This window comes from Rickettsia endosymbiont of Ixodes pacificus (genome assembly GCF_000965155.1).
Classification (GTDB): Bacteria; Pseudomonadota; Alphaproteobacteria; order Rickettsiales; family Rickettsiaceae; genus Rickettsia; species Rickettsia tamurae.
Genome location: NZ_LAOP01000001.1, coordinates 1 through 57,671, shown reverse-complemented (window position 1 = coordinate 57,671; position 57,671 = coordinate 1). Strand labels below are relative to the sequence as shown.

Here is a 57,671-nt window from a genome sequence, read left to right as displayed (position 1 = left end):
TTGGAACTAAATGGGCTATGGGTGCAACTTCTAATCAAATAGGTGGTGCCCTTGCTATGATAAGTTGCGGTTATTTAATCGATAAATTTGATTGGAGAGCTGCTTTTTTCGTTCCCGGTGTAGTTGCTTGTATAGTATCGCTTTTTTTATATAATAGGCTTCGTAATTCTCCAAAAGAAGTAGGTTTATCTACCGTAGAGGAATATAAAGAATATCCGCCTGAAGCTATAGGGGATTATGAGAAGCTATTAACTCCCCAATTACTTAAAATGGTCTTTTGTAATAAGCTAATATGGTATGTTTGTTTAGCAAACATGTTTGTTTATATAATACGTTCCGGAGTAATTTATTGGGCTCCAACATTTTTAAAAGATTTACGTAATATAAGTCTTGCAAATGCAGGCTTACAAATCGGTTTATATGAAATGATAGGTATCCCAGGGGCATTAATAGCAGGTGTTTTATCTGATAAACTATTTCAAGGTCGTCGAGGTCCTGTTGCATCCATATGTATGGTATTGCTTAGCTTATTGTTAGTCTTGTTTTGGAAAATTCCTATTCAAAGTGAATTATTAAGTATAGTAATTCTTTCTTTAATAGGCTTTTTTGTTTCAGGACCTCAGCTCCTTGTAGGTATAGCAGCTGCTGATTTCAGTACCCGTCAAGCTGTCGGTACAGCTAATGGATTATCAGGGTTATTTGGTTATTTAGGAGCGGCTATTGCGGGAGTCGGCGTAGGATGGATTAGCGATAATTACGGTTGGAATGGGGTATTTATATTTTTCAGTATTTCTGCTCTTTTAGGAGGAGTATTATTTGCTTTAACATGGAATCGTTCAGCTAAAAAATAAATTTAATAATTATATAAAGGTTACAAAATGACAATACAATATACTTTTTCAATGATTAAGCCTGATGCTATCAAGAGGAATAAAATAGGACAAGTTAATACTTATTTGGAAAATGCAGGCTTAAAGATAGTAGCTCAGAAAATGAAATTTTTAACTAAATATGAAGCTGAGTGTTTCTACGATGAACATAGAGCAAGACCGTTTTTTAATAGCTTAGTTGAATATATTACTTCAGGAGCGGTAGTACTTCAAGTTCTTAAGGGGGAAGATGCTATAACTTTAAACCGCACCGTTATGGGTGCAACTAATCCTGCTGAAGCTGAAGCAGGAACTATTAGAAAAGATTTAGGCGAATCAATTGAGGCTAATAGTATTCATGGTTCAGATAGTGAAAATAGTGCGAAAAGAGAAATCGAATTTTTCTTTAACAAATCTGAAATTATAGAATAATTAATGCTAAAATATGACGTAATAGTTATAGGCGGTGGACATGCAGGCGTAGAAGCAGCCGCCACTTCTGCACGTCTTGGAGTTCCTACTCTCTTAATTACGTTAAAACCGGAAAATTTAGGTGAAATGTCTTGTAATCCAGCAATCGGTGGAATTGCAAAAGGCACATTAGTTAAAGAAATCGATGCACTTGATGGGTTAATGGGTTATGTTATAGACCAAGCCGGTATACATTATAAAATGCTGAATGAGACTAGAGGACCGGCAGTTTGGGGGCCTAGAGCTCAAGCTGATCGAAAGCTTTATAAAAAAGCGATGTATCAAATATTAACAAATTACCCTAATCTAGATATATTATATGGAAAAGTGGAGGATATAGAAATTAAATCTTCTAAAATTGAAGCGGTTATTTTAAATAACGGTAGCAAAATTCTTTGTCAAAAAATTATATTAACTACAGGTACTTTCCTATCAGGTCTTATTCATATTGGACAAAAAAAAATTCCTGCCGGTAGAGTAGATGAAGAGCCTTCGTATGGATTATCAAATACATTAAAACAAATAGGTTTTAAACTGGCTCGTTTAAAAACAGGTACACCGCCTCGAATTGACGGACGTACTATTGATTATAGTAAAACAATTTTACAACCCGGCGATAAAATTCCTCGTCCTTTTTCTGAATTAACAAATGTTGTTAATGTTCCTCAGATAAATTGTTTTATCACAAAAACAACCTCAGAAACTCATGATATTATACGTGAGAATCTTGATAAATCCGCAATGTATTCAGGGCAAATAGAAGGAATAGGACCGCGATATTGTCCTTCTATTGAAGATAAAATAGTCAGATTTAGTACAAAATCAGAACATCGTATATTTTTAGAACCTGAAGGGTTAGATAATTATACGATTTATCCAAACGGTATTTCTACTTCTTTGCCTGAAGATGTGCAATATAAATTAATCAAAACAATACCAGGATTAGAAAATGCAAAGGTTTTACGTCCAGGTTATGCTATAGAATATGATTATGTTGATCCACGTGAAATAAGTGTTACGCTAGAGACAAAAAAAATAGCTGGATTGTATTTTGCCGGGCAAATTAACGGTACTACAGGATATGAGGAAGCCGCAGGGCAAGGTATAATAGCCGGTATAAATGCTGCTTTAGCAGTAAAAGATCAAGCACCGTTTATGTTAACAAGAGCAAACAGTTATATTGGAGTAATGATTGACGATTTAACAACATTTGGTACTATAGAACCTTATCGTATGTTTACTTCTCGCTCAGAATATAGATTATCTTTAAGAGCAGATAACGCTGATTTACGTTTAACAGAATTAGGGATGAACATTGGAGTTGTATCAGAAAAACGTAAAAAAATATTCACAAAAAAATGTGAAGATATAGAAAAAACAAAATCATTATTAAATACCTTGTCTTTAACTACTAGTAAACTTGCTAAAATGGGTATACAGGTTGCACAGGATGGTACATATAAAACAGTATTAGACTTATTTAAAATACCTAATTTTAATGTTGAACAAGCTATTAAAATTTTTCCTATGCTTAAAGAAACACAAAATAATAACATTTTGCAATTACTCTATATTGAAGCAAAATATGCTTCATATTTAACTAGACAACGCGCAGATATTAATTTATTTCAAAGTGAAGAGGCACAGTTAATACCTAAAAATATTGACTATTTTAAAATACCAAGTATATCATTAGAGATACAGGAAAAACTTTCTTCCCATAAACCTGCTACTATTGGTGTAGCACGTCGAATTCCAGGGATTACACCTGCAGCAATTACGGCTATTATAATTTATTTAAAAACTAAATATAGTGATGGAAATTCCACGTGAAATAATTGAAAAGTTAGAAATTTTTCAAAAGTTAGTTAAAAAATGGAATAAATCAATCAATCTTGTATCGAATAGTATACATAATTTTTGGCAACGTCATATATTAGACTCATTACAATTAATACAATATATTGATAATAAAGAAATACATTTAGTTGATATAGGAAGCGGTTCTGGTTTTCCTGGTATAGTATTATCTATAGCAGGGGTAGCGAAAGTAAGTTTAATAGAAGCTGATTTACGTAAATGTATATTTTTAGAAAAAGCATCAAAGATATCAAATAATAACATACAAATAATCAATCAAAGAATAGAAAAAGTAGAAATAGATTGCAGTATATTAAATCTTGTAGAGCTTTCTCTAACTTAAATACAATATTTAATTGCATAAAAAATATTTCAGTACGAGAAAAATTTTTGTTATTAAAAGGAAAAAATTATTTAACTGAAATAGTAGAAGCTAAAGAAAGATGGTTATTTGATTATTTAATACATCAAAGTATTACTTGTGAAGAAGGGAAAATTCTAGAAGTTAATAATTTAACAAAAATTATATGAAAGTAATTGCTATTGTTAATCAAAAAGGAGGGGTAGCTAAAACTACAACTACTGTAAATTTAGCTACAGCTTTTGCTGCTGTAAATAAAAAAATTTTAGTTATAGATCTTGATCCTCAAGGGAATAGTAGTACCGGTTTTGGAATTAGTCAGCAACAACGCAAAAATACTATATACCAAGTATTAACAAATTTAATAGAATTGAAAGATGCAATAATTTCTACAGATATACCAAATTTAGAAATAATTACTTCAAACACTAATCTATCTGCGGCTGAATTAGATTTAACAAAATTAAAGGACCGAGAATATATTTTAATGAAGCTATTGGAAGAAATAAAAATATTATATGATTATATAATTATTGATTGCCCTCCTTCATTAAATTTATTAACGGTAAACGCTTTAGTTGCAAGCGATGAAGTGCTGATTCCAATGCAATGTGATTTTTATTCTTTAGAAGGATTAAGTCACTTGCTAAAAACAATTGAAATTGTAGAGAAAAAATTAAATCCTAAGATAAAGATTGCAGGTATATTATTTACAATGTATGATAAGCGTAATCGTTTAACTGAGCAAGTAGAAGATGATGTTAGAAAATGCTTAGGAGAATTAGTATTTAAAACCGTTATTCCAAGAAATATTAAACTATCTGAAGCTCCTTCATATGGAAAACCGGCTATTATATATGATTATAAATGTTCGGGAGCAGTTGCATATATAGAACTTACAAAAGAAATCTTAGAAAGATATGGCGAAAAATAAAGGACTAGGAAGAGGATTATCTTCATTACTTGGAGAAGAAGTTATTTCTATAGAATCAGAAATAATACAAATAATAAATATTGATAAAATAAGACCAAATGAGAATCAGCCTAGAAAAAACTTTGAATATGATAAAATAAAAGAATTAGCAGATTCTATATTGAATAATGGTTTATTACAGCCTATTATTGTTGATAATAATTTCCAAATTATAGCAGGAGAGCGACGCTGGCGTGCATGTAAATTAGCAAAAGTTTTAGAGATACCAGTAATTATAAAAAATTTAGATGCTAGAGAGAGTATGGAAATAGCATTAATTGAGAACATACAAAGAGCTGATTTAACAGTTATGGAAGAAGCTCGTGGCTTTAAATATTTAGTAGAAAATTTTAATTATACGGCAGAAAAATTAGCTGAAAGGCTTGGTAAAAGTCGTAGTCATATAGCTAATTTATTAAGGCTTAATAATTTGCCACAGTCTATTCAAGATAAAGTAAATGAAAATATACTAAGCATGGGGCAAGCTCGATGTTTAATAAATCACGAACATGCAGAAGTAATAGCCGATCATATTATAAATAATGATTTAAATGTACGTCAAACAGAAGAACTAGTAAGACAATGGTATAAAAATGAGTATACAAAATCCCCTAACAATAATAACAAAGTAGGAAAGCGTTTTTTAAAGGACAACGCTACGGATAATGATCTAGAATTATTAGTAAAAGCTTTATCAGAAAAATTTGGTATAAAAATAACAATAGAAAATTATCCATTAGGCGGAAAATTAATATTTCATTATAAAGATTTGGAAGAATTAGACTTGATATTATTAAAATTAAATTAAAAAAACTGTTAAAATTAAAGTATATATACAGCATTTTATTTCTTAAGATAAATATCTAAACGAGAAAAACAATGATAGAAATTACAATGTCTGATTTTGAATTATATGAGCATAGAGCAATAAATTCATACAATACAGTAGTAAATATATAATCGGTGTAAAATAATAATATAAGGAAATAAGTAATTTATGTCATATCAATATGTTTATGAAATGGTTGGTTTAAGCAAAATTATAAATGGTAAACGAATTTTAAAAGAAACAAATTTATCATTTTTACCAAAAGCTAAAATCGGTATAATAGGTCCAAATGGAGCAGGCAAATCGACTTTATTAAAAATAATGGCAGGTATTGATAAAGAGTTTGAAGGTAAAGCAACAGCTAAAATTGGTATAAAAGTAGGATATTTACCTCAAGAACCGTATCTTGATGCTAGTAAAAATGTTTTTGATAATATCATAGAAGGTCTTCATGAAAAGAAAAAACTTATTGATGAATTTAATTATATAAGTAACAAATTTGCTGAAATCACTGATGAAGAAATGCAAAAGCTTTTTGATAAACAAGCAGAATTGCAAGAAAAAATAGACAATTGTGATGGATGGAATCTAGAACGTGAAATAGAGATCGCAATGCTTGCTTTACATTGCCCACCAAAAGAAGCAGATATTACAAAAATTTCCGGTGGAGAAAAAAGAAGAGTGGCTTTATGTAAATTGCTTTTAGAGAAACCTGATATGTTGTTACTTGATGAACCTACAAATCATTTGGATGCAGAATCAGTTTCTTGGCTTGAAGATTATTTAAAGCATTACGAGGGTACTGTAATAGTAATTACCCATGATCGTTATTTTTTAGATAATGTTACAGAATGGATATTAGAAATAGATCGTGGAAATTGTATACCGTGGGAATCAAATTATAGTTCTTGGCTTGAGCAGAAGCAAAAAAAATTAGCTTTAGAAAGTAAAGAAGACGATGATAGAAAAAAACAATTGAATCGTGAACTTGAATGGATTCGTCAAACTCCAAAAGCTAGACAATCAAAAAATAAAGCACGTATTACAGCATATCAAGAGTTATTAAATAAACAACAAGAACAAAAAACTGATCCTACTCAAATAATTATACCTAACGGACCTCGTTTAGGGGATCTTATTATTGAAGCAGAACATATAGCTAAAAAATTTAATAATAAAATATTATTATCAGATTTTAGTTTTAAAGTTCCACGTGGAGCTATTGTAGGAATTATTGGACCGAATGGAGCAGGTAAGTCTACTTTGTTTAATATTATTACAGGTAAAATAATGCCAGATAGTGGTTCTATTAAAATTGGTCAAACGGTAAAATTAGGTTATGTTGATCAATCACGGGATCATTTAGATGATAATAAGACTATATGGGAAGAAATTTCAGAAGGTCTAGATGAATTACAACTTGGTAATAGAATAATTAAAAGTAGAGCTTATTGTGCAGCTTTTAATTTTAGAGGCGGTGATCAACAAAAAAAAGTTGGACAACTTTCAGGTGGAGAACGTAACAGAGTACATTTGGCAAAATTACTAAAAGAAGGAGCAAATGTTATATTATTAGATGAGCCGTCTAATGATTTAGATATTAATACGTTAAGAGCACTTGAAGATGCTATTTTAGACTTTGCAGGTTGTGTATTAGTGATTAGTCATGATAGGTGGTTTTTAGATAGAATAGCCACTCATATTATATCGTATGATAAAGAAAATAATGCTACATGGTTTGAAGGAAATTATCAAGATTATCATGAATATATGCTAAGTACTAACGGGGAAAGTATTTTAAATCCAAAATATAAACATAAGAAATTAATATAAATATGTCTTTAACACAAATATTATTAATTTTGTTTGTAGGAATATTGGTAACAAAACCGCATGATATTTTTATAATTATTAAAGAATTTAAAAAAATAAAAGCGTATTTAATTAATATTAAGTCGTCTATTATAAAAAATATAGATGAACCGTTAGAAACAGAGCAGGTAAATTTTTATTTAAAAAAAATTATTAACCTAGAAGGTTATTATCATGGTAATTATGATTTAACGACAATAAAAGAAAAATATTATACGCTAATAATTAACAATGACTTAATAGAAAATGAATCAGCACCTGATATAACAGAGAAACACTAATCCGTGCCTCAATTAATTAAATCTAAGAATTATGCAAAAAGTAGTAAAACTTAACAATATTAAAATAGGAAATGATTTACCGTTTGTTCTAATTGCAGGGCCTTGTCAGATTGAAGGAAAAGATCATGCGTTGTTTATGGCAGAAAAACTTGTTAAATTAACTAGCAAGCTTGAGATTCCGTTTATTTATAAATCTTCTTTTGATAAAGCTAATAGAACTTCCGTAAATGGGATTAGAGGACTTGGTATTGAGAAAGGTTTAGAAATTTTATCAAAAGTAAAATCTGAATTCGATTGCCCTATTGTTACTGATGTTCATTCAGAGAGTCAATGTACCGAAACAGCCGAAGTAGCAGATATTTTACAAATTCCGGCATTTTTATGTAGACAAACCGACTTGCTTCAAGCTGCAGCAAAAACAGGTAAAATAGTAAAAGTAAAAAAAGGACAGTTTCTAGCTCCGTGGGATATGAAAAATGTACAAACAAAACTAGAAGCTTTTGGAGTAAAGGATATATTATTTACAGAGCGAGGAGCGTGTTTTGGCTATAATAACTTGGTATCTGATATGCGTAGTCTTGCAATAATGGCAGAGTTAAATGTACCTGTAGTTTTTGATGCCACACATTCCGTTCAGCAACCGGGAGGGCTAGGAGGTAGTACCGGCGGAGAAAGAAAATATGTAGAGTTACTTGCAAAGGCAGCAACTTCTGTAGGTATCGCTGGTATGTATATGGAAGTACATCAAGACCCCGATAACGCTCCAAGCGATGGTCCATGTATGATTAAGTTGGATAATCTAGAATCCGTTCTTATCAAACTAAAAAAATATGATAAAATTACAAAAGAAAAATAACCTCAAATTTTACCTTTCAAAATATATATAAATATCCCCTATTAATTCAATTTTAAAATAGAAGTGATAATTTTTTACAACATAAGAAATAGAACTTTCTTATCCTCAGAATTCCAACAATTCACCTTTAAATCCTTGTTGTAAATTTACTTATTCAAAAAAATTTTTTAAGTAGTGTTAATATTTATTTATTCAACTTACGAAGCAAAAATGTTTTTATTTGGAGTAATATAAATTATTTTAGGTAAATATATATGTTTAATTGGTAGGAAGTCCCAAACAGGAACGAGGTTTAAAAAATATAAATGATTTTTTGACGGAGTATTTTAATAATATTTTGGAACAAAAAAACACTCCAAACTTAACTGTTCTTGAAGAATGTAATATATTAATGAAATTACGTAATATAATATTAAGGATATATTAACTCCAAACACAAGCTTCATATCTAAGTATGAATATAAAGATATTATAGCTTGGCTCTCTAATAACACTCGTTCTATATTTAATGAAACATTAGTAAACCAAATAGCGGGCTTGCAGAGTTTATCCACGTGGCTGCTTTGGATTTTAGTCTACCCCTTTATAACGGAAGATATACAATATATAGCAAATTATTTAAGGAATAATAAGACTATCGAGCGAGTATTTTTGGACAATTGCGGTATAAATGATAAGCAAATAAAAATTTTAGCCGAAGTGTTTAGACTTAACAAAACAATAACTAAACTTTCTTTAGTAAGTAAAGTAATAAAGCAATAACTAATATCGGAATAAAAACTTTATTAGAGATAAAACATAATAATCAACATAAGCTAGCAGAATTAAAAATCTCTCCTAATTTTAATGATAATTCAGAATTTCAGCTCATTCCCGAAGTAGATATTTTAAATGAAAATTCTGTAAATGCATATTTAAAGAAAACAAAAGTTCAAAACATCGAAGATGAAATCAAAAATAAAAATTTGCAACCTCTTACAAATTTTTATGAACTGGAAAGACCGGTCATAAAGAACGGTAATAAGCTTTTAAAATTGATTGCAGAAAGTCATAATGAAATTACTAAAACAGGAAATAGTATAAATAAACTAATTGCGATGATAGGGATGAACGGAGTAGGTATAGCTAGACCATAGTAAATAGGTACATACTATGCTAATATATATGTTATAAATGATAATAAATAAATTATGGCAAGCAGTTACAGTTACGATTTAAGAATGAAACTATTCAAAGCTCTAGATGATGGGCTCTCAATTGTTAAAGCATGTAAAATATTCAATATAGGTCGTAACACTAATAGATGGAAAACTCTTAAATGGGAAACAGGAGATATAAAAGCAAAACCTTATGGTCCAGCAAAGGGTTATAATGCAAAAATAAATCTCAAAGAATTTGAAGAATTAATTATCAATAATCATGATAAAACAGCTAAAGAATTAAGTATTATACTAGGTAATAGATTACAAAGAACTAGAATAAATTACTATAGAAAACTACTAGGGTACACTTATAAAAAAAAGTCATCTTCATCCCAGAAGGGATATTGGTTTAAGGAATGAATTTATAGAAAAGATACAGCAAATTTCTAAAGAAACTCTAGTATTCATTGATGAGTCAGGAATAGAAGATAATGCTTGTAGAGAATATGGATGGAGTATAAAAGGTACTAGATGTTATGGAAACAAAGTGTATCAACATAAATCCAGGATCAGTATGATAGCGGGGCTTCGTAATAATCAAATTATAGCGCCAGTAATATTTGAAGGAAATTGTAATAAAGAAATATTTACAACCTATGTAGAGACTATATTAACTAAAGAATTACATCCTGGACAAACAGTAATTATGGATAATATCAACTTCCATAAGAATAATATAATAAGAGAATTAATCGAGTCGGTTGGGTGCAGAATTTTATTCTTACCTACATATAGCCCAGACTTAAATCCTATAGAACATTATTGGTTTAAGATTAAGAACGAAATAAGAAAAGTTACGGGGCAATTCAAGATATCAGTATGGCTGTAGAACACGTACTAAAGTTTATTTAACTGTACCTATTTACTATGGTCTAGCTATACCACTACTCTTAGTTGTTTTTTAAGCGGACAAAAATTAAAGAAGATGAAGACCGCTCTTTATATGCGAAAGAACCGGAATATGATGAAAAAATACATCATGAATCAGACAATGGATATAAGCGTGTTAATAATTTCTTTATATCTGATGATGAAGGTGGAATTAATATTATAGAATGTCCAGGGATTCATAATAAACCCATAGATCCTATTCAAACAATTCTTAATTCATATATTTACTGACAAATATTAGAATTAGCCGAAAAAGTTAAATTTTCAGTCGTAATTAGCGATAATAGTGTAATTTTAGAGACGGTAACGGTCAGTTAACTCTAGAAATTAAAGAACAATTAGAAGATGCTGTATCTTATATAATTTCTGTTGCTGATTATAAAAATGAAAGAGAGAAAAATACTAAGATTAAGGAAGAAAAAAGTAAACTCAGTAAGCTTTTGAAGAGTAAAAACTTAGATTAAGAACAAAAATTTATAATTACAGAGCTAGGAAAATCTGTAAATTTATTTAAAAAACCTAGCGGTGATACTAAATCTTTTTTAGAAACACTTGAGACCAAAGATTTTTTTATTGTTATATCTGCTATTTCATTATTAATTAGAACGATCGCAAATAATGAAATACAAGTAGAGCGGGGGAAAATCTTTTCTTATATCGAGGCTATTTCTCAGAGTAAAAATGAAGAAGAAAAAAAACACTAATATTACTATAATAGATGAACAGAAACACACTAACTTGGATGCATTTGCTTCTTCCACCAAAGGTAAAGGAGATGTTCTACTTAATTCCGGTTCCGATGCAAATCCTCTTATAACTGAGGAACAAAAAAATCTTATAAGTATTGCGTTGAAATTAGAGTTACAAGATATTTTGAGTAAAAAAACCTCATATGAGCCATTGATCATCGAACATGTAAAGAAACTGATAAACCTATGTGTAAGACCCTTTTCGGATACACTTAATATTAAGGACTTAAGTCAAGGTAAATGGGCTACAATAAAAGAAGTATATATAAAACCTCAAAAATCAGATGCAAATAAGATAATTTTACCGCAAGTTTTATCTAATCAAGTAAATGAAAATATTTTAACTATAGGTAAAATTATTATAAATTTTCTTCAAGTCAATAAGCATAACATAATAAGCCCGTTTATTTCTCTTGATTTACGCCAACCGTTAGATTCAGACACGTTCTCAAAAAATTATTCGTTAATTCAACCTTATTTGCCAAAAAAATATTAAATAAATCACCGGTACAAAAAACCAAAGAAACTTTTTTTCTGCTTTAAAAGAAATAGAAGAGCTTGAAGATACATATATTAAATATTCTAATGATCAGCTAAAAAATCCAAATGATCACCTAAATATGGTTTGTTCATTTTTAGAAACTATAAGAAAATTTTATAAGGCAGAAGATATAAAAGATAAAATTCATTTCCAAGGAATATTAGGTAACTATGTATATTTCTTAAATCAGCAATGGAAGGCTTTATCTTTTTGTAAAAAACTTTATCCGCAATCGCAAGGTTTGCAACCGCTGATGGGGGCAGTTGAAGAAGCAAAAAAATCTTAATTGAAGAAAATTTATTAGATAAAGCTACATTAGATATGAAATTAAAACCTTATCAGGTAACTGATAATGTAGAATCTAATAAAGAACAAAAAAAATATTATAAAGAAGCATTAGAATGGCTTGATAAACTTACGGGACCGCAAGCTGAGCATATTGTTATATCTATAAATGAAACAAAAGCCAATGCTCATTATTATTTAGGTATGATCTATGAAAATAGTAAATCGGAATTAGACTGGTTTAGAGCGATAAGAGAATATATTAATGCCCTAGAAATTGATAAAGATTTTAACTTTCTCTATGGTCATGATACCATTCCGTATATTTTTAGCAATATTTGTAAAAAAATAGGTGACTTATTTTTAACACTAGGGAAATGGTATAGAAGTAAAAATGAAAACGGAAGTGCTATAAAGTTAATTCATGAAGCAATGAAATATTTTAAAGTAAGTTTAAGTATAGCCGATATTGAGGAGAGTAGTAATATTCTTCATGAAATTTTTAGTATTTTAAAAAATAAAAGAGAAACGAAAGCACATTATATATCTTTAGAAAAAGATCTTCATATATCTGTAGCAGAATTTTTGTTTAAATTAAATTTAATGTCAAAAGCAGGACTTGAATATTTGAGAGCTGCAAGTAGAGTTGACAAAAATGAGAAAGAAAAACAAGAATTAGTATCAAAGGCTTTAAAAGCTTATGATACGGATATGGCAAAAATACTGCTTTTATACGTGCAATGCTTGACAAAGGCAAAATAGAGGATCTTAGTATGTTTGCCAAGGAGGCCGACAGAACAAAATTTTTAAGTGATACACAGACTATAATAAATGATTTTATTCCACTGCCGGAGCCGCAAGCCAAGGAGTGGCCAAAAGTACAACAAAATCAAAATGAGCAATTGACTAATGAACAAAAAGAAGTAAACAAACAAAATGATATGCAGCCTCAAAAATAAGAAGAAGCTTTAATTCAGCCGCAGTAAAAGCATCAACAACAACCGCCGCCAACGAAAAGTACCCCGCTTCACACTATAGAAAATATACAAGAATCGGATTACTGGTATAGTGAAGATGATATAAAAAATATATTAGAAGCAAATATAGACAAAAATAAATTCTCTATAGTTACCCACGTTGATTTAACAAGCCCTGAACAAGTAAGAGACGCACTTAGAGAGGGAGTGCATGAGGATTTGAAGAACAAAGGTAAAGTTGTACTTATGCCGATTAATACAGGACATGGGCATTGGGTAAGTATGATGATTAGTAAAGATAATGATACAAATAAGATAATATTTACTTATAATGATCCTTTGGGCAGATCGTTAAATGATCGTCCTGACTTAGTAAAACTTATTACCGAGGTTTGCTCTGATGCAGAAATAATAGATTTAAAAACTCAACAACAAGAAGAAGGAAATACTTCGGACTGCGGAGTTTTTGTATGCGATGATTTAATAAGACAATCTCAAGGCCTTAAAATTCTCTCTACGGAGCAATGTAAAGGACAAGGACTAAATTTAAGAAAATCTCAAGCTGAAACATTAAAACAAAGTTTAATAGCTCAACAAGCCCAAGAACAACATTATTATATTAATGGAGATAGTGCTTCAGAAGAAGAGGAGGAAGAGAATAATAACGGCAATAATGAAGAAGTAATTCCTCCTCTTTATGGTGATAATGACGAAGTTGAGGTAGGTGGAGCAGCTATGTAACCTAATGATCAACATTAAAGTTTGACGTTACGAGGTCATTCCTGCTTTCGCGAGAATGACCTCGGCACTCTAATAACAATGCCCACTCGCAATACTTGGATTTATACCGAGAAAGAATTACCGCAGCCGCATTTTGCTTTAGCTTGCGGATTACTAACGTTGAAATATGAACTGCCTAGCTCTTCTATAAAATCAAGAGTACAATCCAGCATAAATTTTTGAGAGATAGGATCAATAATAATTGTAGCATTATGTTTAGTAATGACATAATCATCTTGCTCTATATTATCTTTTGAGACTAGTTCGTAATTATACATAAGTCCTGAGCAACCGCCGCTATCAACCGAAACTCGCAGTACTAAATTCTTATCTTTTTCTAGCTCTACTAACTCGCAAACCCGTTCAAAAGCTCTATCCGTAATTGTTATCGTCACTTAAAATTACCTTGTAAAAGTCTCATAAATTATATAGTATATCTTGATATTTTTCAAGTCGGCGTTGTTGTGTGGTTTAGAAATTGTCAAATTTGTCATACCGTGGCTTGACCACGGTATCCAGCGTAAAGCGAGATAAATCGAGCTTTTAGTTTTAAAAACTTGCTGTATTTGTATTTTTTAATTACTAGATACCGTGGTCAAGCCACGGTATGACAACCGGAAAACCAAAGTCACACAACAACGTCTTTCAAAATAAAGGATAACGATGCTTGCTTCATACGCTTCTGATCCTCTTAAAAGTAGGGGAAGATTATATAAGGAAATCCCGACCTCTTATAGAAACGAGTTTGAACGTGATCGTGATCGCATTATACATACTAATGCATTTAGGCGTTTGCAATATAAAACTCAAGTTTTTATTAATCACGAGGGAGATCATTACAGAAATAGGCTAACTCATTCTCTAGAGGTTTCGACTGTTGCACGTTCGGTTGCTAATACTTTAAATTTATCAAGTGATTTAGCTGAGACAATAGCACTTGCTCACGATCTTGGTCATACGCCTTTCGGTCATGCGGGAGAGAGAGCTTTAAATGAATGTATGAAAGAGTATAACGGTTTTTCTCATAATGCTCAATCTTTAAAGATACTAACATTACTTGAAAAAAGATATGCGGCTTATAATGGAGTAAATTTAACATGGGAAGTTTTAGAAGGAATCGTAAAACATAACGGTCCTATACTAGGTGAGATAAATGAATATATAGCAGAGTATAATAAGCAAAATGATTTAGAACTTAGTACTTATGCATCAGCAGAGGCTCAAATAGCAGCTCTTGCCGATGATATTAGCTATATTTCGCATGATTTGGAAGATAGTATCGGTGCTAAAATTATCGATTTTAATAGTCTCGCTGAACTTAAATATATTGATCAGCATGTTTTTGAACTCAAATCAAAATTTAAAAATATTAGTTCCTCATGTCTGATTTATGAGGTAGTACGTAAGCTAATACATGAGTTAATTACCGATTTATTATGGCAAACAAAAGAAAATTTAAATAAAGAAAAAATTACTAATATAGACAAAATACGTAACTTGAATTATCAGATAGTGGATTTTACAGAAAAAACTAATGAAAATATTAAGGAAACTAAAAAGTTTCTCCATAAGCGAGTTTATAAAAGTAATAAAATTACGGCCATCAGCCTTAAATGTACTAAAATCGTACAAGGTCTGTTTAAGGTTTATATGGATGATATTAATTTATTGCCGGTTAATTGGAAAATGCTAATAGACTCTAATGAAACATATAGTAAAGCTAGAGTTGTTGCTGATTATATAGCAGGGATGACTGACCGTTTTGCCATTCAGGAATATAATCAGCTTTGTTCGACTTCCTACATAACTTGCTTCTAAGGGTAATTTGTACGTCAATCCGGTACTCGCATCCTCACGTACTAAAGTGTACGCTGCAGTGCTGCGTTCCGTGTTTTCTTCAAATTCCTCCTTATTAGCAGACGTTTGCAAGAAGTCTATTCGCTGAATTTTAATAACATTTAATAATTATGAATATATTTAATCAATTGAAACAAGATATAATTGCGGCAAGTCAGCAATTATATAATAATCAAGAAATAGCAAATACTGCTACTATTGAAACACCGAAAGATAGTTTTAACGGTGATTTATCAAGTAATATTGCAATGATTATTGCAGCTAAAGAAAGTATTTCTCCTCGGGAAGTGGCTTTAAAGTTTAAAGAAGTCCTTATAACATTACCTTATATTGCAAGTATAGAAATAGCAGGACCGGGCTTTATTAATTTCACTATAAAAGCTGATAGTTGGCAGGCATCAATAAAAGATATTTTACAGCACGAAGAAAAATTTTTTGAAATTGATATAGATAAAAGCAGAAATATTAACATCGAGTATGTTTCGGCAAATCCCACCGGTCCAATGCATATAGGGCATGCTAGGGGTGCGGTATATGGTGATGTGCTAGCAAGGATTTTGCAAAAGGTAGGTTACTCCGTTACAAAAGAATATTATGTTAATGATGCAGGCTCACAAATAAATGATTTAGTTAGTACGGTATTATTACGTTATAAAGAGGCTTTAGGTAAGCAAATTACTATCCCTGCCGGGTTATATCCGGGAGAGTATTTAATTCCGCTCGGGCAAATTTTAGCGAAAGAATACGGCAATAAATTACTAACTATGAACGATGCTGAAAAGTTCAAAATAGTCAAAAATTTTGCCGTAGAAAAAATGCTTGATTTAAATAGAAAAGATTTAGCAGATTTAGGGATTAAACATGATATATTTTTCTCTGAGCAATCATTGCATGATAAAGGTGAGATAGAGAAAACAGTTAAACTACTGGAGCGTATGGGGCTAATTTATGAAGGTACGTTACCTGCCCCTAAAGGTAAAGTTCATGAGGAATGGGATAATAGAGTTCAAAAATTATTTAAATCTACTAAGTACGGTGATAGTCAAGATCGTCCTATAGAAAAAGCTGATAGAAGTTGGTCTTATTTTGCTTCCGATCTTGCATATGCTAAGGATAAAATAGAGCGGGGAGCGAATCACTTAATTTATGTACTTGGTGCCGATCATAGTGGATATGTTAAAAGAATTGAGGCAATAGTTAAGGCTCTAGGCAAAGAGCATGTTAAAGTGGACGTTAAAATCTGTCAATTGGTCAATTTCATTGAAAACGGTGTACCGGTTAAGATGTCAAAACGCCTTGGGAGCTTTGCTAGTGTGCAAGATGTAAATCATGAGGTGGGGAAAGATATTATAAGATTTATGATGTTAACAAGGCAAAATGATAAGCCGCTTGATTTTGATTTAGTAAAAGTGAAAGAACAATCAAGGGAAAATCCTATCTTTTACGTACAATATGCTCATGTGAGAACGATATCTATTTTATCAAAAGCTAGAGAATTAATGTCGGAATCTTATAATAGCTTTGAAGCAAATAAGTATGATTTATCTTTATTATCGTCAGAAGAAGAAATTGAGATTATAAAACTTTTAGCTGCGTGGACAAAAACATTAGAAGCATCTGCAAAATATTTTGAACCACATCGCATCGCATTTTATTTAATAAATTTAGCTTCAAAATTTCATTCTATGTGGAATTTCGGTAAAGAAAATAGCGATTATAGATTTGTAATTGAGAGCAATAAAGAATTAACTCTAGCACGTCTTGCTCTTGCAAGTGCCATACAGAAAGTTATAGCTAGCGGTCTCGAAGTGATAGGTGTAGAACCAATGAACAAAATGTAGTTAGGTTTTCATCGTTATTGCGAGGAGGTATTGCTCGCGTGGATCGGTAAAACCCATTGTGTCACCCCGTTGCTTGACCACGGGGGCCAACATAAAGCGAGATAAATCGAGCTTTTAGTTTTAAAATTTTATCTGTATTTAGATTTTTGACCCCGTGGTCAAGCCACGGGGTGACATCTCAAATATTTTATATATCATGATCAATAATATTTTTATTAAAATATTTCTAGTATTTTTAATATGTGTATCCGCTATTTATTTTGGTTATCAATATTATCAGAATAGCAAGCCGGTAATTACTATTTATCCTGATGAGTTGCCTACAAAAATAAAACCGTCTATAATAGAAAATAACCAAATAGCAGCAGTACATAGTACGATATATGAAAATCTTATTGCTAAAGATACAAATATTAAAACCGTAAAATTGCTTCCTGATCCTGAGAAACCTATGAATATAGATTTTCGTAACCAAAGTCAAAGCGATGAATCTTTTGATGAAATATCCAACCTTATTGCATTAATAGAGCCAAGTAATAACGCCAAAAATGAAACTGATTTAAATATTATAAAGCTTGAAAAAGGAAGTAAGGATAAGGTTAGTAATGCTAAAAATTGTAAAAATAATGAAAGTTATAAAGTACAACTAGGTTCGGTAAAATCTGAAGCAGAAGCAATGCAAGAAGGGGAAAGAATAAAAAAGAAATTCCCAAAAATTCTTAAAAATGTTGTTATCACAACCAAAAAAGTTAAATATGAGGACGGCAAATTTTTCTATTTAATCTTAGCCGGTGATTATGGTAGTCTTAGTCAAGCCAAAGGGGTTTGTAAGAAACTAGCTTATAACAAACAGAGTTGTGTGTTAAAGTGATTTTTAGTGTCATACCGTGGGCTTGTCCACGGTATCCAGAAAAACAATAAAAAATACTAATGATATTAGTATTTTTACTGGATCCCGCGATCAAGTCGCGGGATGACAGTGGTGAAACTGATCCATGCAACAACGATTGCTTGCAATGACGATGACAATAAATAAATTCAACATCAACAAATATTAAATAACTTATGAAAGAAGCTAAAATAGAAAATATTGACTTTGGTAATGCATTATCGGAGCGTTATCTTGCTTATGCGTTGTCAACGATTATGTCACGTTCGCTTCCTGACGTACGTGACGGACTCAAGCCTGTACATCGTAGGTTATTATACGCAATGCTACAGCTAAGGCTTGAGCCGAATTCCGGTTATAAGAAATGTGCAAGGGTGGTTGGTGACGTGATCGGTAAATATCACCCGCACGGTGATGTAGCAGTGTATGATACTTTGGTACGCCTTGCTCAGCACTTTTCATTACGTTATCCTTTAATTGACGGGCAGGGCAATTTCGGCTCTATCGACGGTGATAATGCAGCGGCTATGCGTTATACCGAATCACGTATGACGGAAATATGTACTTTATTAATGATAGACATCGATAAAGATACGGTAGATTTCCGCCCTACTTATGATGATTCCGATTTAGAACCGGTAATAATGCCGGCAAGTTTTCCGAATTTACTAGCTAATGGTTCTGAAGGGATAGCAGTCGGTATGGCAACCAATATACCGCCGCATAATTTACATGAGTTATGCGATGCTTTGGTGCATTTAATCGGTCACCCGAAAGCTGAAATTAACGATATAATGAATTTCATTAAAGGTCCTGATTTTCCAACCGGCGGCATAATTATTGATAAAGCTGAAGTTATTAATGCTGCATATACTACTGGACGCGGTAGTCTTAGAGTAAGAAGCAGATGGGAAAAAGAGGAGCTAAGTTACGGTACATATCAGATAGTCGTAACCGAGATACCTTATCAGGTTCAGAAATCAAAACTTATAGAACAAATAGCGATATTACTAAAGGATAAAAAAATCCCGCTTGTTAGCAATATTAGAGATGAATCAACCGATATTATTAGATTAATTATCGAGCCTAGAGATCGTAGTTGTGATCCACAAATAGTTATGGAATCTCTATTCAAGCTAACGAATTTAGAAAGCCGCATTCAGTTAAATATGAATGTGATCGGCAGTAATAACGTGCCGAGAGTAATGAATATTTTAGAGGTTTTACAAGAGTTTTTAGCTCACAGACAAAATATTGTTACTCGGAGGTCAACTTATCTTTTAAACAAAATCAAACATCGTTTAGAAATTCTAGAAGGTCTGAGAATAGCTTATCTAAATCTTGATGAGATAATTAAAATCATTCGTGAAGAAGATGAACCGAAAGCGATAATGATGGAGCGGTTCAAGCTAACCGAAATACAGGTAGAAGCGATATTAAATACCCGTCTTCGCTCACTTCGTAAACTTGAAGAGCAGGAAATTATTAATGAGCATGGTAATTTGCAGAAGCAGCAAGCTATATTAGAAGAGATTTTAAATAATCCAAAAGAATTATGGAAAGTAGTAAAAAAGGAAATAAAAGCAGTACAAACAAAATTCGGATTAAATACGGTAATAGGAGCTAGACGTACAAGTTTTGAAGAAGTAACGCTTACGAATCAAGTAGTTGATATAACGGCGTTTATTACTAAAGAACCGATTACTATTATTTGTTCAAAAATGGGGTGGGTGCGTTCGTTAAAAGGTCATAACACCGATTTATCGACTATCAAATATAAAGAAGGTGATGCAGAAAAATTTATTTTAGAAGCTTACACGACTGATAAAATATTAATAGTTAGTTCAGAAGGCAGGTTTTTTACTTTGCTTGCCGATAATATTTCCAAAGGTAAAGGAACAGGAGAATCTATAAAGCTACTTGTGGATATAGGCAATAACGATATTACAAATATTTTAGTCTATAAACCTGATCAGCTTTTATTACTCGCAAGTAGTGTAGGTAAGGGATTTTTAGTTAATTCAAACGAAGTAATGGCTCAAACAAAAACAGGAAAGCAAATTATGAATGTACCGGATGGTCATGCATGTATAGCTTGTTTACCTGTAAACGGGGATAGTATTGCTTGTATCGGTGAAAGTCGTAAATTACTGGTATTTAATATAGATGAAATACCTGAAATGAAAAAAGGACAAGGTGTAACGCTGCAAAAATTTAAGAATGCAAAGCTTCTAGATATTAAAATATTCAATAAAGAAGACGGCTTAGGTTGGAATAACAATGGAAAAGTCAAACTTGAGAAAAACATTGTTGCATTTTTAGGAAAAAGAGGTAGTACCGGTAAATTACCTCCTATGGGCTTCCCAAAAAATAATAGATTTTCATCATAATTATAATAAAGATTGAATGTATACAAAAAAATAGCATATTTTATATGGTTTGATACAAGCGAATTATTTATAAATTCGCTTGTACCGTTCTATTATTAAAGTTTTTATAGGCTTTTAAATTCATCTTACCTATTTAAATTAATAGATGTTACTCTCCTACTCCTATAACATCAACCTGATCATCATGATGACCTTCCTCTAACTGATAATATGTAAAATCTTCATTATTATTACCGAAAAGGTTATAAACACCAGTTAATAATTTATTACTATCTTTGAAAAATTGAATTATATAGCTAGACCATAGTAAATAGGTACATACTATGCTAATATATATGTTATAAATGATAATAAATAAATTATGGCAAGCAGTTACAGTTACGATTTAAGAATGAAACTATTCAAAGCTCTAGATGATGGGCTCTCAATTGTTAAAGCATGTAAAATATTCAATATAGGTCGTAACACTATATATAGATGGAAAACTCTTAAATGGGAAACAGGAGATATAAAAGCAAAACCTTATGGTCCAGCAAAGGGTTATAATGCAAAAATAAATCTCAAAGAATTTGAAGAATTAATTATCAATAATCATGATAAAACAGCTAAAGAATTAAGTATTATACTAGGTAATAGATTACAAAGAACTAGAATAAATTACTATAGAAAACTACTAGGGTACACTTATAAAAAAAAGTCATCTTCATCCCAGAAGGGATATTGGTTTAAGGAATGAATTTATAGAAAAGATACAGCAAATTTCTAAAGAAACTCTAGTATTCATTGATGAGTCAGGAATAGAAGATAATGCTTGTAGAGAATATGGATGGAGTATAAAAGGTACTAGATGTTATGGAAACAAAGTGTATCAACATAAATCCAGGATCAGTATGATAGCGGGGCTTCGTAATAATCAAATTATAGCGCCAGTAATATTTGAAGGAAATTGTAATAAAGAAATATTTACAACCTATGTAGAGACTATATTAACTAAAGAATTACATCCTGGACAAACAGTAATTATGGATAATATCAACTTCCATAAGAATAATATAATAAGAGAATTAATCGAGTCGGTTGGGTGCAGAATTTTATTCTTACCTACATATAGCCCAGACTTAAATCCTATAGAACATTATTGGTTTAAGATTAAGAACGAAATAAGAAAAGTTACGGGGCAATTCAAAGATATCAGTATGGCTGTAGAACACGTACTAAAGTTTATTTAACTGTACCTATTTACTATGGTCTAGCTATAGTAGAACAATCCTCTCTAATTGTATCTATTAAAGGTTTTCCGATAGCGGTAGCAGCAGCCATAAGTGCTGGTACCCTTATTGCATCAAATTTGCTTATAACGTGGTTGGGGCTTGAAATTTTTTTTAAGGTAAAACCTATACTCATTAAATGAGGGATTGCAGTAATATATTTATCTATAATGTTACTTGTTTCCATCATATTTTTAATACATTTATATAGGAGAGAAAAGATTTTCATTGTCCTCTGATGCTGGTTTTCGATGTTCTGAGTTACATCTATCTTTAGAGAATTATCCTGTTTCATATTAAAAAACTTCAATGCTGCCTCAAAATCCCCACCTTTTGTATAGACTTTCTGAATATTTAAAGCATGTAATATTGTAAATATTTTTTTAAGTTGGAACTAGAAACAAAATTATATGCATCTTTAAATAATAATTTAGAAGCGGTTGCATATCTTGTAACTGCTTTTAATCCATTTACAAAGGAATATCCTGAACTTGTAAATTGAGCATGATTCATAGTGTTACTCCTGTTTTAAAATAATAAAAATCATATATCACATAATTACCATATATTATGGTTGCATCACAATATATGGTAATTAAAGAAAGTCAATATCTAAAAATAAAAAAGTAAAATATATAATTTCATTTAATCAATAGGCAGTATAGTACAAATTTTTCATGATTCGCCGATACTTATGTAATTTATGCTGTGTAGGCTCAACTTTAAATTCAATCTTGGCTGCAGCTTTTTAAGTAAATGAAGTACAAAGCTAAGTATAATTTGACAAGAATTAGAGAGCTGTAAGCTAATAGAATGGTTTAAAGATTTAACAGAAGACAAGACTATTGCAACGATGGAACTATAAAATTTATTGATAGTTTAATTAAAAAAATGGAATAATCAAGGCATAAGATTACTCTAAGCCTTGATTATAATAGTAATTAATTTGTAAATAATTAAAACTTAAGTTTTGTACCTATAAGACCAACAGTACCTCGTGTTGTTTTACTAGGTGCTTCAGGGTAATATACAGGTTTACCTTTAGCTTGGAAATGAGAAATTTCAGCATATGGTAATAAACCAGGCATGATCTTATATTCAGTAGCGAGGCTTACAGCATCAACGGTGTTTTTATATCTTGAAGTTTTAAGATATTCAAGACTTGTTTTTATAGGTCCTTGTCCATAAGCAACTGCTCCATTGTAATAATAGGTATCACGACCGATTTTATAATATTCCTTAGCGGTTAAGCTTTTACCTAAATTACCGTAAGAAGCCCCAAAAGAGAAATTACCGTAAGTAAATACAGTTCCAAGATTATATGCTTTTAAATTAGAAAGCTTATAAGTATTAAGCACTTGGATTGTAGTTCCTTCTCTTTTAGCATGAATAAGACGACGAGCAGGTTTACCGTATTCTCCGGTAACGGATAATTTTAAGTTTGCATCTTCACTAATTTCATGTTCATAAGTTAAGCCGGCAGAAAAAGCATCTCGAATATTCTGATTTATAGTCATAGTTTCGCCGTTTCCTAAGGTAACCGTTTTTATTCCGGTTTTAGAAACACTAATCCCGTTTCTTCCTGAACTTTCAAGTGTTAAATTATTTATATCTTTATTACCGCCTGTATTAGCAGTGTCCGGAGTATAAGAGATACCAGCTTGGAAGCCTTTCATTTTAGGCGTGAAAAAGTTGAGTCTTCTAGCTTTTTCAGTTTTTTCATTGATTTGATCAAAAGAGTTCGAGTATGATTCAAGATAAAAGCTAGCACTAGTATCAAAATCCGGTTTTAAACCGTTATATCTCATATACTGACCGTCAAGTAGAGCATATCTATACCATCCTCCGGTACCTGCGGTTACTTGAGAGCCGGTAACACGCAACTTAGCACTTGCATCGACAGGAGAGCCTAATTCTACTTTACCGTAACTAGTTTCAATAAAGATATGTGATCCGTTATAACTTGCAGAGGTTTTTGCTCTTGTAGTAGGCTGAAGCACTATTTTAGCACCTGCTATTACATCATTGATAGTTTTAGCAATAGTTGCCGCAAACGCTGCTTCCGTGTAAAACACTAGCTTTTTCCTGTTATCAGTTACATTTTTATCAAATAAAATTAAATGATCCTGTTTAATATAACCGCTTTCAAATAAATAGAATCCTTCTAATTTTATTTCAGTATCAGAATTAGAAATAACAGGTGTTGGATTTTCTTCGGCAAGACCAGCCGATGCAAGGCAAATAATACTTGCAGCTAATAATAATTTTTTCATTTTAATAAAGTCCCTATAAACTTAAATAATAAAATTTACTATACAATTATTAATACTAAATAAATTTTTAGTATTAATAAATATAAATCAACTATGTTAAAATATAATAATACTTTTCAGAATTGACAATAAAAAACTTTGTAATAATTTAATTTAAAGTACATAATGTTGTATTATTATCACTATCATTATTCAAGTAGTCTCAGACTTATAGTTTTAAAGAAAAATTTTGTATTGTAAATAATTATGAGTTATAATCATTAGTTTATTAATTAAATTAAGTTTTGATTATGGCTATAATGTCAGATAAGTGGATAAAAGAAGCTGTTATAAATCAAAGTATGATAAGGCCCTTTGCGGAAAAGCAGGTAAGAGTTCATAATAAAGAAAAGATTATTTCTTACGGCTTATCTTCTTACGGCTATGATGCTAGAGTATCTAATGAATTTAAAATATTCACCAATATAAATTCTACTACGGTTGATCCAAAAAATTTCAGTGAATATAATTTAGTTGATAGAGAAGTAGATGTGTGTATTATTCCACCTAATAGTTTTGCCCTTGGCAGAACTATAGAATATTTTAAAATACCGCGTGATGTATTAGTTATTTGTGTCGGCAAGTCCACTTATGCAAGATGTGGTATAATAGTAAATGTGACTCCGTTAGAACCGGAGTGGGAAGGACATGTAACTTTAGAGTTTTCTAATACTACTCCATTACCTGCTAAAATATATGCAAATGAAGGAGCTTGTCAGTTTTTATTTTTAAAAAGTGATCAAATTTGTGATACTTCATATGCCGATCGACAAGGAAAATATATGAAACAAGTAGGCGTAACTTTACCGTTAACATAACTTTTTTATGTAAGAGCCTGTTCACGATTTTATTTTGATTGATAATTAAAATCTTTTTAGCTGCAAATTATAAGATTTTTTGAAATAAGAATACTATTCCTACAAAAACCTTATTAATTTTCGCTTAAAAACCTGTTTAATTATCAATCAAAATAAAATCGTGAACAGGCTCTAAAAAATTATATTAAATTTTTAATAAGGATTTTTATGAGTACAATAAACACCAATACTAATGAGGCAATGCCGCATATTTCCGTTAATGCACAATATATAAAAGATTTATCTCTTGAGAATCCTTCTGCCCCGTCTTCTCTTGCGGCTTTGGATCAACGTCCTCAAATTGATTTATCTCTAGATATAAATATTACTAATTTATCGGAAGAAAATTTCTATGAAGTAGAGTTAAATATCGAAGCAATTGCAAGAAATGAGAAATATAAATTATTTCAGATAGAATTAAAATATGCCGGAGTATTTAATTTAATTAATATTGATTCTGAACAACATCCGATTTTATTATCCGTTCATTGTCCGGCAATGATATTTCCATTTGCTAGAAAAATTATAGCTAGCTGTACTCAAGATGCAGGATTCCAGCCTTTAATGATTGATCCTATAGATTTTGGTGCCTTATATCATAAGAAAATGTCGGAGCATCAAAATTAAGAAAATCTTTAATTATTTAATAAATCTCGTTTTAAACACCATAGTTTTTAAGTCACAGATAGAGCTTAATAGTAAAAATTTTATCAAGATTAAATATTCTTTACTTATGTTATTAATGAATGTATAAAGCACTAGATAAAAAATTATAATTTAGTTAACAATAATTAACTGTAATTAAATTATAGCACAATATAAAAATTGAATTTTATGGAGAAAAATAATGAGAGTTTTGTTAATTGAAGACGAGCCGGAAATGGCTAACTTAATTGAGTTAACTTTAGCTTCAGAAGGGATAGTTTGCGATAAAGCTTCAGTTGGTGTGGAAGGTTTAAGACTTGGTAAAGTCGGTGGTTATGATCTAGTGATTTTAGACCTTATGTTACCGGATATTAATGGTTTTGAGATATTACTAAGATTGCGTGCTGCCAAAATAAAAACTCCAATCTTAATTTTATCTAGCTTAACGGATACCGATCAAAAAATTACCGGTTTCTCTTCCGGAGCCGATGATTATCTAACCAAACCGTTTGTAAGAGAGGAATTAATTGCTAGAATTAAAGCTATAGTTAGACGTTCTAAAGGGCATGCAGCATCAGTATTTAGGTTTGATAAGGTTAGCGTAAACCTAGATACTAGAAGTGTAGAAGTTGACGGCAAAAAAGTACATTTGACGAACAAAGAATATGCTATTTTAGAGCTATTAATACTCCGAAGAGGAACTATATTAACTAAAGAAATGTTCTTAAATCACTTATATAATAGTGTTGACGAACCGGAAATGAAAATTATTGACGTATTTATTTGTAAACTTCGTAAAAAGTTAAGTGATGCTGCCGGCGGTAGAGATTATATCGACACAGTATGGGGACGCGGTTATATGCTAAAAGAATATGATGAATTACAACAAAAAGAAATTTTAGCACAAGGAGCATATTAATGCCTTTATCGACTTCTTTACTTGGTAAAAAAAGTACTTATAAAGATAGTTATGATGCGACTTTATTATTTAAAATTCCACGTATAAATAATCGAAACGAACTTGGAATAAATAGTAATAATCTTCCGTTTTACGGGGTAGATGTTTGGAATACATATGAACTATCTTGCCTTAATAAGAACGGTAAGCCATGGGTTGGAGTAGGCACTTTTTATATACCGACGGATTCTGAAAATATAGTAGAATCAAAATCATTTAAATTATATCTAAATTCTTTTAATAACTTTGTTGTTGAATCAGTAGAAGAACTAGAAAGAATTATCTTGCAGGATCTAAGTAATGTTACACACGCTAAAGTAACAGGACGTATATTTCCTATAAATACAAAAATAGAATTTGGTGTTCCAAGCGGTAAAAATATCGATGATTTAGATATAGTATGCAATAATTACGGTCCACCCGATAATAGTTTAATTGAGTATGAAGATGTTTTAGTAGAAGAAGAGATTAATTCTAATTTACTAAAATCAAATTGCTTAGTAACCGGTCAACCGGATTGGGGTACAATCGTTATAAAATATAAAGGAAAAAAGTTAAAACATGATTCTTTCCTGAAATATCTAATATCTTTTAGAAATTGTAATGAGTTTGCAGAGCAGTGTGCCGAGCGTATTTTTACAGACATTAAAAACGCTATAAATCCTGATTTTCTTTCTATTTATATAGTATATACTAGGCGTGGAGGAATTGATATTTGTCCCTATCGTTCTTCTACCGATAAAAGTTATACTTTACCTAGCGATAAACGACTTATTAGGCAATAATCACTTTTCTAATCCATAAAAAAATCCGTTTGCGAGAAAGGCATTGTCCGTGTGGATTGAAAAACGCATCTGTTGTCATTCCGTGGCTTGACACAGTGGATTTTACCGGTCCATCCAGCAATGTTCCGACTATACAGGAATGACATAAACGAGCTACGCAATAACGCTGATTAAGGCGGATAACAATCAAAAAATAATTCACGTAAGCAAGCTTTTCGCAGGATAGAAGTTAGTATAATTTTATGATTCTTTTGTAGGATTTTGTGGAGGCTTTAGGCTTTCTACTATTTTATTCAGGTCTATTTGACTACAGATCCCCAGTAATACGGGATCACGAGGACGAATAGAATTCATATTCCAATGGATACGGGTTCTAATAGCATCTATAGTAGTTTTAGTAGTACCTATTAATTTAATTATTTGATGGTCTTGGATGTTCGGATAATTAGACAATAACCAATATATAGCATCCGGTTTATCTTGACGTCTTGCTATAGGAGTGTATTTAGCACGCTGTTTTTTCTGATTTTTCATCAATTCATCAGCAGGGCTATATGAAATTTGTAAATTAGCATTAGGATCTTTACTGCAACGCTCAATTTCCTCTAAAGTTAACTGACCGTTTGCAATTGGATTTAAACATTTTATAGATTGTGCTACTTCATCGTCAGCCATACCTTTTATTTCAAATTCATGAATACCGCAAAAATCGGCAATTTGTTTAAAAGTTAAAGAAGTATTTTCAATTAACCACATAGCCGTGGCTTTTGGCAGAAGCGGTAATGTTTTTTGCGAATTCATGATAATTGTTTTTTGGCTTAATTTAAGAAGTTATAACAAATAGAGTTATTTAAGTCAATCTTCATTTAGAAACTTAACTATCTCCTCAACTACTTTCTTAGCATCGCCGAATAACATAAAAGTATTATCGTGATAAAATAGCTCATTTTCTATACCTGCATATCCTGATGCCATAGAGCGTTTAATAAACAAAATCGTACGTGCTTTTTCGACATCGAGTACCGGCATACCGTAAATTGGACTATTCGGATCATTTTTAGCAGCAGGATTAGTTACGTCATTTGCCCCAATCACAAGCACTACATCAGTGGTAGCGAAATCTCTATTAATTTCTTCAAGCTCAAGTACTTTCTCATAATCTATATTAGCTTCTGCAAGTAAAACATTCATATGTCCAGGCATTCTACCGGCTACCGGATGTACGGCAAAACGTACATTAATATCTGAACGTTCTAATATATCAACCATCTCTTTTATTATATGCTGAGACTGGGCTACTGCCATACCGTAACCAGGGACAATTATCACCGACGATGTATTAAGTAGTAAATGTGCCGCATCTTCAGGGCAGCTTGTTTTTGCTATTTTATCGTCGTCTATATCCTTGTTAATTCCAGTAGGTGCAGGCAAAAACGCCCCAAAAATAACCTTAATTAATGAGCGATTCATCGCTTTGCACATTATATAGCTAAGTATAGCTCCGCTACTGCCGACCAATGCCCCGGTAATAATAAGTAGGCTATTACTAAGCGTAAAGCCGATACCTGCTGCTGCAAAGCCTGAATATGAGTTTAACATCGATACTATAACCGGCATATCTGCACCGCCTACCGGTATTATTAGTAATACTCCGATTAACAGCGATAAAAAAACTATTAGATTAAATAAAAATATATTTTCTGAACTAATAAATAATATTATCAGAAGAAGTAATATTATTGCTGTTAATAGGCATATATATTGCTGACCGTAGAATTTTAGTGGGCTACTTTTCATTAAGCCTTGTAGTTTTAGGAAAGCTATTACCGAGCCGCTAAAAGTTAATGCCCCTATAGAAACTCCAAGCGATATTTCTATTAGCGAATTAATAGGTAAACTTCCTGCTATTCCTATAGAAAAATTTTCAGGAGCAAGTATCGTAGCGTAAGCTACAAATACCGCAGCAAGACCAACGAAAGAGTGAAATCCAGCAACTAATTGAGGCATTGCCGTCATGGAGATTTTAAGTGCAATAATCCCTCCGATTATACCGCCTAATAATATAGTTGCTATAATGGGTAATTTATGAGTAAAATCCGGGAGGAAAAAAGTAACGCCGACTGCTATCGCCATCCCCAAAATACCTATGGTACTGCCTAAACGTGCTTGCTTTTGTGAGGATAAGAATTTGAGTGATAGAATAAAGCAAACAGCTGCAACTAAGTATAATAACTGGATAATTTGTAGGGACATAGGTGAATTTATTTAATAATTTGGAAACGTCATTGCGAGGAGGTTAGCCTGCGTGGCAATCTCATGAAATAATAACAAACTCCTGAGATTGCTTCGTCAATTACTTCGTAATTTCCTCGTAATGACGGCTCAGTTATCCATATAACAATGTCTCTTCGCAATGACGAGAGATTTTTAAAAAGTAAATCCTATACCTACGGAAACTATTAAAGGGTTAAGTTTAACTTTAGAGGTCACGGTTTTATTACCTACTAAATTCGGTTTATACTCAAGTTTAGGATTTAAGAAAAATTGTCTTACGTCAATATTGATTAAAGTATCATCTTTAGCATAAAAATCTACACCTATTTGTCCTACGGCACCGTGTCCGTTTCTAATTTTAAGACCGGTAGCTTGCGTAAGCATATAAGAACCGTGATAACCTATACCTATATACGGTCTTATTCCACCGTAAGGAGCTATATGAAATTGTCCGGTAACTATTGCAGGAATCATATAAATAGGTTTGTTTTTTCCTAGTTTGACATTATCAACGCCATAATTATGAACAACGGCTGCAAGGGATGTATATTTAGTGCGTAAAACATTAAAGCCAAGCGATAATTCAGTAGCTAAATAATTATTAAAGAATATAGTAGTGGACGCATCACCTCCATAACCGTTTTTTGCAACTTCTCCTACTGAAACAGGTTGAGGAGAGGTAGGAGTAGGTAATCCTTTTTGCTTAGTACTTGAAAAAACACCACCTAGACGCATCTTGAAAACTAAACTTCCTTCATTTTCGTAATACGGTGTACTATCATAGTCAGGAGCAGAATCTACATCATCATACATGCTTTTAGCAAAACTATTAATACTTATGCTGGACACAAACAAAATTATCCCTAATTTTTTCACTATTCTTAACATATAATTATAACCTTTACTTGCTTAAAATTGATTACCGTATTATTATATAAAGTTTTTGTTTATATATTTATACCTATTGTCATAAAAGATAGAATTCTTTTATGCTAAAAGTCAAGACATTTAAGTAAAATTATAGAAATTATTGGAGCATATTAATGAATGATGCATTAAAAACATATTTAACCGGTATAGGTTGGTTTTTACTTAGTTTAGTAAGTAGTAGTGCCAATGATGTAATGTCTAAATATCTTGGGACTCGTTTACATAGCTTTGAAGTAGCTTTTTCCCGCTTCTTTTTCAGTAGCATAGTTTTACTACCTTTTGTTGTTTATTACGGTAAAAATACCTTAAAAACAAGTCGTCTTTTTGTACATATATTAAGAGGGTTATTATTATTTTTCGGCATGACTTCTTGGACTTACGGTCTGACTATAGCTCCCGTTACTACTGCAACCGTTGTAAGTTTTTCTATTCCTTTATTTACTTTAATACTTGCCGTATTTTTTCTGAACGAAAATATTATTTGGCAAAGATGGGTAGTTACCGTAGTAGGATTTATAGGACTTGTTGTTACGCTTAAACCGCATGCCGAGGATTTTAACCCCGAAATTTTGTATTTTGTATTAGCGGCTATTTCATTTGCTATGCTTGACATTATTAATAAAAAATTCGTAATAAAAGAATCGATGATTAGCATGCTGTTTTATTCGGCAATAGTAACTGCTATAGTGTCGCTACCTGTAGCATCGCAGTATTGGCTAACTCCTAGTAGTTTTGAATTAGCTTTATTGTTTGTACTCGGTAGTAGCGGAAGCTTAATATTATTCTTCCTACTTAAAGCTTTTTCCATGGTAGATGCAACCGCTACCGCTCCTTATAGATATTTAGAGCTGGTGATTTCGGCAATAGCAGCATATTTCATATTTAACGAGTTTCCCGATAAAAGCACACTTCATGGAGCAGTAATAATAATTCCTGCCACCTTATTTATAATATACTCCGAAAAAAAAACTATGAGTAGAAAACATGAATCGCAGTAAGCTAGTATTTTCAAGCGGTATCGCTAACACTTTTGAATGGTATGATTATGTATTATTCGGTTATTTTGCACCCATAATAGGAGCAAAATTTTCCCCGAATGATGATGCTAATACTTCTTTACTGCAAGTTTTTTTAGTCTTTGCTATAGGTTATTTGGCAAGACCGTTGGGTGGCATATTTTTTGGTGTTATCGGTGATAGATTTGGACGCAAAGTAGCCTTAACTAGTGCGTTATTTTGCATGTCTGCCCCAACCGTATTAATAGGAATATTACCAACTTACCATACTATCGGTATAACTGCGACTATATTAATGATTTGTGTACGAATTCTACAAGGATTATCAGTGGGAGGAGCTTTGACCGGCTCTATTTCCTTTGTTATTGAGCATACTAGCCATAAACACCGAGGCTTCACCGGTAGTATTTCAATGTCTAGTATATGCTCCGGTTTATTGCTTGGTTCTTTTGTTTCTTATATAATCAAGAATATTCTAACAGCTTCACAATTTGATAGTTTTGGCTGGAGAATACCTTTTTTACTTGGTTTTTTTATTCTTTTTGCAGCATTTTATATTAAAAAAAATACACACGAAACACCGAATTTTAAAAATCTAAGAGAGCAGAAAAAGATTTTACAATCACCGTTAAAAAAAATCATTACCAATCATTGGTTTGATATATTAATCTCGATTTTTATCAATGCTCCCGGTTCGATAATATTCTATCTAACTACAATTTACTTGGTATCGTTTTTAAAAATCAGCCGCAACTTTACTGAAAATGAGGTAAATAGCCTCGCTAGCGTGTGTTACGTGATTATGATAGCCGTAACTTTATTAAGCGGTTATCTATCCGATATTATAGGTCGCAGGAAAATTTTTGTAATTAATCTGATAATAATTATTGTAACAACGCCGTTTTTACTTAATAATTTTGAGAACGGGGACTTCACAAGCGTAATTATCTCACAATTTATACTCGCTATACTTGCCGCTAGCTATATCGGTCCTGAACCGGCATTACAAGCAGAATTTTATCCTACAAATATACGTAACACTGCTCTCTCTATTTCATATAATACTGCTACAAGTATTTTTGGCGGTACTACGCCTCTTGTCTTTGAATATTTAGTACAAAAAACAGGGCATGTAACCTCGGCAGTTTATTATGTCACATTAAGCTGTATTTTTGCATTGATTGCCTTATCTTTTTACAAAAATAGAAGTTTAGATAAAATATGAAAAAAATTACAAAACCTGCAAACCTAGTTGAATTTAATGATAAAATTGTAGTCTTGACACCTAAGAGTTTTTACTATGGCAATGCTTACGAACACAAAATAACTAAAAAAGGATTAGTTTTTGCTAGTATCTCACAGGATAGCATAAATCACTCCAAAACTGTTGAAAAATAACTAGTAATGAGGCAATTTCAAGGATAGATATAGACTTATTCGGTACGTGCCATAGAGTTACTACGACTGTAACGACTGACCGACTACAGCAAGAAGAAAGCGGATCTTTAGAAATGAGACCTGCTTCTGCAAAAGAGATAGCCCAATTACAAAAGTTAGTACAAGATAATAAAATGATATTAGCATGCCAAACCAAAGAAAAAACACTAAAGATTTTAAGTGATTATTTACAGAAAGAATTTGGGATGCATGCTAATGAAACTACAGTAGCATCTTATGATGAGGTACATATAAGTGGAGCGAATGAAGAGCTAGAATAAGAGCTTTTTTGTAAATAGTAAACGAATTTCCAAAATTCTTCTTGATTTAATAACAAATATATGGCAAAAAGAGTTTGAAATAATCTTGCTGCTATAGCTCAGGGGTAGAGCACTTCATTGGTAATGAAGAGGCCGGGGGTTCAATTCCCCCTAGTAGCACCACCACACATCCTAAGCTTTGTGAGTTTTTAACCTTTCTTGAAAAGCTCATATGCTGATTTTAGTCTAGTTTCTGTCAGATACTATTATAGTATTACGTTTATTTTATAAAGCTAAGTTGCAAATAATATAAAACTAATGTATGATTTACATTTAAAATACGGTAACGATTATTTTATATATGATAGACATCCTTCTTTTTGTACATATTACTATTGCAATATTGCTAATTATAGTTATTCTGATGCAGCGTAGCGGATCGGATGGAATTAGTAGTATAAGCGGCGGTAATAATATGGGAGTAGTCAGTGCTAAAACAGTCGGTAATTTTCTTACTAAAAGCACTATAATACTTACAACATTATTTTTAATAAACGCAATAGTACTTGCTAACCTTTCCTCAAAAAAGAAATCTGATTTAGTTTCTAAGATTAATGAAATTGAAGAAAATCAAGCAGAAAATAGTTTACCTATAGCTAAATAGTTACAGCTTTATCTTAGTAATATCTCTCATACTTGTCATTGTCTACCTTTGTTGGCATTGTTGCGTGGATCGGTAAAATACACTGTGTCACCCCGTGGTCAAGCCACGGGGTGACAGATAAAAGTACTGGATTCCCGCTTCTGCGGGAATGACATAACAGGATTCATGCAACAACACCTATGGATCAACGGAATGACATCAGAAAATTTAGTATAGTTTTCAGAACTCCCAATATATATTATTAGAGTACAGCAATATTTTTGCACCTAAAATAATTTTAGAAATGTCTATAGAATTTAATATAAAAGAAAAAATTTATATCATTTTATGTACGTTTTTACAGTCCTTATTATAGTAGGAAACTTAATATATCAAAAATTTGTTTACCTTAATATTTTTAATTTTTATATTCTTGAATTATCTATAGGAGCAATTTTTTACCCGTTAACTTTTTTATTAACGGATTTAATAGCTGAGTTTTACGGTAAAGAAAGAGCCAATTTTTGTGTAAAGCTTGCTATTATTTTTAATATAATAGTAGTTTAATAATAAGTCTTATGGATAAATTGGAAGCTACTAATTAGTCTAATGTTGATAACATAACTTTTCATAAAGTCTTTGGTTCATACCATATATCTTTTTTAGCATCAACTTTTGCCTGTTATATAGCTCAACTTGTTGATATTAATATCTATTTATGGATACGTAAAATTACTAAAGGTAAATATTTATGGGTAAGAAACAATTTTAGTACGGCAATTTCTTTATTTATCGATACTTTTATTGTAATTGGGATTATGAGCTTATTTAATATTTTTCCTTTTGACCAATTAGGTCATCTTGTACTTAATAGCTATTCATTTAAACTATTTTTTACCGTATTTAGTACACCGATATTCTATTTGGCAGTTTGGTTAATACGCTTATCTATCAAGAGATTTGATAAATAAGGATAAGATTCTCAAAAAACCCTATCCTCTATTTATTTTTACAAATTGACTTTTAGTTTAACAAGTCCTTGATGGCTTTGATATTTTCTATGAGTATAATAATTATACTCAAGTAGAACATTTATATTCTTTCTGCTCATAAGTATATTACTACCGATATTATATCCAAGCTTAGGTTGTTTTGGTATAATAATTGTTTCTTGTAATGTTTGTCCTTTAAAAGTCGCTTTTGCATTAACTTTTGTATTTTTATTATTGAAGTGACGCTCAATATTACCGTACAAACTTGGTGTTAATACTATATTACTTGTGGTCGTTATAGGCTTAAACACTATTTTACCGCCAAGGCTACTTTCAAATGATTGATTTGATTTCTTTCGAATCATCAGATTTTCTATATCTACATTATATTCTTTATAGTTGCTAGCTCTTGAATAATCATATTTAAAACCGATATTAGGAATAAAATGTAAATCGTATTTTGTACGATATTTATAATTTAATAAAGTTTGAAAACTTAAATTATTGTTTTGATATTTTCCAATTATATTATTAATACTTTTAGATTTATTCTTAATATAATTATGACCGTAAGATGTTATAGCCTGCAACGAGAAACCTTTAATTAGTTCTTTTAGACCGTAAATGCTTAAAAGATGACCGTTAACTGCTGTTTTTCCTAGTTTTTTATTATATTTAATTTGGGATTCCAAACGGCTATAAGCTATTCCTATAACATCATGACTATTGATGAATTCAGCATCGGCCCCGATAGTTACGCCGGTTGTACGACTTTGATATTTTGGAATATTCTTCCAAGTTCCTTGTTTGTTGATGCCGTATAAGCCGCTAATCCATACTCCTCTGTTTATACTAGCTTCTTCATCACCGGCCCCTATTGTAACAATCTTTAATCTATCACTTAAAATATTATAATGAACAGGTTTGTGAAGAGTTGAAGTCGCCTTAACTAATATTGCTACTTTCCTACTGGTGTCATCAGATACCTTTTGTCTCTGTGTTGTCTCATCTTGTTCTGCAATTGCTTCAGTTTTGAATGACACATCGATAGCTTCATCTTCACTTTCTAAAGCTATATCTTTTTTTAATTCTTCGTCAGTGGTGCTATTGCTTTCTTCTAATTCTTCTTCATCAGTTTCATATCCTTTATCGTCTTCATCACTAGATCTTAATGTTAGAAGTGATTTTTTGTCATCTGATGATTTATCATTTTTGCTATCGTTGGAACTCAATAACCTCGGTGATAAAGCAGTTTTTGAATCAGATTTCTCTGACTTTTTATTGCTATCTTCAGGTTGTGTATCATCCTTTGTTGAGGATTCATCATTTGCAGCTTTGTTTTCTTGTTGGAATAATTGTAATTGTTTCGGATCTAAACGTCCTAGTTTCTTTTCCTGGTTATTATTTTCTGATTGAACATCACTACCATATTTTTGTTCTAGTTCAGCAGACTCTGCTAGTAATTGTTCAACAAATAGAAACAATTCTTTATCTTTTGCTAACTCTAAAAGTTTGGATTTATAAATATTATGTATTTCTTGCCCTATTTCAGTTCTAGGACCTATAAAATCAGAGTTAGCAGTATTAAATGCCTCTTTTACATCTTCTTCTGGATATTTTGTCAATTGCTGTGTATAAATATTATGTACTTCTTGCCTTATTTCAGTTCCTATAAAATCAGAGTCAGCGGAAGTAAACGCCTCCGTTAATTTTTTTTTAAGTGTAATATCATCTTTAACATAATTAATAAATTCTTTATCTTTTGTTAATTCCAAAAGTTTAGAAGTATAAATATTATGTACTTCTTGCCCTATTTCAGTTCTAGGACCTATAAAGCTAGAGTGCATAGTGTCGACTGCTTCTTGAATTTTTGCAAAATACTTATTATTTTGATGAACTTTAGATAAATTTTTTGAATGCTCAAATGCTACTGATTCCGCTATAGCTTTTTTAAACAAATCGGCATCAGAGTATTTTGCTTTATGTCCTGCTGATTCTTTTCCTGATAAAGCAAATTTTTTATATCTTACAGCTATATCGGAGCTAAAGTCATAAGTTTTTGTAGTTGTTTTAAAAGTAGATGTATTTGCATTTAATTTAGTAATTCTACTTATCAAATCTTTAGTAATCCCTAAACTTGTTAGATAAGATAATTCCGAATCTTTTGAATCAGGCGGTGGCGGTGGCGGCATGTTCCCGGTATGGATGTGTTTTTTAACTTTTTTTTGCGAGTGCTCTTTAAGAGCTCTTAATATTGTAGGCATATTTAATTTATTAGTAAGAATTCTTACTTGTTCATTGCTCATGCCTGTAAATGAAGGCAAAGCTAATCTTAATTGATCTAAATTATTATTACCTTCTAGTTTGATAGTAGTAGCTTTTAAAAACTCTTTTAATAATTCGGGTTCTTTTTCCTTTACTATAGCAATAAACTCATTTTGAGATAAATTTGCTGTAATTAATTCTTCAAATTTTATTGTGCTTAAAATAGCTGTTCTTAAATCATCAAGTTTAGCCTGTGCTTGATCAGCATTAATTGTTTTTCTTAAGTTTGTATCTTCTGTTATTAAAAAAGTAGCTTGTTGTACTATAGTTAATATATTAGGGTTGTTAATTAACTCTTCGACTCTATTGCCAAATATATCTTGATCGAAGTTTTTTGCATTAGTATAGGCAAATTTTAATTGTTCAAACGGAGTTTGTTTGCTCTTTAACTCTCTAATCAATTTTGATTTATTTAATTCAAGTTTAATAGGTCTCTTTAATTCTTCAGATATTTTACATGACGATAATAAAATACGTTTTACTGCATCATCAGTGTCTTCATTGAAAAGATTTTTAATTATCTCTTCGCTTGTTATTGCTTTCTTACCATTTACGGTTATATCTTGTATATACGGGTCTTGAATAAGTTTGTTAAAAGCTTCTTTAGCTTTTTCTTCAATTTTAGGGGTTGAAATGCTAAATAAATTTACAAGAGTTTTCTCGTCAGCTCCTTGGTTGGCGTATGATTCTGTTAATATTTGACGTATAACATTTGTAAGATCAGGTTGTCTTTTTATAAGCTGATCCTGTAAATCATCAGCTTTTTTACCTCCTGTCTCAGCTCTATATTCTGCATATAGTTTTGCATAAGCTGTCTCTGGCTTGCTTCTTTCTGTGCTGGTTGCACTGGAAGTTGGAAGTAACACTTTTGGTTGAACAGTAGTATTACGAGTAAACTGAGTATATAATGAATGTATTTGAGGATATTCTGCTTGTAACTTATTTAAATCAAAATTGTTAGAGTTGCTACTAAAGCCTTGAGAATTTAAGGGAGGTGGTGGTGGGGATGGCATACTCCCATTTAGCGGTAGAGGCGGCGGATTCGGAATGCCGCTTTGTGTTTGTTCTAAATTATTTGCGTTATTACCTACTGCTAACCCTAAAATTTTATTGGTTTCATTGCTTAGTACGTTACTATCGGATAATATTACTTTAATTACTGAATTTAATGTTTGTTTATTTACTTCTTTGGCTAGTTTAATCATATAGGCTTCAGCTAAATTAGTTGTTATTAGCCCTTTATTTATTAGTTCTATATTTATTTCTTTTACTATTTCCGGCGTTAAAATATAGACGCTTTTTACAATATATGGTTGTATTTTGTTTTTTAACTCTAATTGCAGAGCTAAAAAGTTTTCTACTGCACTCTTATCTTTACTTGCTGCTAGTTTGATAAGATCTAATCGTGCCTTTTCTTCAAATTCACTATTAGATATATTTCGTGTCGCATAGTCTTTAATTCTTTCAGCAAATTTAGTTTTTTCTTCAGAAGAACTATTTTCTGATAATTCTTTTAGAATAGGTCTATTTTTAACGTCAATATTGGTATTGAAATCTAATTGTCCCTTATCGTTGCTAAATAATACCCTTTGAATAGTATCATCATTAAAATTACTTAAAATAGTAGTTACTGCTTGTTTTTTATAACTACTATTTACTTCAAGACTTAATGCTGCTATAGGCTCTGTTTTAATAAGATTTGTAAATTCTTCAATATTTTCTTCTTGTTGTATTATTCTATTTATATTGTGTTGAGACTGCGTTAATTTATCCTTTTCTTTAATTATTAAAGTGAGTTTTAAAAGTACTTATAGGATCAAAAAAATATGGTTGTTTCTCTTTTCTATCCGTAGGAGGAACCCACGAAGGTGTTTCTGTATTATTTGTACCTTGATTTGATATATACCAATTATCACTTTTGGTCCCGCTCTTTTTTTGAGAGTGTCCGGCAGACGGTTTAGTAGTATCATTGTTGTTTAGAATCTGGTTTGCATTTATTCCGGTTGTTATTTGCTGTATATAAGAATTTGCTTTTATTGTCCCTATCTTAAATTCTTCCTTTAATTCTTCAACTGTAGGGATAATATTATTATCTATATAATATGCTTTTTTATTAAGCATCATCTGAGTTGCTATTGATGCGATATAGTTTTTTGCCTCACCTTTATCAGCACCGAATTTCTGCTCTAGCTCTTTTTCTGTAGGAATACTATTGTCAGCTATATATTGTGGCTTTTCTTTGTCCATAACTTTAAGTCTTATTGACTTAATATAGCCGTCTCTATTATCAGCACGAGATATACCAAACCTATTTTTTAACTCTTTTTCTGTAGGAATATGGCTATCCGCTATATATTGTCCCTTTGCGTTTTCCATAATTTCAGTTCTTATTGACATAACAAAAGATTCTGCATCATCTTTATTCATGTTAAGAGCAGTCCTTACTTCTTTCATTTCAGGGATAATATTATTATCAACATAATGTTTGTATTTAATATTTCTGTTTATTGAGCTGATATATAGATCGATTACCGCTTTTTTGTCTTTTTCTGCACGACGTACCTTTTGATCTTTTTCTACATTATTGTCTATTTTGCTAGGGTCATAACTTATTCCAAGATTTGTTGCTGCTTCTATATCTGTAGGAACTACACCTTGATTAATATATTCTTGTTTTTTTGTATCAAAATCCTGTTGTTTTACTCTTTCGACGTATAATAAAATTTCAGCTCTTGCTTGTCTTGCTTTATATCTAGTATTATCTAAAAAGCTTGATAAATCTGTTTCCTTATACTTTATTCCTAGATCACCTTGTGCTTGAGTAAAACTAGGAACTAAATCTGCTTCTTGCCATTTTTTGATTTTTTCATTTGGAGTAAAATCTTTCCAAATATTTTGTTGCTGTTTTGAATTGTACTTTTCCCATGCCGGTGTTTTACTAACTAAATCTTTGAAGCTTGCCGCTCTAGCATTTGTACTTAAAAAGCTACTAGTCAACAAACACGTTGACATGAAAAAAGTTAAAACATATTTTTTTGAGTGGGAATTTTGTAAATTCATTCAAACCTCGATTAGTTATTATTTTTTTTAATATATAAACGAGGCGAATTATACAATATTTATTAATTTATGTAAACTATTAATCATTAATTTTTATTAATTAATAAGAATTTAGCCAAAATGTGTTTAATATATCACATGCTAATGTATACTCCGAATTTTAAACTTTTTTCAAAAGGAGTATGTAATACTATTTTTGAAAGGAATGTATTTCAGTTTTTGGTAAATAAAATATGCAAATTCAATTTCACTTATATAACACTCTTAGCCGTACTAAAGAGGTTTTTAATCCTCAAGATCAGGCTAACGTAAAAATGTATGTATGTGGACCGACTGTTTATGATAATCCTCATATAGGTAATAGTAGGTCGGTAGTAGTATATGATTTACTTTATCGTATAGTTATAAAAATATTCGGCAGTAGAGCAGTAAAATATGTACGCAATATTACCGATGTTGACGATAAAATTATTGATAGAGCTGAACTACTTGGCATTACTATTAATGAGTTGACTGATAAAGTTACGCAAGAGTTTCATACAAATATGGCATATTTAGGTTGCATGCTACCGAGTATTGAGCCGAAAGCTACAGAGCATATTGATGTAATGATCGAAATAATAGAACGCTTAATAACAAAAGATCACGCATATATTGCTGATAATCATGTTTATTTTGATGTTTTATCAGCTCCAAATTATACGGAATTATCTAACCGAAATTTAGAAGAAATGTTTGAGGGAGTACGTGTAGAAAATAGTAAAACCAAAAAAAATCCACAGGATTTTGTATTATGGAAACCGGCAAAGCAAAATGAATCGGCAAATATGAATTTTGAAAGCCCTTGGGGACTTGGTCGCCCGGGATGGCATATTGAATGTTCAGCCATGAGCTACAAATATTTAGGTGAGAATTTTGATATTCACGGAGGCGGAGCAGATTTAATCTTTCCGCATCATACCAATGAGATTGCTCAAAGTAGATGTGCTTTTCCAAGTTCTACCTATGCTAAATACTGGATACATAACGGTTTTTTAACGGTTAATGGTGAGAAAATGAGTAAATCTCTTGGTAATTTTATTACCGTAAGGGATTTAATGGATAAACAAATTCAAGGAGAAGTAGTAAGATTATTTTTATTAAGTAGTCATTATAGACGTCCCCTTGATTATAATGATAAAGCTATAGAAGATGCTAAGAAAACTTTAGATTATTGGTATAGAGCTATAGAAAATATTAATGTGCAGAAAATAGATTTACCTCATAATTTCATGCAAAGCTTACTTGATGATATGAGTACGCCGCTTGCCGTAAAAATAATTAATGACTACGCTAAAGGGGTATTTACTTCTACAACTGAAGAAGAAAGGCAGCTTAATGCCTCTGCTCTTATTACTTGTGCTAATTTTATTGGTTTAATGAATAAGACTTCACACGAGTGGTTTAATAGCGGTGTGGATGAACTCTATATAAATGAACTTATAAATAAACGTTTAGAAGCAAAAAAACAAAAAAATTGGTTATTAGCCGATCAAATTCGAAGCCGTCTATTAGAACAACAGATAATTCTAGAAGATAAACCTGATGGTACTACTATTTGGCGAAAAGAATAAAAGCTTGTAAATTACGCAATATGCGTATATAATTTGTAGGCTTGTAAGTCGTCATTGCGAGAAGGCGTTGCTACGTGGATCGTTTTTCCGTTGTCATCCCGCGACTTGATCGCGGGATCCAGTTAAAAATACTAATATTGTTAGTATTTTCAGTTGTTTTTTGGATCCCGTGGTCCAAGCCACGGGATGACACCGAATGGGTTTCCCAGTCCACGCAACAACACCGCTACGGTATGACACTTTGTAAGCAAAAAATTCACACGTAAGATATATGTTAGTTCATGTATGTCATACCATGGCTTGTACACGGCATGACAGTCTTACGGAGGTATAAACTAACAATTAAGAGAATTTAAAATGTCAAAAATACCATCTGTTAACATTAAAGAATTATTAGATGCGGGCGTGCATTTCGGTCACAAGACCTCACGCTGGAATCCTAAAATGGCATCTTATATATATGGTGAACGTGATGATGTTCATATAATCGATTTAAGACAAAGTGTCGCTTTAATGAGTGTTGCTTTGAATGCAATATATGAAACCGTAAAAAAAGACGGTAAAATATTATTTGTAAGTACTAAAATACAGGCAAGTGATATTATAGCGGAATATGCCGAGAAATGCGGGCAGTATTACGTAAATCATAGATGGCTTGGCGGTATGCTAACTAACTGGAAAACTATTGCGGGTTCAATAGAAAAACTAAATAAGTTAGAAAAAACCTTAGAAAGCGAAGAAGCACTTATGGGTTATACTAAGAAAGAGATACTCGATATGAGCCGTAAGAAAGATAAGTTACTTCTATCTCTTGCCGGTATTAGAAATCTTAATTCTAAACCTGATCTTCTAGTAGTTATTGACACTAATAAAGAGCATATCGCAATTAATGAAGCGGTAAAGCTTAATGTTCCTATAGTTGCAGTAGTCGATACTAATTCTAATCCTGATAATGTGGATTATCCGATTCCGGGTAATGATGATTCTATAAGGTCAATAAGACTTTATTGTAGTTTATTTGCAGATGCGGCATTACAAGGACTTGAAGAATCAATGAAAGCTTCAGGAGTTGATATGGGGGCTATGCAGGAGCATACAGATAAGGCTTTAACTTCTAAAAATGTTTCTAAATTAAAACAAGCTAAAAAATTCTCTAAAACGAAAAATATTGATGGAGAGACAAATACAGAATTTGAGCAAGCATTAAATGATGCCGATGAAAATAAAAATTCTGATAATGCATAAATGTTGTTGCGTGGATACCAGAGTCGTCATTGCAAGCAGTCGTAAGGCTGTGCGGCAATCTCATGAAATAATAACAAACTCCTGAGATTGCTTCGTCAATTATTTCATAATTCCCTCGCAATGACGATTAAGTGTCTACACCACAACCCAAGCCAAATATAATAATTAAGGAGAAAGTAAGGATGAGTGAAATAAATATAAGTGCTGCAGCGGTTAAAGAATTAAGAGAAAAAACCGGTGCAGGTATGATGGACTGCAAAAAAACATTAATAGAAACCAGCGGTAATTTTGAAGAAGCTATTGATTTTCTGCGTAAGAAAGGTTTGGCTGCTGCTGCAAAGAAAGCCGGACGCATTGCTTCTGAAGGTTTAACGGTTGCAAAAGTTGATGGGCTTACCGGAGTGATAGTTGAAGTAAATTCCGAAACGGATTTTGTTGCTAGAAATGAGCAGTTTCAGGATCTAGTTAAGGATATTGCAAATCTTGCAGTAATTGCAAAAACTATAGATACGCTAAAAACATCTAAAATGCAAAGCGGTAAATCAGTTGAAGAAGAGATTATAGAAAATATCGCTACAATCGGTGAAAATTTAACATTACGTCGTATGGATATATTAGAGATATCCGAAGGAGCAATCGGTTCGTACGTGCATAATGAAGTTGTACCGAATCTAGGAAAAATTTCCGTATTAGTAGGTCTTGCGTCTAACGCAAAAGATAAAGCAAAACTAGAAGCTTTAGCTAAACAAATTGCTGTTCATGTAGCAGGAAATAACCCGCAAAGTATAGATGATTCAAGCTTGGATCAAGCACTCGTAGAGCGTGAGAGAAAAGTATTTTTTGAGAAATCTAAAGAAGAAGGAAAGCCTGATAATATTATAGAAAAAATGGTAGAAGGTAGAATACGTAAATTCTTCTCTGAAGTTGTATTGCTTCAACAAAATTTCTTATTTGAGCCTAAACTTACCGTTGCGGAAGTAATTAAAAATGCTGAAAAAGAACTCGGTGCAGAAATTAAAATCGCCAAATTTATTAGATACGAACTTGGTGAAGGTATAGAACACGAAGAAAAAACTTTGCCGATGAAGTAGCTGCTATTACGCAGGGTTAACGGTCTTGTTTTTTTCGTCATTGCGGGGAAAATTACGAAGTAATTGACAAAGCAATTTAGTTAAAAATGCTAATTTATTACATTTTTTGGATTGCCACGTTCCTTATAATCGCGGTGTTGTTGCATAGCTCGTTTTATGTCATTCCCGCGGATGCGGGAATCCAGCAAAACCTATAAAAACTTGTTTTTATAGGTTTATTTTGTCAACATTAAGAAATTATTTTTCTGGATTCCTGCTTCCGCGGGAATGACATCGAGTAGGTTTTTCGAACCATGCAACAACGCTTATAGTCGCTCGCAATGACGATTTTGGATTCATGCAACAAAGCTCTACTTTTGTGGGGATGATATCAAGTACTTTTTGAATAACACCAACTCAGTTCTTCTTTACTCTCCTAAAAGTTCTATAGTAAATTCGCGATCGAGGTGATCTATATTTACACTACCTTTATTTTGTTGTACTAGTTTATTTAAATTCCGCTACTTACCGGTAAGGAATATAATTTACCTTTATAAACAGTTAAGGCTGGGTACCATTGGTTCTCAAAAATTATAGGAGTATTTGGTAACGATAACCATTTTATATCATAACTTATCTTTAAATGAGAAAGATCCACATTTCTCCCCTCTGAATCTTTTAAAACTAGCGAAATATCAAAAGTTTTTCCTGTATCTTGTGTAGTGTCAGGTAGAACAACGCTTCTAAATTCTTTAAACTTAAATACAAGATTATTGTTTAATCTTAACGTCAAAGAAGTGTTAATGATCTCTTCCCACGCGATACCGCATGTATAACCATCTTCAAGTTTAAATTCTTTTGTAACAATCTTACGTTCAGTAGGTTCAGAAAATATAAATTTTTCTTTGCCGTCTCTAGTGAACTCGCTAGACCATACGCATCAAGTTAAGAAAAGCAAGTAGGTTATACTGGTATTACGGTAGTAAATTATGAATTAAAAAGAAGCTAATATATGGTATAAATTTTTGCAAGATTAACAACTAAATTGTGAGAATTTATCCTATGGGGAAAATAGTAAACTTAGCAAAACTATGCCAAGAGTTTTTTGGAGAGACAGCCAATAATTTATCCATTACAACAGGATTTATTAAGAGACAACGAAAAATAACTGGTTCAGCTTTTCTAAAAGCTATAGTGTTTGGTAATATGAGCGATAGTAATTGTAGTCTTGATGGAATGCGTAACTTTTTAAGTGAAGAAACTATAGATATTTCTGCCCAAGGCTTAGACTTTAGGTTTACTGAGGTAGCAGTAAAATTTATGCAGTCAATGTATGAACAATGCTTGAAATTATTTAGAAATACTATGCCGCTTGATTGCAACATTTTGCAGCATGCAACATTTTGCAGCAATTTAATAGCGTTAAATTATTGGATAGTAGCCATATTATTCTACCTGCCAATATGGCGGATAAGGTATAAGGGCTGATCAAGGATATAGAGAACATTTATCAAACATATCTACTAAGGACTTATTAATATCTGATTTAGGTTATTTTGTCCCAGCTTCATTTATTCAAATTATCGAACTTGGTGCATATTTTATTAGTCGTTATAAAGCAGATACTAATATATATGACCCTATCACTGAGGAAAAAATTGATTTATTAAACCTATTAGATAATAAATTCTTTTTATCAAAAGATGTACTTTTAGGTAAACAAGCAAAAGTTAAGCTACGGATTATATGTCATAAATTGACTGATGAACAGGCTATTGGTAGAAGAAGGAAGGCTAATTTATTAGCTAAGTCTCATAAATATAAATCTTCTTCAAGAAACCAGAGATTACTAGATTGGTCAATATTTATCACTAATATATCAGAGGATATGGTTAATGCTGAGCATATAATGATAATTTATCGAGCAAGATGGCAAATTGAATTATTATTTAAATTATATAAAAGTCATGCAAAAATTGAAAATCTTAAAGGGAGAAGTAAACCTGCAAGAGTTTTGTGTGAATTATATGGTAAATTATGTAGTGTGCTTATTTTTCATGGATTATCGAATTGTGTAGAATTAGCAAATGATAGAGAAATTAGTTTAACCAAAGCATTTATTGAACTACAGAAAAGGTCAAGAGAATTATTCCTGTCTATTACTGGACGTCTTAATGATTTAAAGCAGTTCCTTAAGAAATTAATTATAGATTGGGGGAGATTTTCTTTGAAAGATAAATATCGTAAAACCAGATTATCTTCCTTAAATACACTAAAATTATTAACAATTATGGCTTAACTTGATGCGTATGACTCGCTAGACGGTCCTAGTACTTCTACTTTACCCGTAGTTAATTTATAAGCAGTCGAAAGAATTTTAGCACCGGTTTTTACATCTTCTAAAATTTGTTTTTCTAATATTTTAACCTTTTCTCTTTTAGATCTAGGAGAAACTTGCTCAGTAGAATCTAAAGATTTGGTAGTACTAGTAGTACTGCGAGGAGAAGGATTTCTTGCTATATAGGTTGTTTTACTTTCGGGATCGGTACCTAAAACTTCTATTTTCCCTGTATTTATCTTATAAGCATTTACCAAAATTTTACTTCCAGTAGTTGTAACTTTTCCACTGCTTTATAGCATATAGCTAGACCATAGTAAATAGGTACATACTATGCTAATATATATGTTATAAATGATAATAAATAAATTATGGCAAGCAGTTACAGTTACGATTTAAGAATGAAACTATTCAAAGCTCTAGATGATGGGCTCTCAATTGTTAAAGCATGTAAAATATTCAATATAGGTCGTAACACTATATATAGATGGAAAACTCTTAAATGGGAAACAGGAGATATAAAAGCAAAACCTTATGGTCCAGCAAAGGGTTATAATGCAAAAATAAATCTCAAAGAATTTGAAGAATTAATTATCAATAATCATGATAAAACAGCTAAAGAATTAAGTATTATACTAGGTAATAGATTACAAAGAACTAGAATAAATTACTATAGAAAACTACTAGGGTACACTTATAAAAAAAAGTCATCTTCATCCCAGAAGGGATATTGGTTTAAGGAATGAATTTATAGAAAAGATACAGCAAATTTCTAAAGAAACTCTAGTATTCATTGATGAGTCAGGAATAGAAGATAATGCTTGTAGAGAATATGGATGGAGTATAAAAGGTACTAGATGTTATGGAAACAAAGTGTATCAACATAAATCCAGGATCAGTATGATAGCGGGGCTTCGTAATAATCAAATTATAGCGCCAGTAATATTTGAAGGAAATTGTAATAAAGAAATATTTACAACCTATGTAGAGACTATATTAACTAAAGAATTACATCCTGGACAAACAGTAATTATGGATAATATCAACTTCCATAAGAATAATATAATAAGAGAATTAATCGAGTCGGTTGGGTGCAGAATTTTATTCTTACCTACATATAGCCCAGACTTAAATCCTATAGAACATTATTGGTTTAAGATTAAGAACGAAATAAGAAAAGTTACGGGGCAATTCAAAGATATCAGTATGGCTGTAGAACACGTACTAAAGTTTATTTAACTGTACCTATTTACTATGGTCTAGCTATACATAACCGGTAATTATTATTACGGCTCCTAAAAATTCTCCATCTCCGCTATCAGATGACTTTCCGTATTTTTTAGCTCTTTTTCTTGCCTCAAGGTCATCTGTTGCCTGTTTATTTGCAATTCTGCGTATGGTCTCCGGATCTTGCGTAAACATAATACCTCCTCCATGATTAAATAAGCCTTATTTAATCATATTGCAATTAGAAGTCAAATATTATTTTAGAAGTTCTATTTTTATTAACCGAATTCAGCTATCAAAGAAACTTTGTAATTACTTTTAAATATTCATCTAGGATTTTTTGGTTGTCCTCAACAAATTTTAAAGCATTTTCACGATAGGCTTTAAGTTCTAGAGAATTATTAGACCTAAGTAGATATGTTAGTTTGGTTAGTAAATCTTCACCGTTTTTGATTTGGATAGCTGCTTCATTTTGCAGTACGCCTTTAGCGATATCGGTGTTTTTACTCATATCGGGACCGAATATAATACAATTAGAGAAATATGCCGCTTCTAAAATATTATGCCCGCCTTGTTTAAAAGAACCGCCGATAAGAGAAATTGTAGCTACGGAAAAAAACAACCCCATTTCACCGAATCTATCAACTATATAAAGGTCATCGCTTAAAACAGGTAAATCATTTTGTGATTTAGTGGTAGCGGATAAATTATGTGACTTACAATTATCGATAATTGATTTAACTCGCTCAGGATGTCTTGGAATTAAGATAACATAGCAATCTAAAAACTGCTCTTTTAGGTTTTTGATTATAGGCAAAATCACTTCTTCATCTTCGGGGTGAGTGCTAGCAAATACCACGACTCGCCTATTTTCTAAATGTAAGCTTAATTTTGATAACTCTTCTTGATTGACCGGAAGTTTTTCATTAGCAAATTTAATATTGCCTAAATTAACTGCATTCGATACTCCAAGTTCATTGAATTTTTGTAAGTCACGCTCGCTTTGTGCGATAATTTTACTGAAATTTTTGAGAATAAGCTGAAAAAAGCTTTTTCTTTTTAGCCAAGCTTTAAACGATTTATCGGAAATACGAGCATTTACTAGCAGTAATTTACACTGCCTCGCTCCCTCATTAATAGTACACGGCCATAATTCCGATTCTATAAAAATACCTAAATTAGGTTGCCAATTTCTTAAAAATTTTCGAGTAAAAATAATATTATCTATCGGTAAAAATTGGTGAACTGCTATTTTAGGTAATTTGGCAGTTAATATTTTAGCGGAGCTGTTAGTCCAAGAAGTTACTAAAAAACGAACGTCAGGATAGCGTTTACTTATATTATATATTAATGTTAAAGCTGCCATAGATTCGCCGACGCTTGCTGCATGAATCCATATTAGACTTCTTGCATAACTTGCTTCTAAAGGTAATTTATACGTCGATCCGGTACTCGAATCCTCACGTACGCTTGTGTACGCTGCGGTTCTGCGTTCCGTGTCTCCTTTAAATTCCTCTTTATTAGCTTCGTTATGCAAGAAGTCTAATGAATAGTCTTGTCTGCTTTTCCCGATAGCAAAACGTTCTTGGATGCGTCTTATATCTTCTTTACCTATTAATAAGCGGATAAGAATTATAATGAAATAAATAGGTAATAATATAAAGCTTAAAGCATAATATAATAGCATCATTTCTTTAAGCTCTCTGGGTTAAGCTTGCTAATTGTTTTTCAAGGCTTATATGGTTTTGTATTTTATCATTTGTGAGTTCTAAAGGTGAGCCAACTATGATTTTAATAGTACCAAACGGTAGGGGTATTATTAATTTATCCCAACTTTTTAGTCTAAAACATTTAGAGGTACTACTTACTATCGGAATAAGTTTTTTGTTATATCTATAGGCAATTTCAGTAATGCCGCTATTTACTTTATATACCGGTCCTTTAGGACCATCCGGCGTGACTATTATATTTGCACCTTGAGATAGCTTACCTATAATATTACGTAAAGCTCCAATTGGATTTTTATTAGTAGAACCTACTATAACTCTGCAACCGAATTTTCCTACTAAATCGTTTAAAATTTTTCCGTCTAAATGCGGGGATATTAAAGCATAGATATTTCTATGTCCTATAAACATAGCCGGACTTAAGGCGAGCATATTATGCCAAAATGCAAAGATTACACCTTGTTCGTTTAGGAATTTTTCCTTATTGCCGTTATCGTAAAATATAAATTTCTGCCTTGAAGTAAAGTAAACAAAACGCAAATACCAATATAGTAAAATAGTAATTATACTAAGTACGTATTTATTATTTTTTAAAAATTTTTTAAAAACTTTCCGCATTGATTACCTTAATTTGTCATATCGTGGCTTGTCCACGGTTGACAATGGGAAAACTGAAGCCATACAACATAATCAACCTATAGAACTACAAGCCCTCTCAATTCTAATACAAGCCTCTTCTAGCTCTTTCATAGAAGTAGCATAAGAGATTCTAAAATATCCCTCTAAGCCGAAAGCAATACCGGGTACTACGGCAACTTTTGCTTCTTCAAGTAAATATTCGGCAAAATCATTACTATTTGCAATAATTTTTCCTGATTTAGTTTTATGCCCAAATATTTTATCGCATTTAACAAATAAGTAAAATGCCCCTTCCGGCTTATAGCACTCAAAATATTCTATTCTTTTCAAAATTGATAAAGCAAGATCACGCTTTTTTTGAAAATTTAAAGCATTAGGCTTTATATAATCTTGAGGACCGTTTAATGCTTCAATAGCAGCCATTTGACTTATTGAACAAGAGTTTGAAGTACTTTGCGACTGAATAATAGTCATTGCTTTAATCAAAGCTTTAGAGCCTGTACCGTAGCCTATACGCCAACCCGTCATAGAATAAGCTTTAGATACTCCGTTTACGGTAAATATTCTCTCTTTTAAATCAGGTGCTATTTGGGCTAATGTATAAAATTTAAAATCATCAAAAGTAATATGCTCGTAAATATCATCGGACATTACGTTTACATGGGGATATTTTCTTAAAACTTTAGCAATATTTTCTAGTTCTTCAAAATTATAGCTTGCACCTGTCGGGTTACTAGGAGAGTTAATAATAAGCCACTTAGTTTTATCTGTAATTGAACATTCTAAAGCTTCTGCACTTAATTTAAAGTTATTTTCAATTCCGCAATTTACAAAAACAGGTGTTCCTGTGCTAAGTGCAACCATATCAGGGTACGAAACCCAATAGGGTGCCGGAATAATTACCTCATCCCCTTTGTCTAAAGATGCCATAAACAAATTATATATAACTTGCTTACCGCCGGTGCTTACTATTATTTCATCAAGTTCGTAATCTATATTATTTTCACGTTTGAATTTGTCTTTTATTGCTTGCTTTAAAAGAGGCATACCCTCAACGTTAGTATATTTAGTAAAGCCATCTTTAATCGCTTTAATCGCCGCTTCCTTAATATTGTCAGGCGTATCAAAATCAGGCTCACCGGCACCGAGTGCGATAATATCAACTCCCGCTTTTTTAAGTTCAAGAGTTTTTTTTACGACTGCAAGGGTCGGCGATGGCTTTATAGAACTTAGCCTCGTAGAAATAATTGACATAATTTGAGTCCGTATTAATGCATTAGGTGTTGTTGCATAGATACTAGAGTCGTCATTGCGAGCAGCCGTAGGCTGCGTGGCAATCTCATCAAATATTCTGAGATTGCTTCGTCAATTGCTATGCAATTTCCTCGCAATGACGTTTACCCTTTTGATCCGCACAACAAGCTTTATTTATAAAAGCGATAATACAGCAATTTTAATCGCAATAAAATTATTTTATTTAAAAATTTATCAAGATATGCTTTATTATAGTTAAGTAATATTAATTTAGTAATTAAACTATGCTCGGTAAAATAAAAGACAAAATCAAACATTATTGCTTAACTATAATAAATATACCGAATTTTATTAAGAATAAAATTTTAGAATTTAAGAATTATATAAGTGATTGTAAATATAAATTCTCTCATTTAGCCGAAACTAATTATCAGCTTGGACTTGATCATTTATATAGAGGTAATTTAAATGATGCATTGCTTAGGTTTAAACTAGTCGATAAATTTTTTAATCCTAATGATTCTAAAGTATATTATCAACTCGGATGGGTTTATTTTTTAAAAAATAATTACAGACAAGCTATAGAATATTTAGAAAAATCTAATGAAAAATATAAAGCTATATTTATAAATTTTTTGAAAAATTATAAGGATATTACTGAAATACCTCAAGAAATTTGGGGAAAATATCGTGATTTAACAGCACAATATTATCCTACTATTTTTAATAACGATAAAAATATCCATCTTCCGTATAGGTTTGTTAATGAAGCACTTAAGCAGATATCTGATTTACCGGATAATTACTCTATTTTGGAACTTGGAAGTAATATAGGGCTTGTAGGTTATGAAATACAAAAACGTTTTCTGGAAAGTTTTACTTTAACCGGTGTAGAAATTTCTACTTTAATGAATGATTTACAAGAAACATATTATCCGAACACTAAAATTTACGATCAAATATATAATATTGCTATAGATGAATTTTTAAAACAAAACACTAATAAATCTGATATTATTTTTAGTTTTTGTGGATTATCGTTTACTAACAATTTAATAGAATATTTTAATTTAATATACTCATCTCTTAGTAAACAAGGGTATTTTGCCCTTTGTTTACCGAATGCGGCGAAGACACAATTTTCAGTAAAACGCAAAGAATTTATTTTTAACTTGAATGAAATAAATAATATTTTGCAAAAAAATAATTTTACTATATTAACTTCGGAAGAAATAATACTAGCGGAAAACAATAAATATAGTATTATTGTTTGTAAGAAAACAGCATAAATCAATGAGAATATTAATTATATTATCCATTATTTTATGTTCATTATTGATAAGAGCTGATCTTGAATATGTTGATAATGACATATATAACTATAATGGTGGAAGAAACGAAAGCGGTTGCTTGGAAGTTTATGATCCATACGAAAAATTTAACCGTAAAGTGTTTGCATTTAATTCTGTGTTAGATTATATAATATTGCGTCCTTTAGCGATAGGTTATAAGAACATCACGAATGATTACGTAAAAGCACGTGTTAATAGTTTCGTCAGTAATGTCGATACACCGCTTACGGTGGTAAATTATGGGCTTCAGTTAAATTACGATAAAACTATGAAAAGCGTTTGGCGGTTTCTCATTAACACGACCCTTGGCATAGGCGGTTTATTTGACGTAGCAGGTAAAGTAGGTTTGCCGTCTGATCGTCAAACTTTCGGTAGTACCCTCGCACATTATGGGGTTGCCCCAGGTCCTTATTTAGTATTGCCGATAATCGGTAGTACTAACGCAAGAGACATGACGGATTCGGTAATTACTAATTATGCTCTTAATCCATTAATGTACTACACTCATAATGATTTTAACTTAGGAGTACTAGCAGTTAGTAAAATAAACGATCGATATGTTGTGTTACCGTTTAGTGATTATGTGATGAAGAATTCTACCGATCCTTATGTGGCTATTAGATCAGCATTACATCGTGCTCGTGAAGCATCGGTTCAATATCCTGAAAATTTTAAATGTCCTAAACCCAAGAATTAATTAAATTAAAGAGGATTATATGCAAAAAATTATTACAGGTTTATTTCTATTAGTTATAACGTTTCCCGCTTATTCTAATGAAAAAGTGCCTGCCGGTTTGAACAGTTACGTTACTAATTTAGTAAATGAAGCTTCTAGTATATTAAACGATAGTAAGCTATCTGAGCGAGTAAAAATTGCTAAAGCACGTGAGTTAGTGTCTCAGAACCTAGATTTTGATTGGATGGCTAAATATACATTAGGCAGAAATGGGATAAAAACTTTATCAGGTGGGCAGGTTCAGGAATTCATCAAAGTTTACTCTAAATATGTTACTAAATCTTATACTGATTTAATAAAAGATTATAAAGGTGAACAGCCTAAAATAGTAGGAGTTCGTCCTTTAAGCTCGACCGATTTTATGGTTGCTATGAATATCATTAGTAATAAAGAGCAAGACCCTATTAAAGTAGAATATCTTGTACGTGAAATGAAAGGAAACGGAAAAGACGTTTTTAAAGTTTCTGATATAATTACGGAAGGTGTAAGTCTTATTGGAGCTCAACAAGACGAGTTTACTGATACTTTAAAAAATCAAGGTTTTGAGGCACTAATACAAAAATTAGAAAGTCGTTCTTAAGCTTATTTCACTGTCATCCTAAATCGTCATTGCGAGGAAATTTTGGCAGGCAGTAGTAATAAGTTACTCGCATCTCGTTTAGCTATAGCATTAAATGTTAAATATATTGAGCCGAGAATTACCTGTAGAAATTCAAGAATCGTTTCATAATGAAGATGTAATCATAGTACAATCCACATCAAAACCCGTTAATGATCGTTTAATTAAGCTGTTCTTGCTAGTAGATGCGGCAAAAAAAGCGGGAGCAAATCGAATAATTTTAGTAATGCCTTATTTCGGTTATGTAAGGCAAGATAATATAAATTCTCAAAATATAATTCCTGCTAAGTTAATAGCAGATTTTTTAGAGAAGCTCGGAGTAAACCATATAATTACTATTGATTTACATTCCGATAAAATAGAGAAATTTTTAATATTCCTGTTTCTAATCTTGAACCTATAAATTTATATATCCCGTTTTAAGAACTTATAGCAATTTCGTTATAGTTGCACCTGATAAAGGAAGTATCAATCGAGTTCAAAAAATTAGTAATTTACTAAATATAGATTCAGCTTATATAAACAAAGAAAGAGATATAAATATATAATTGCGAGATGATATCAATAACAGGATGATATTTATAGATAGCGGTGAAACAATAGTAAAAGCAGCGAGATTTTTAAAAGAACATTCGGCTTTATCGGTTAGTGCTTTTATAACTCATGCAGTGCCTTCTGCTGGTTCTAAAAATTCGATAATAGACCTCTTGCATAACGAAGCTAATAGAGAGGAATTTTGTACGTCAATCCGGTACTCGCATCCTCACACTAAAGTGTACGTGAGGATGCGAGTACCGGATTGACGTACAAAATTCCTCTCTATTAGCTTCGTTATGCAAGAGGTCTATGACAATATTTTTATCACGGATACTATAGAAACAAGTGACTTATCTACAAAATTTCATATAATACCTGTGTTGTCTATCATCGTAAAAGAGTTAAGAAATATATTATGAGTTTATGTACTCTAGAAATAAATCTATCTGCAATAAAAAATAATTACCTTTTATTACAAGATATTTGCAAAACCTCATTAGTCGGTGCTGCCGTTAAAGCTAACGGTTACGGTCTTGGAGCAGTACAAATTTCTAAAGTTTTAATAGAAGAAAATTGTAGGCATTTTTTTGTAGCCTCAAGTGAAGAGGGAGTGAATTTACGCAAAGCTTTAGGAGTAGATGTTAATATTTTAGTGCTTAACGGCGTTTTTGAACATGATGCTTTAGAGCTGATAGAATATAATTTAACACCTGTTCTAAATAACTTAAAACAAATAGAAATTTGGCAAAAATTTAGTAATTTGAAAAACCGATTATTGCCTTGTTATTTACATTTTAACACAGGGATTAATCGCCTTGGATTAACTCATGATGAAATAGAGCAGTTAATTAATAATCGTGATTTATTAAAAGGGCTAGATTTACAATATATTATAAGCCATCTAGCTATATCCGAGGAAATAGATAATTCTTATAATCTAGAACAATTAAACAGATTTAAAGCTTATTTACGATATTTTCCAAACGTCAAAGCAAGCCTTGCTAATTCCGGCGGCATATTTTTAGGACAGGATTACCATTTTGATTTAGCAAGACCGGGGGCAGCCTTATACGGTCTTAACCCTGTAATGAAAAATCCTATAAACTTAAAAGCTCCTATAATCCACTTACAGAATTGACACTAGATAGCCATATCGGTTATAATATGACTTTTACAACTAAGCGTGATAGTGTCATTGCAACGTTACCGCTTGGTTATGCCGACGGATATAGCTGTAACTTTAGTAATCAAGGCGAGGTGTTTATTAACGGTTACAGCGTTCCTATAGTAGGGCGAATATCGATGGATTTGATAAATATCGATGTTACCGATCTACCACCGTCCGATATTTTTCTAGGGCAGGAAGCGGAAATTATCGGAAATCATTGCACGCCCGATAAAATAGCGAGTATTATAGGTACTATCGGGTATGAGGTATTAACTAGTCTTGGTAATAGATATAAGAGAATTTATAAGTAAGCATCATGAGCTACGGAAATTACGAAGTAATTGACGAAGCAATCTCAGGAATTTGTATTATTTCATGAGATTGACACGCAGCCTACGGTTGCGGCTTTGTTGCATGGATCGTTTATGTCATTCCCGCGTAGGCGGAATCCAATAAAACATATAAAAAACTTGTTTTTATATGTTTATTTTATCAAATATGTAACTTCTATATCAATATTTGAAGTTATTTTTCTGGATCCCGCCTATGCGGGGATGACATCGAGTAGGTTTTTCGATCCATGCAACAACGCCTACGGCTGCTCGCAATGACGATTTAGATAATAATTATAAAACAAAAAAATATACACAAATGTTATTAAATATAGCTAATTCGGTCGGTAAACGTACTATAAAGTTTGCACAAAGTGTAGGCAGTTTTTCTCTATTTAGTTTGCTACCGTTAGCAGTATCATAAGACCGCCTTTATATTTGAGTTTAATCATCAGACAATTATTATTTATCGGATTTTACTCGCTTTCGGTTGTTGCGATGACAACTTTCTTCTCAGGGGCGGTACTCGCATTACAGAGCTATACTGGTTTTTCCCGTTTCTCAGCTGAAAGTTCCATTGCAACGGTAGTAGTATTGTCGCTGACTAGAGAGCTTGGACCTGTCTTAGCCGGACTAATGGTAGCGGGAAGAGTCGGGGCATCAATCGCCGCCGAAATAGCAACAATGAGAGTAACAGAGCAGGTAGATGCTTTATATACTTTATCTACCGATCTATTAAATATTTAGTTTTTCCAAGAGTAATAGCAGCTATTATTACAATGCCTTGTCTTGTTTTAATCGGGATATAATTGGTGTTATGGGCGGTTATTTGGTAGGGGTATATAAACTTGATTTTAATAGTGCAGCTTATTTAACCAGTACTTTTCAGTATTTGGAGCCGATTGACGTAATTTCCGGTCTTGTTAAAACGGGAGTTTTTGGATTTATTATTTCTATAATAAGTGCTATAGCGGCTATTATTCAGGTAAAGGGGCTAAGGGAGTTGGAAGAGCTACTACCTCGGCAGTAGTAAATTCTTCTATCGTTATCTTAATCAGTAATTATTTAATAACCGAATTATTTTTTAAAGTATAAATATGAGTGAAAAAGAAGAATTTAAAATTAAATTCGGTCATTATATAAATCATTTGCTAATCATAAGGTGTTAGACGGAATAGATTTGGATGTAAAAAAGGGCAGTTCATTAGTTATTTTAGGTGGTTCCGGTAGCGGCAAATCCGTTCTAATAAAAATAGTAGGACTGATTAAACCTGATAA

The 57,671-nt window shown here is 31.7% G+C and carries 49 protein-coding genes, 1 tRNA gene and 11 pseudogenes (1 of these 61 running past the window's edge); 46 read left to right on the top strand and 15 right to left on the bottom strand.

From position 1 onward, the window contains the following. The 17 genes and pseudogenes from REIP_RS00295 to REIP_RS00210 all read left to right on the top strand — a co-directional run. A protein-coding gene (locus tag REIP_RS00295) for an MFS transporter (protein ID WP_023507443.1) crosses the window boundary here: on the top strand, window positions 1–851 show its 3' portion. Its footprint begins 439 nt before the window's first position; the window shows 851 of its 1,290 coding nt (coding positions 440–1,290); the start codon falls outside the window, past its left edge; the stop codon is at window positions 849–851. A 27-nt stretch (window positions 852–878) separates the two neighbouring features. Next, window positions 879–1,301: a nucleoside-diphosphate kinase gene (gene ndk, locus REIP_RS00290; protein WP_010420526.1), complete on the top strand. Its 423-nt coding sequence runs from the start codon at window positions 879–881 to the stop codon at window positions 1,299–1,301. Window positions 1,302–1,304: 3 nt separating this feature from the next. Next, the gene (gene mnmG, locus REIP_RS00285; RefSeq protein WP_045803536.1) at window positions 1,305–3,173 is read left to right on the top strand and encodes a tRNA uridine-5-carboxymethylaminomethyl(34) synthesis enzyme MnmG; all 1,869 of its coding nucleotides are present in this window, start codon (window positions 1,305–1,307) and stop codon (window positions 3,171–3,173) included. Then, window positions 3,157–3,731 (top strand): annotated as a pseudogene (gene rsmG / locus REIP_RS00280) (16S rRNA (guanine(527)-N(7))-methyltransferase RsmG). Before mnmG ends, rsmG begins: the two are co-directional and overlap by 17 nt. After that, window positions 3,728–4,495, top strand: a complete 768-nt coding sequence (locus tag REIP_RS00275) for a ParA family protein (RefSeq protein ID WP_045803535.1) — start codon at window positions 3,728–3,730, stop codon at window positions 4,493–4,495. Before rsmG ends, REIP_RS00275 begins: the two are co-directional and overlap by 4 nt. After that, window positions 4,482–5,342 carry a ParB/RepB/Spo0J family partition protein gene (locus REIP_RS00270; protein WP_008579521.1) on the top strand — a complete coding sequence of 287 codons (861 nt, stop codon included), beginning with the start codon at window positions 4,482–4,484 and terminating at the stop codon, window positions 5,340–5,342. Before REIP_RS00275 ends, REIP_RS00270 begins: the two co-directional genes overlap by 14 nt. Before the next feature lie 189 nt (window positions 5,343–5,531). Continuing rightward, window positions 5,532–7,196, top strand: a complete 1,665-nt coding sequence (gene ettA / locus REIP_RS00265) for an energy-dependent translational throttle protein EttA (RefSeq protein WP_045803534.1) — start codon at window positions 5,532–5,534, stop codon at window positions 7,194–7,196. A gap of 2 nt (window positions 7,197–7,198) precedes the next feature. Then, complete coding sequence (locus REIP_RS00260; RefSeq protein WP_008579523.1) at window positions 7,199–7,516, top strand: DUF2672 domain-containing protein; 318 nt, start codon at window positions 7,199–7,201, stop codon at window positions 7,514–7,516. Between the two features lie 31 nt (window positions 7,517–7,547). Continuing rightward, on the top strand, window positions 7,548–8,372 hold the full coding sequence (gene kdsA / locus REIP_RS00255) for a 3-deoxy-8-phosphooctulonate synthase (RefSeq protein ID WP_023507450.1): 825 nt from the start codon (window positions 7,548–7,550) through the stop codon (window positions 8,370–8,372). 965 nt (window positions 8,373–9,337) lie between these two features. Beyond that, window positions 9,338–9,508 (top strand): hypothetical protein, encoded by a 171-nt coding sequence (locus tag REIP_RS10475; RefSeq protein ID WP_156147376.1) that lies wholly within the window; start codon window positions 9,338–9,340, stop codon window positions 9,506–9,508. 54 nt (window positions 9,509–9,562) lie between these two features. Beyond that, window positions 9,563–10,426, top strand: a pseudogene (locus tag REIP_RS08700) (IS630 family transposase). Between the two features lie 42 nt (window positions 10,427–10,468). Beyond that, window positions 10,469–10,696: a hypothetical protein gene (locus tag REIP_RS00235; RefSeq protein ID WP_045803531.1), complete on the top strand. Its 228-nt coding sequence runs from the start codon at window positions 10,469–10,471 to the stop codon at window positions 10,694–10,696. Window positions 10,697–11,146: 450 nt separating this feature from the next. Continuing rightward, entirely contained in the window at window positions 11,147–11,710 is a 564-nt protein-coding gene (locus tag REIP_RS11965) for a hypothetical protein (protein ID WP_231569135.1), read from the top strand. A gap of 124 nt (window positions 11,711–11,834) precedes the next feature. After that, the gene (locus REIP_RS00225) at window positions 11,835–12,041 is read left to right on the top strand and encodes a hypothetical protein (protein WP_045803530.1); all 207 of its coding nucleotides are present in this window, start codon (window positions 11,835–11,837) and stop codon (window positions 12,039–12,041) included. Between the two features lie 35 nt (window positions 12,042–12,076). Beyond that, the gene (locus REIP_RS11410) at window positions 12,077–12,802 is read left to right on the top strand and encodes a hypothetical protein (RefSeq protein ID WP_197069232.1); all 726 of its coding nucleotides are present in this window, start codon (window positions 12,077–12,079) and stop codon (window positions 12,800–12,802) included. An 11-nt stretch (window positions 12,803–12,813) separates the two neighbouring features. Beyond that, window positions 12,814–12,999, top strand: a complete 186-nt coding sequence (locus REIP_RS11405; RefSeq protein WP_231569134.1) for a hypothetical protein — start codon at window positions 12,814–12,816, stop codon at window positions 12,997–12,999. A gap of 75 nt (window positions 13,000–13,074) precedes the next feature. After that, entirely contained in the window at window positions 13,075–13,758 is a 684-nt protein-coding gene (locus tag REIP_RS00210; RefSeq protein ID WP_331385733.1) for a Ulp1 family isopeptidase, read from the top strand. A gap of 101 nt (window positions 13,759–13,859) precedes the next feature. On the opposite strand, the gene REIP_RS00205 is transcribed toward REIP_RS00210, so the two are convergent. Then, complete coding sequence (locus REIP_RS00205) at window positions 13,860–14,192, bottom strand: iron-sulfur cluster assembly accessory protein (protein WP_008579535.1); 333 nt, start codon at window positions 14,190–14,192, stop codon at window positions 13,860–13,862. Between the two features lie 268 nt (window positions 14,193–14,460). Between REIP_RS00205 and REIP_RS00200 the strand changes: the two genes are divergently transcribed. Next, window positions 14,461–15,615 carry a deoxyguanosinetriphosphate triphosphohydrolase gene (locus REIP_RS00200; protein WP_008579536.1) on the top strand — a complete coding sequence of 385 codons (1,155 nt, stop codon included), beginning with the start codon at window positions 14,461–14,463 and terminating at the stop codon, window positions 15,613–15,615. Here REIP_RS00200 and REIP_RS08690 read toward each other — a convergent pair. Then, a pseudogene (locus REIP_RS08690) lies at window positions 15,550–15,741 on the bottom strand (palindromic element RPE1 domain-containing protein); the annotation flags it as partial. The gene REIP_RS00200 and the pseudogene REIP_RS08690 sit on opposite strands and share 66 nt — an antisense overlap. 23 nt (window positions 15,742–15,764) lie before the next feature. On the opposite strand from REIP_RS08690, the gene argS reads away from it, so the two are divergent. The 4 genes from argS (at window position 15,765) to REIP_RS08685 (ending at window position 22,003) form a co-directional block, all read left to right on the top strand. Then, window positions 15,765–17,495 (top strand): arginine--tRNA ligase, encoded by a 1,731-nt coding sequence (argS, locus tag REIP_RS00195; RefSeq protein WP_045803529.1) that lies wholly within the window; start codon window positions 15,765–15,767, stop codon window positions 17,493–17,495. Between the two features lie 196 nt (window positions 17,496–17,691). Then, a complete protein-coding gene (locus REIP_RS00190; protein WP_045803528.1) occupies window positions 17,692–18,366 on the top strand; it encodes an SPOR domain-containing protein in 675 nt (224 codons plus the stop codon). A 194-nt stretch (window positions 18,367–18,560) separates the two neighbouring features. Then, window positions 18,561–20,774 (top strand): DNA topoisomerase IV subunit A, encoded by a 2,214-nt coding sequence (parC, locus tag REIP_RS00185; protein WP_045803527.1) that lies wholly within the window; start codon window positions 18,561–18,563, stop codon window positions 20,772–20,774. 361 nt (window positions 20,775–21,135) lie between these two features. Then, window positions 21,136–22,003, top strand: a protein-coding gene (locus tag REIP_RS08685; RefSeq protein ID WP_156147374.1) for an IS630 family transposase whose coding sequence is annotated in 2 segments (ribosomal slippage) — window positions 21,136–21,462 and window positions 21,464–22,003 — 867 coding nt in all. Because the reading frame shifts where the segments join, the coding sequence is not laid out codon by codon here. A 13-nt stretch (window positions 22,004–22,016) separates the two neighbouring features. On the opposite strand, the gene REIP_RS08680 is transcribed toward REIP_RS08685, so the two are convergent. Both REIP_RS08680 and REIP_RS00165 read right to left on the bottom strand, forming a co-directional pair. Further along, window positions 22,017–22,232 carry a hypothetical protein gene (locus REIP_RS08680; RefSeq protein ID WP_231569132.1) on the bottom strand — a complete coding sequence of 72 codons (216 nt, stop codon included), beginning with the start codon at window positions 22,230–22,232 and terminating at the stop codon, window positions 22,017–22,019. 766 nt (window positions 22,233–22,998) lie between these two features. Beyond that, the gene (locus REIP_RS00165) at window positions 22,999–24,315 is read right to left on the bottom strand and encodes a porin (protein WP_045803525.1); all 1,317 of its coding nucleotides are present in this window, start codon (window positions 24,313–24,315) and stop codon (window positions 22,999–23,001) included. A 290-nt stretch (window positions 24,316–24,605) separates the two neighbouring features. Between REIP_RS00165 and dcd the strand changes: the two genes are divergently transcribed. The 4 genes from dcd (at window position 24,606) to queF (ending at window position 27,599) form a co-directional block, all read left to right on the top strand. Further along, the gene (gene dcd, locus REIP_RS00160) at window positions 24,606–25,172 is read left to right on the top strand and encodes a dCTP deaminase (RefSeq protein ID WP_010420471.1); all 567 of its coding nucleotides are present in this window, start codon (window positions 24,606–24,608) and stop codon (window positions 25,170–25,172) included. Between the two features lie 207 nt (window positions 25,173–25,379). Then, complete coding sequence (gene secB, locus REIP_RS00155) at window positions 25,380–25,838, top strand: protein-export chaperone SecB (RefSeq protein WP_023507453.1); 459 nt, start codon at window positions 25,380–25,382, stop codon at window positions 25,836–25,838. Window positions 25,839–26,058: 220 nt separating this feature from the next. Next, on the top strand, window positions 26,059–26,775 hold the full coding sequence (gene ctrA, locus REIP_RS00150) for a response regulator transcription factor CtrA (RefSeq protein ID WP_045803524.1): 717 nt from the start codon (window positions 26,059–26,061) through the stop codon (window positions 26,773–26,775). After that, entirely contained in the window at window positions 26,775–27,599 is an 825-nt protein-coding gene (gene queF, locus REIP_RS00145) for an NADPH-dependent 7-cyano-7-deazaguanine reductase QueF (RefSeq protein WP_045803523.1), read from the top strand. Before ctrA ends, queF begins: the two co-directional genes overlap by 1 nt. Before the next feature lie 240 nt (window positions 27,600–27,839). On the opposite strand, the gene REIP_RS00140 is transcribed toward queF, so the two are convergent. The 3 genes from REIP_RS00140 to REIP_RS00130 all read right to left on the bottom strand — a co-directional run bounded on the left by REIP_RS00140 (window position 27,840) and on the right by REIP_RS00130 (window position 30,761). Beyond that, on the bottom strand, window positions 27,840–28,400 hold the full coding sequence (locus tag REIP_RS00140) for a cell cycle transcriptional regulator TrcR (RefSeq protein WP_045803522.1): 561 nt from the start codon (window positions 28,398–28,400) through the stop codon (window positions 27,840–27,842). Between the two features lie 54 nt (window positions 28,401–28,454). Next, complete coding sequence (locus REIP_RS00135) at window positions 28,455–29,852, bottom strand: NAD(P)(+) transhydrogenase (Re/Si-specific) subunit beta (RefSeq protein ID WP_045803521.1); 1,398 nt, start codon at window positions 29,850–29,852, stop codon at window positions 28,455–28,457. Window positions 29,853–30,026: 174 nt separating this feature from the next. Next, window positions 30,027–30,761 carry an OmpW family outer membrane protein gene (locus REIP_RS00130; protein WP_045803520.1) on the bottom strand — a complete coding sequence of 245 codons (735 nt, stop codon included), beginning with the start codon at window positions 30,759–30,761 and terminating at the stop codon, window positions 30,027–30,029. 155 nt (window positions 30,762–30,916) lie between these two features. Here REIP_RS00130 and REIP_RS00125 point away from each other — a divergent pair, with 155 nt between their 5' ends. From REIP_RS00125 to REIP_RS00100, 6 genes and pseudogenes are all read left to right on the top strand, one after another. Beyond that, window positions 30,917–31,801 carry a DMT family transporter gene (locus REIP_RS00125; protein ID WP_045803519.1) on the top strand — a complete coding sequence of 295 codons (885 nt, stop codon included), beginning with the start codon at window positions 30,917–30,919 and terminating at the stop codon, window positions 31,799–31,801. Further along, window positions 31,788–33,044, top strand: a complete 1,257-nt coding sequence (locus REIP_RS00120) for an MFS transporter (protein WP_045803518.1) — start codon at window positions 31,788–31,790, stop codon at window positions 33,042–33,044. Before REIP_RS00125 ends, REIP_RS00120 begins: the two co-directional genes overlap by 14 nt. 286 nt (window positions 33,045–33,330) lie before the next feature. After that, window positions 33,331–33,537: a hypothetical protein gene (locus REIP_RS00115; RefSeq protein ID WP_032139294.1), complete on the top strand. Its 207-nt coding sequence runs from the start codon at window positions 33,331–33,333 to the stop codon at window positions 33,535–33,537. An 87-nt stretch (window positions 33,538–33,624) separates the two neighbouring features. Then, window positions 33,625–33,699 (top strand) — tRNA-Thr (locus tag REIP_RS00110). A 178-nt stretch (window positions 33,700–33,877) separates the two neighbouring features. Beyond that, on the top strand, window positions 33,878–34,180 hold the full coding sequence (secG, locus tag REIP_RS00105) for a preprotein translocase subunit SecG (protein WP_004996773.1): 303 nt from the start codon (window positions 33,878–33,880) through the stop codon (window positions 34,178–34,180). Window positions 34,181–34,463: 283 nt separating this feature from the next. Further along, a pseudogene (locus tag REIP_RS00100) lies at window positions 34,464–35,130 on the top strand (queuosine precursor transporter). A 38-nt stretch (window positions 35,131–35,168) separates the two neighbouring features. On the opposite strand, the pseudogene REIP_RS00095 reads toward REIP_RS00100, so the two are convergent. After that, a pseudogene (locus REIP_RS00095) lies at window positions 35,169–40,536 on the bottom strand (autotransporter outer membrane beta-barrel domain-containing protein). 233 nt (window positions 40,537–40,769) lie between these two features. Here REIP_RS00095 and cysS point away from each other — a divergent pair. The 4 genes and pseudogenes from cysS (at window position 40,770) to tsf (ending at window position 44,505) form a co-directional block, all read left to right on the top strand. Further along, window positions 40,770–42,149 (top strand): cysteine--tRNA ligase, encoded by a 1,380-nt coding sequence (gene cysS / locus REIP_RS00090; RefSeq protein ID WP_045803517.1) that lies wholly within the window; start codon window positions 40,770–40,772, stop codon window positions 42,147–42,149. Window positions 42,150–42,223: 74 nt separating this feature from the next. Beyond that, window positions 42,224–42,415, top strand: coding sequence for a hypothetical protein (locus REIP_RS10465; RefSeq protein WP_156147375.1), 192 nt, complete (start codon window positions 42,224–42,226; stop codon window positions 42,413–42,415). A gap of 91 nt (window positions 42,416–42,506) precedes the next feature. Continuing rightward, on the top strand, window positions 42,507–43,394 hold the full coding sequence (rpsB, locus tag REIP_RS00085) for a 30S ribosomal protein S2 (protein ID WP_045803516.1): 888 nt from the start codon (window positions 42,507–42,509) through the stop codon (window positions 43,392–43,394). Window positions 43,395–43,576: 182 nt separating this feature from the next. After that, window positions 43,577–44,505: pseudogene (tsf, locus tag REIP_RS00080) on the top strand (translation elongation factor Ts). A 10-nt stretch (window positions 44,506–44,515) separates the two neighbouring features. Here tsf and REIP_RS13525 read toward each other — a convergent pair. Next, window positions 44,516–44,608: pseudogene (locus REIP_RS13525) on the bottom strand (lytic transglycosylase domain-containing protein); the annotation flags it as partial. Between the two features lie 367 nt (window positions 44,609–44,975). Next, on the bottom strand, window positions 44,976–45,257 hold the full coding sequence (locus REIP_RS00075; protein ID WP_231569131.1) for a hypothetical protein: 282 nt from the start codon (window positions 45,255–45,257) through the stop codon (window positions 44,976–44,978). Between the two features lie 269 nt (window positions 45,258–45,526). Between REIP_RS00075 and REIP_RS00070 the strand changes: the two are divergent. Next, window positions 45,527–46,763: pseudogene (locus REIP_RS00070) on the top strand (IS4 family transposase). Here REIP_RS00070 and REIP_RS11960 read toward each other — a convergent pair. Beyond that, a complete protein-coding gene (locus REIP_RS11960) occupies window positions 46,760–47,059 on the bottom strand; it encodes a hypothetical protein (protein WP_052691061.1) in 300 nt (99 codons plus the stop codon). The pseudogene REIP_RS00070 and the gene REIP_RS11960 overlap by 4 nt on opposite strands. A gap of 114 nt (window positions 47,060–47,173) precedes the next feature. Between REIP_RS11960 and REIP_RS08670 the strand changes: the two genes are divergently transcribed. Next, window positions 47,174–48,041 (top strand): IS630 family transposase gene (locus REIP_RS08670; protein WP_156147374.1). Its coding sequence is split into 2 segments (ribosomal slippage): window positions 47,174–47,500 and window positions 47,502–48,041, totalling 867 coding nucleotides; the frame shifts between segments, so codons are not numbered across the junction. Between the two features lie 24 nt (window positions 48,042–48,065). On the opposite strand, the gene REIP_RS10455 is transcribed toward REIP_RS08670, so the two are convergent. The 4 genes from REIP_RS10455 to REIP_RS00040 all read right to left on the bottom strand — a co-directional run bounded on the left by REIP_RS10455 (window position 48,066) and on the right by REIP_RS00040 (window position 51,649). Continuing rightward, entirely contained in the window at window positions 48,066–48,224 is a 159-nt protein-coding gene (locus REIP_RS10455; protein WP_156147373.1) for a hypothetical protein, read from the bottom strand. A gap of 100 nt (window positions 48,225–48,324) precedes the next feature. Next, window positions 48,325–49,719 (bottom strand): lipid IV(A) 3-deoxy-D-manno-octulosonic acid transferase, encoded by a 1,395-nt coding sequence (waaA, locus tag REIP_RS00050; RefSeq protein WP_045803512.1) that lies wholly within the window; start codon window positions 49,717–49,719, stop codon window positions 48,325–48,327. Between the two features lie 4 nt (window positions 49,720–49,723). Then, window positions 49,724–50,374: a lysophospholipid acyltransferase family protein gene (locus REIP_RS00045; RefSeq protein WP_045803511.1), complete on the bottom strand. Its 651-nt coding sequence runs from the start codon at window positions 50,372–50,374 to the stop codon at window positions 49,724–49,726. A gap of 72 nt (window positions 50,375–50,446) precedes the next feature. Beyond that, on the bottom strand, window positions 50,447–51,649 hold the full coding sequence (locus tag REIP_RS00040; protein WP_045803510.1) for a pyridoxal phosphate-dependent aminotransferase: 1,203 nt from the start codon (window positions 51,647–51,649) through the stop codon (window positions 50,447–50,449). A gap of 284 nt (window positions 51,650–51,933) precedes the next feature. Here REIP_RS00040 and REIP_RS00035 point away from each other — a divergent pair, with 284 nt between their 5' ends. The 8 genes and pseudogenes from REIP_RS00035 to REIP_RS08655 form a co-directional block, all read left to right on the top strand. Next, window positions 51,934–52,938: a methyltransferase domain-containing protein gene (locus REIP_RS00035; RefSeq protein ID WP_045803509.1), complete on the top strand. Its 1,005-nt coding sequence runs from the start codon at window positions 51,934–51,936 to the stop codon at window positions 52,936–52,938. Between the two features lie 4 nt (window positions 52,939–52,942). Further along, on the top strand, window positions 52,943–53,698 hold the full coding sequence (locus tag REIP_RS00030; protein ID WP_045803508.1) for a VacJ family lipoprotein: 756 nt from the start codon (window positions 52,943–52,945) through the stop codon (window positions 53,696–53,698). 19 nt (window positions 53,699–53,717) lie between these two features. Next, entirely contained in the window at window positions 53,718–54,317 is a 600-nt protein-coding gene (locus REIP_RS00025) for an ABC transporter substrate-binding protein (RefSeq protein WP_045803507.1), read from the top strand. A gap of 94 nt (window positions 54,318–54,411) precedes the next feature. Beyond that, window positions 54,412–54,759, top strand: coding sequence for a ribose-phosphate pyrophosphokinase-like domain-containing protein (locus tag REIP_RS11955; protein WP_231569130.1), 348 nt, complete (start codon window positions 54,412–54,414; stop codon window positions 54,757–54,759). Window positions 54,760–54,928: 169 nt separating this feature from the next. After that, complete coding sequence (locus tag REIP_RS11950) at window positions 54,929–55,159, top strand: hypothetical protein (protein WP_231569129.1); 231 nt, start codon at window positions 54,929–54,931, stop codon at window positions 55,157–55,159. Between the two features lie 149 nt (window positions 55,160–55,308). Beyond that, window positions 55,309–56,372: pseudogene (locus REIP_RS00010) on the top strand (alanine racemase). Between the two features lie 340 nt (window positions 56,373–56,712). Then, window positions 56,713–57,488, top strand: a pseudogene (locus tag REIP_RS13040) (MlaE family ABC transporter permease). 2 nt (window positions 57,489–57,490) lie between these two features. Beyond that, window positions 57,491–57,671, top strand: a pseudogene (locus REIP_RS08655) (ATP-binding cassette domain-containing protein); the annotation flags it as partial.

Excerpts from the sequence above, each read along its gene's own strand:
- ndk (WP_010420526.1), top strand. The coding sequence starts at position 879 with ATGACAATACAATATACTTTTTCAATGATTAAGCCTGATGCTATCAAG.
- mnmG (WP_045803536.1), top strand. The coding sequence starts at position 1,305 with ATGCTAAAATATGACGTAATAGTTATAGGCGGTGGACATGCAGGCGTA.
- REIP_RS00275 (WP_045803535.1), top strand. The coding sequence starts at position 3,728 with ATGAAAGTAATTGCTATTGTTAATCAAAAAGGAGGGGTAGCTAAAACT.
- REIP_RS00270 (WP_008579521.1), top strand. The coding sequence starts at position 4,482 with ATGGCGAAAAATAAAGGACTAGGAAGAGGATTATCTTCATTACTTGGA.
- ettA (WP_045803534.1), top strand. The coding sequence starts at position 5,532 with ATGTCATATCAATATGTTTATGAAATGGTTGGTTTAAGCAAAATTATA.
- REIP_RS00260 (WP_008579523.1), top strand. The coding sequence starts at position 7,199 with ATGTCTTTAACACAAATATTATTAATTTTGTTTGTAGGAATATTGGTA.
- kdsA (WP_023507450.1), top strand. The coding sequence starts at position 7,548 with ATGCAAAAAGTAGTAAAACTTAACAATATTAAAATAGGAAATGATTTA.
- REIP_RS11965 (WP_231569135.1), top strand. The coding sequence starts at position 11,147 with ATGAAGAAGAAAAAAAACACTAATATTACTATAATAGATGAACAGAAA.
- REIP_RS00225 (WP_045803530.1), top strand. The coding sequence starts at position 11,835 with ATGGTTTGTTCATTTTTAGAAACTATAAGAAAATTTTATAAGGCAGAA.
- REIP_RS11410 (WP_197069232.1), top strand. The coding sequence starts at position 12,077 with ATGAAATTAAAACCTTATCAGGTAACTGATAATGTAGAATCTAATAAA.
- REIP_RS11405 (WP_231569134.1), top strand. The coding sequence starts at position 12,814 with ATGTTTGCCAAGGAGGCCGACAGAACAAAATTTTTAAGTGATACACAG.
- REIP_RS00200 (WP_008579536.1), top strand. The coding sequence starts at position 14,461 with ATGCTTGCTTCATACGCTTCTGATCCTCTTAAAAGTAGGGGAAGATTA.
- argS (WP_045803529.1), top strand. The coding sequence starts at position 15,765 with ATGAATATATTTAATCAATTGAAACAAGATATAATTGCGGCAAGTCAG.
- REIP_RS00190 (WP_045803528.1), top strand. The coding sequence starts at position 17,692 with ATGATCAATAATATTTTTATTAAAATATTTCTAGTATTTTTAATATGT.
- parC (WP_045803527.1), top strand. The coding sequence starts at position 18,561 with ATGAAAGAAGCTAAAATAGAAAATATTGACTTTGGTAATGCATTATCG.
- REIP_RS08680 (WP_231569132.1), bottom strand. The coding sequence starts at position 22,232 with ATGATGGAAACAAGTAACATTATAGATAAATATATTACTGCAATCCCT.
- REIP_RS00165 (WP_045803525.1), bottom strand. The coding sequence starts at position 24,315 with ATGAAAAAATTATTATTAGCTGCAAGTATTATTTGCCTTGCATCGGCT.
- dcd (WP_010420471.1), top strand. The coding sequence starts at position 24,606 with ATGGCTATAATGTCAGATAAGTGGATAAAAGAAGCTGTTATAAATCAA.
- secB (WP_023507453.1), top strand. The coding sequence starts at position 25,380 with ATGAGTACAATAAACACCAATACTAATGAGGCAATGCCGCATATTTCC.
- ctrA (WP_045803524.1), top strand. The coding sequence starts at position 26,059 with ATGAGAGTTTTGTTAATTGAAGACGAGCCGGAAATGGCTAACTTAATT.
- queF (WP_045803523.1), top strand. The coding sequence starts at position 26,775 with ATGCCTTTATCGACTTCTTTACTTGGTAAAAAAAGTACTTATAAAGAT.
- REIP_RS00140 (WP_045803522.1), bottom strand. The coding sequence starts at position 28,400 with ATGAATTCGCAAAAAACATTACCGCTTCTGCCAAAAGCCACGGCTATG.
- REIP_RS00135 (WP_045803521.1), bottom strand. The coding sequence starts at position 29,852 with ATGTCCCTACAAATTATCCAGTTATTATACTTAGTTGCAGCTGTTTGC.
- REIP_RS00130 (WP_045803520.1), bottom strand. The coding sequence starts at position 30,761 with ATGTTAAGAATAGTGAAAAAATTAGGGATAATTTTGTTTGTGTCCAGC.
- REIP_RS00125 (WP_045803519.1), top strand. The coding sequence starts at position 30,917 with ATGAATGATGCATTAAAAACATATTTAACCGGTATAGGTTGGTTTTTA.
- REIP_RS00120 (WP_045803518.1), top strand. The coding sequence starts at position 31,788 with ATGAATCGCAGTAAGCTAGTATTTTCAAGCGGTATCGCTAACACTTTT.
- REIP_RS00115 (WP_032139294.1), top strand. The coding sequence starts at position 33,331 with ATGAGACCTGCTTCTGCAAAAGAGATAGCCCAATTACAAAAGTTAGTA.
- secG (WP_004996773.1), top strand. The coding sequence starts at position 33,878 with ATGATAGACATCCTTCTTTTTGTACATATTACTATTGCAATATTGCTA.
- cysS (WP_045803517.1), top strand. The coding sequence starts at position 40,770 with ATGCAAATTCAATTTCACTTATATAACACTCTTAGCCGTACTAAAGAG.
- rpsB (WP_045803516.1), top strand. The coding sequence starts at position 42,507 with ATGTCAAAAATACCATCTGTTAACATTAAAGAATTATTAGATGCGGGC.
- REIP_RS10455 (WP_156147373.1), bottom strand. The coding sequence starts at position 48,224 with ATGTTTACGCAAGATCCGGAGACCATACGCAGAATTGCAAATAAACAG.
- waaA (WP_045803512.1), bottom strand. The coding sequence starts at position 49,719 with ATGATGCTATTATATTATGCTTTAAGCTTTATATTATTACCTATTTAT.
- REIP_RS00045 (WP_045803511.1), bottom strand. The coding sequence starts at position 50,374 with ATGCGGAAAGTTTTTAAAAAATTTTTAAAAAATAATAAATACGTACTT.
- REIP_RS00040 (WP_045803510.1), bottom strand. The coding sequence starts at position 51,649 with ATGTCAATTATTTCTACGAGGCTAAGTTCTATAAAGCCATCGCCGACC.
- REIP_RS00035 (WP_045803509.1), top strand. The coding sequence starts at position 51,934 with ATGCTCGGTAAAATAAAAGACAAAATCAAACATTATTGCTTAACTATA.
- REIP_RS00030 (WP_045803508.1), top strand. The coding sequence starts at position 52,943 with ATGAGAATATTAATTATATTATCCATTATTTTATGTTCATTATTGATA.
- REIP_RS00025 (WP_045803507.1), top strand. The coding sequence starts at position 53,718 with ATGCAAAAAATTATTACAGGTTTATTTCTATTAGTTATAACGTTTCCC.
- REIP_RS11955 (WP_231569130.1), top strand. The coding sequence starts at position 54,412 with ATGTTAAATATATTGAGCCGAGAATTACCTGTAGAAATTCAAGAATCG.
- REIP_RS11950 (WP_231569129.1), top strand. The coding sequence starts at position 54,929 with ATGATATTTATAGATAGCGGTGAAACAATAGTAAAAGCAGCGAGATTT.